The organism is Secundilactobacillus similis DSM 23365 = JCM 2765 (assembly GCF_001311075.1).
Lineage (GTDB): Bacteria > Bacillota > Bacilli > Lactobacillales > Lactobacillaceae > Secundilactobacillus > Secundilactobacillus similis.
In genome coordinates this window covers 1-55,955 of the sequence record NZ_BBAD01000010.1, presented here as the reverse complement: position 1 = coordinate 55,955, position 55,955 = coordinate 1, and the positions used below count along the sequence as shown (strand labels likewise).

The 55,955-nt window shown below is 48.4% G+C and carries 64 protein-coding genes and 6 pseudogenes (1 of these 70 running past the window's edge); 17 read left to right on the top strand and 53 right to left on the bottom strand.

The features are described from left to right. The 6 genes and pseudogenes from JCM2765_RS03795 to JCM2765_RS03770 all read right to left on the bottom strand — a co-directional run. A protein-coding gene (locus tag JCM2765_RS03795) for a GNAT family N-acetyltransferase (RefSeq protein WP_082404984.1) crosses the window boundary here: on the bottom strand, positions 1–115 show its start. The gene continues 446 nt to the left of window position 1, outside the view; the window shows 115 of its 561 coding nt (coding positions 1–115); it begins with the start codon at positions 113–115; the stop codon falls past the left edge of the window. A gap of 85 nt (positions 116–200) precedes the next feature. Then, the gene (dltD, locus tag JCM2765_RS03790; protein ID WP_054733940.1) at positions 201–1,454 is read right to left on the bottom strand and encodes a D-alanyl-lipoteichoic acid biosynthesis protein DltD; all 1,254 of its coding nucleotides are present in this window, start codon (positions 1,452–1,454) and stop codon (positions 201–203) included. Beyond that, entirely contained in the window at positions 1,454–1,684 is a 231-nt protein-coding gene (gene dltC, locus JCM2765_RS03785) for a D-alanine--poly(phosphoribitol) ligase subunit DltC (RefSeq protein ID WP_054733937.1), read from the bottom strand. Before dltC ends, dltD begins: the two co-directional genes overlap by 1 nt. Before the next feature lie 15 nt (positions 1,685–1,699). After that, entirely contained in the window at positions 1,700–2,914 is a 1,215-nt protein-coding gene (gene dltB / locus JCM2765_RS03780) for a D-alanyl-lipoteichoic acid biosynthesis protein DltB (RefSeq protein ID WP_054733935.1), read from the bottom strand. After that, positions 2,907–4,402: pseudogene (dltA, locus tag JCM2765_RS03775) on the bottom strand (D-alanine--poly(phosphoribitol) ligase subunit DltA). The gene dltB and the pseudogene dltA overlap by 8 nt, the downstream one beginning before the upstream one ends. A gap of 18 nt (positions 4,403–4,420) precedes the next feature. Next, positions 4,421–4,576 carry a teichoic acid D-Ala incorporation-associated protein DltX gene (locus JCM2765_RS03770; protein ID WP_225351959.1) on the bottom strand — a complete coding sequence of 52 codons (156 nt, stop codon included), beginning with the start codon at positions 4,574–4,576 and terminating at the stop codon, positions 4,421–4,423. A 253-nt stretch (positions 4,577–4,829) separates the two neighbouring features. On the opposite strand from JCM2765_RS03770, the gene JCM2765_RS03765 reads away from it, so the two are divergent. Continuing rightward, the gene (locus JCM2765_RS03765; protein ID WP_054733931.1) at positions 4,830–5,213 is read left to right on the top strand and encodes a hypothetical protein; all 384 of its coding nucleotides are present in this window, start codon (positions 4,830–4,832) and stop codon (positions 5,211–5,213) included. Here JCM2765_RS03765 and JCM2765_RS03760 read toward each other — a convergent pair. The 4 genes from JCM2765_RS03760 to JCM2765_RS03745 all read right to left on the bottom strand — a co-directional run bounded on the left by JCM2765_RS03760 (position 5,207) and on the right by JCM2765_RS03745 (position 7,418). After that, on the bottom strand, positions 5,207–5,857 hold the full coding sequence (locus tag JCM2765_RS03760) for an NAD(P)H-binding protein (protein ID WP_054733928.1): 651 nt from the start codon (positions 5,855–5,857) through the stop codon (positions 5,207–5,209). The two genes, JCM2765_RS03765 and JCM2765_RS03760, sit on opposite strands and share 7 nt — an antisense overlap. 15 nt (positions 5,858–5,872) lie before the next feature. Then, on the bottom strand, positions 5,873–6,346 hold the full coding sequence (locus tag JCM2765_RS03755; RefSeq protein WP_054733926.1) for a flavodoxin family protein: 474 nt from the start codon (positions 6,344–6,346) through the stop codon (positions 5,873–5,875). A 15-nt stretch (positions 6,347–6,361) separates the two neighbouring features. Beyond that, positions 6,362–6,709 carry a nuclear transport factor 2 family protein gene (locus JCM2765_RS03750; protein WP_054733923.1) on the bottom strand — a complete coding sequence of 116 codons (348 nt, stop codon included), beginning with the start codon at positions 6,707–6,709 and terminating at the stop codon, positions 6,362–6,364. A 157-nt stretch (positions 6,710–6,866) separates the two neighbouring features. Next, on the bottom strand, positions 6,867–7,418 hold the full coding sequence (locus JCM2765_RS03745; protein WP_054733920.1) for a GNAT family N-acetyltransferase: 552 nt from the start codon (positions 7,416–7,418) through the stop codon (positions 6,867–6,869). A gap of 293 nt (positions 7,419–7,711) precedes the next feature. On the opposite strand from JCM2765_RS03745, the gene JCM2765_RS03740 reads away from it, so the two are divergent. Then, positions 7,712–8,956: a chloride channel protein gene (locus JCM2765_RS03740; RefSeq protein ID WP_054733917.1), complete on the top strand. Its 1,245-nt coding sequence runs from the start codon at positions 7,712–7,714 to the stop codon at positions 8,954–8,956. Positions 8,957–9,019: 63 nt separating this feature from the next. Here JCM2765_RS03740 and JCM2765_RS03735 read toward each other — a convergent pair whose 3' ends face one another. The 10 genes from JCM2765_RS03735 to JCM2765_RS03695 all read right to left on the bottom strand — a co-directional run bounded on the left by JCM2765_RS03735 (position 9,020) and on the right by JCM2765_RS03695 (position 15,666). Continuing rightward, on the bottom strand, positions 9,020–9,811 hold the full coding sequence (locus tag JCM2765_RS03735; RefSeq protein ID WP_054733914.1) for a PhzF family phenazine biosynthesis protein: 792 nt from the start codon (positions 9,809–9,811) through the stop codon (positions 9,020–9,022). 238 nt (positions 9,812–10,049) lie between these two features. Beyond that, on the bottom strand, positions 10,050–10,529 hold the full coding sequence (locus JCM2765_RS03730; RefSeq protein WP_054733912.1) for a MerR family transcriptional regulator: 480 nt from the start codon (positions 10,527–10,529) through the stop codon (positions 10,050–10,052). Positions 10,530–10,545: 16 nt separating this feature from the next. Continuing rightward, a complete protein-coding gene (locus tag JCM2765_RS17865; RefSeq protein WP_225351955.1) occupies positions 10,546–10,869 on the bottom strand; it encodes a hypothetical protein in 324 nt (107 codons plus the stop codon). Continuing rightward, positions 10,851–11,681 (bottom strand): MFS transporter, encoded by an 831-nt coding sequence (locus JCM2765_RS03725; RefSeq protein WP_225351954.1) that lies wholly within the window; start codon positions 11,679–11,681, stop codon positions 10,851–10,853. The genes JCM2765_RS17865 and JCM2765_RS03725 overlap by 19 nt, the downstream gene beginning before the upstream one ends. 89 nt (positions 11,682–11,770) lie before the next feature. Then, the gene (locus JCM2765_RS03720; protein WP_156301663.1) at positions 11,771–12,304 is read right to left on the bottom strand and encodes a hypothetical protein; all 534 of its coding nucleotides are present in this window, start codon (positions 12,302–12,304) and stop codon (positions 11,771–11,773) included. Positions 12,305–12,408: 104 nt separating this feature from the next. Beyond that, positions 12,409–12,681, bottom strand: coding sequence for a hypothetical protein (locus JCM2765_RS03715; protein ID WP_054733905.1), 273 nt, complete (start codon positions 12,679–12,681; stop codon positions 12,409–12,411). Between the two features lie 21 nt (positions 12,682–12,702). Further along, positions 12,703–13,308, bottom strand: coding sequence for a CatB-related O-acetyltransferase (locus JCM2765_RS03710; RefSeq protein WP_054733903.1), 606 nt, complete (start codon positions 13,306–13,308; stop codon positions 12,703–12,705). 16 nt (positions 13,309–13,324) lie between these two features. After that, on the bottom strand, positions 13,325–13,840 hold the full coding sequence (locus JCM2765_RS03705) for a hypothetical protein (protein ID WP_054733900.1): 516 nt from the start codon (positions 13,838–13,840) through the stop codon (positions 13,325–13,327). An 84-nt stretch (positions 13,841–13,924) separates the two neighbouring features. Further along, a complete protein-coding gene (locus JCM2765_RS03700; protein WP_054733896.1) occupies positions 13,925–14,998 on the bottom strand; it encodes a HAMP domain-containing sensor histidine kinase in 1,074 nt (357 codons plus the stop codon). Then, positions 14,995–15,666: a response regulator transcription factor gene (locus tag JCM2765_RS03695; RefSeq protein ID WP_054733893.1), complete on the bottom strand. Its 672-nt coding sequence runs from the start codon at positions 15,664–15,666 to the stop codon at positions 14,995–14,997. Before JCM2765_RS03695 ends, JCM2765_RS03700 begins: the two co-directional genes overlap by 4 nt. A gap of 219 nt (positions 15,667–15,885) precedes the next feature. Between JCM2765_RS03695 and JCM2765_RS03690 the strand changes: the two are divergent. Then, a pseudogene (locus JCM2765_RS03690) lies at positions 15,886–16,430 on the top strand (sugar O-acetyltransferase). A gap of 131 nt (positions 16,431–16,561) precedes the next feature. Here the strand turns inward: JCM2765_RS03690 and JCM2765_RS03685 are convergent. From JCM2765_RS03685 to JCM2765_RS03670, 4 genes are all read right to left on the bottom strand, one after another. After that, positions 16,562–17,881, bottom strand: coding sequence for a replication-associated recombination protein A (locus JCM2765_RS03685; RefSeq protein ID WP_054733890.1), 1,320 nt, complete (start codon positions 17,879–17,881; stop codon positions 16,562–16,564). Positions 17,882–18,072: 191 nt separating this feature from the next. After that, positions 18,073–18,687 carry an ABC transporter permease gene (locus JCM2765_RS03680; RefSeq protein WP_082404982.1) on the bottom strand — a complete coding sequence of 205 codons (615 nt, stop codon included), beginning with the start codon at positions 18,685–18,687 and terminating at the stop codon, positions 18,073–18,075. Continuing rightward, complete coding sequence (locus JCM2765_RS03675) at positions 18,660–20,780, bottom strand: FtsX-like permease family protein (RefSeq protein WP_054733883.1); 2,121 nt, start codon at positions 20,778–20,780, stop codon at positions 18,660–18,662. Before JCM2765_RS03675 ends, JCM2765_RS03680 begins: the two co-directional genes overlap by 28 nt. 10 nt (positions 20,781–20,790) lie before the next feature. After that, entirely contained in the window at positions 20,791–21,495 is a 705-nt protein-coding gene (locus tag JCM2765_RS03670; RefSeq protein ID WP_054733880.1) for an ABC transporter ATP-binding protein, read from the bottom strand. 131 nt (positions 21,496–21,626) lie between these two features. Here JCM2765_RS03670 and JCM2765_RS03665 point away from each other — a divergent pair, with 131 nt between their 5' ends. Continuing rightward, a complete protein-coding gene (locus JCM2765_RS03665) occupies positions 21,627–22,238 on the top strand; it encodes a TetR/AcrR family transcriptional regulator (protein ID WP_054733876.1) in 612 nt (203 codons plus the stop codon). A 63-nt stretch (positions 22,239–22,301) separates the two neighbouring features. Here JCM2765_RS03665 and JCM2765_RS17005 read toward each other — a convergent pair whose 3' ends face one another. From JCM2765_RS17005 to JCM2765_RS03655, 3 genes are all read right to left on the bottom strand, one after another. Next, positions 22,302–22,895, bottom strand: coding sequence for an NAD(P)H-dependent flavin oxidoreductase (locus tag JCM2765_RS17005; RefSeq protein WP_156301662.1), 594 nt, complete (start codon positions 22,893–22,895; stop codon positions 22,302–22,304). 151 nt (positions 22,896–23,046) lie between these two features. Then, positions 23,047–23,250, bottom strand: a complete 204-nt coding sequence (locus JCM2765_RS18895) for a nitronate monooxygenase (RefSeq protein ID WP_304621892.1) — start codon at positions 23,248–23,250, stop codon at positions 23,047–23,049. Positions 23,251–23,314: 64 nt separating this feature from the next. After that, on the bottom strand, positions 23,315–23,635 hold the full coding sequence (locus JCM2765_RS03655; RefSeq protein ID WP_054733872.1) for an ArsR/SmtB family transcription factor: 321 nt from the start codon (positions 23,633–23,635) through the stop codon (positions 23,315–23,317). Between the two features lie 61 nt (positions 23,636–23,696). On the opposite strand from JCM2765_RS03655, the gene JCM2765_RS03650 reads away from it, so the two are divergent. Next, the gene (locus JCM2765_RS03650) at positions 23,697–24,614 is read left to right on the top strand and encodes an arginase family protein (protein WP_082404981.1); all 918 of its coding nucleotides are present in this window, start codon (positions 23,697–23,699) and stop codon (positions 24,612–24,614) included. Between the two features lies 1 nt (position 24,615). On the opposite strand, the gene JCM2765_RS03645 is transcribed toward JCM2765_RS03650, so the two are convergent. The 3 genes from JCM2765_RS03645 to JCM2765_RS03635 are packed head-to-tail and all read right to left on the bottom strand — an operon-like array spanning position 24,616 to position 26,333. Further along, positions 24,616–24,810, bottom strand: coding sequence for a hypothetical protein (locus tag JCM2765_RS03645; protein WP_054733871.1), 195 nt, complete (start codon positions 24,808–24,810; stop codon positions 24,616–24,618). 12 nt (positions 24,811–24,822) lie between these two features. Continuing rightward, complete coding sequence (locus tag JCM2765_RS03640; protein WP_082404980.1) at positions 24,823–25,797, bottom strand: CPBP family intramembrane glutamic endopeptidase; 975 nt, start codon at positions 25,795–25,797, stop codon at positions 24,823–24,825. Further along, on the bottom strand, positions 25,770–26,333 hold the full coding sequence (locus JCM2765_RS03635) for a CPBP family glutamic-type intramembrane protease (protein ID WP_054733865.1): 564 nt from the start codon (positions 26,331–26,333) through the stop codon (positions 25,770–25,772). Before JCM2765_RS03635 ends, JCM2765_RS03640 begins: the two co-directional genes overlap by 28 nt. 176 nt (positions 26,334–26,509) lie before the next feature. Between JCM2765_RS03635 and JCM2765_RS03630 the strand changes: the two genes are divergently transcribed. Beyond that, a complete protein-coding gene (locus JCM2765_RS03630) occupies positions 26,510–27,388 on the top strand; it encodes a hypothetical protein (protein WP_156301661.1) in 879 nt (292 codons plus the stop codon). A gap of 67 nt (positions 27,389–27,455) precedes the next feature. On the opposite strand, the gene JCM2765_RS03625 is transcribed toward JCM2765_RS03630, so the two are convergent. From JCM2765_RS03625 to JCM2765_RS03610, 4 genes are all read right to left on the bottom strand, one after another. Continuing rightward, positions 27,456–27,911 (bottom strand): MarR family winged helix-turn-helix transcriptional regulator, encoded by a 456-nt coding sequence (locus JCM2765_RS03625; protein ID WP_054733858.1) that lies wholly within the window; start codon positions 27,909–27,911, stop codon positions 27,456–27,458. Continuing rightward, on the bottom strand, positions 27,912–28,607 hold the full coding sequence (locus JCM2765_RS03620; RefSeq protein ID WP_054733854.1) for a B3/B4 domain-containing protein: 696 nt from the start codon (positions 28,605–28,607) through the stop codon (positions 27,912–27,914). A 94-nt stretch (positions 28,608–28,701) separates the two neighbouring features. Further along, complete coding sequence (locus JCM2765_RS03615; protein WP_054733851.1) at positions 28,702–29,247, bottom strand: substrate-binding domain-containing protein; 546 nt, start codon at positions 29,245–29,247, stop codon at positions 28,702–28,704. Beyond that, entirely contained in the window at positions 29,244–29,546 is a 303-nt protein-coding gene (locus JCM2765_RS03610; RefSeq protein ID WP_054733848.1) for a LysR family transcriptional regulator, read from the bottom strand. Before JCM2765_RS03610 ends, JCM2765_RS03615 begins: the two co-directional genes overlap by 4 nt. Positions 29,547–29,658: 112 nt before the next feature. On the opposite strand from JCM2765_RS03610, the gene JCM2765_RS03605 reads away from it, so the two are divergent. From JCM2765_RS03605 to JCM2765_RS03590, 4 genes are all read left to right on the top strand, one after another. Next, positions 29,659–30,270, top strand: a complete 612-nt coding sequence (locus tag JCM2765_RS03605) for a histidine phosphatase family protein (RefSeq protein WP_054733846.1) — start codon at positions 29,659–29,661, stop codon at positions 30,268–30,270. An 82-nt stretch (positions 30,271–30,352) separates the two neighbouring features. Then, on the top strand, positions 30,353–30,685 hold the full coding sequence (locus tag JCM2765_RS03600) for a DUF1648 domain-containing protein (protein ID WP_054733843.1): 333 nt from the start codon (positions 30,353–30,355) through the stop codon (positions 30,683–30,685). 527 nt (positions 30,686–31,212) lie between these two features. Further along, the gene (locus JCM2765_RS03595; protein WP_054733840.1) at positions 31,213–32,025 is read left to right on the top strand and encodes a Cof-type HAD-IIB family hydrolase; all 813 of its coding nucleotides are present in this window, start codon (positions 31,213–31,215) and stop codon (positions 32,023–32,025) included. Between the two features lie 18 nt (positions 32,026–32,043). Further along, on the top strand, positions 32,044–32,385 hold the full coding sequence (locus JCM2765_RS03590; protein WP_054733837.1) for an iron chaperone: 342 nt from the start codon (positions 32,044–32,046) through the stop codon (positions 32,383–32,385). Between the two features lie 61 nt (positions 32,386–32,446). Here JCM2765_RS03590 and JCM2765_RS03585 read toward each other — a convergent pair whose 3' ends face one another. The 4 genes from JCM2765_RS03585 to JCM2765_RS03570 form a co-directional block, all read right to left on the bottom strand. Beyond that, a complete protein-coding gene (locus JCM2765_RS03585; protein WP_054733834.1) occupies positions 32,447–32,761 on the bottom strand; it encodes an ArsR/SmtB family transcription factor in 315 nt (104 codons plus the stop codon). A gap of 12 nt (positions 32,762–32,773) precedes the next feature. Beyond that, a complete protein-coding gene (locus JCM2765_RS03580) occupies positions 32,774–33,457 on the bottom strand; it encodes a type 1 glutamine amidotransferase domain-containing protein (RefSeq protein WP_054733832.1) in 684 nt (227 codons plus the stop codon). A 185-nt stretch (positions 33,458–33,642) separates the two neighbouring features. Further along, positions 33,643–34,665: a DNA/RNA non-specific endonuclease gene (locus JCM2765_RS03575; RefSeq protein WP_054733829.1), complete on the bottom strand. Its 1,023-nt coding sequence runs from the start codon at positions 34,663–34,665 to the stop codon at positions 33,643–33,645. 155 nt (positions 34,666–34,820) lie between these two features. Further along, positions 34,821–35,411, bottom strand: a complete 591-nt coding sequence (locus tag JCM2765_RS03570) for an NAD(P)H-dependent oxidoreductase (protein WP_054733826.1) — start codon at positions 35,409–35,411, stop codon at positions 34,821–34,823. Between the two features lie 122 nt (positions 35,412–35,533). Here JCM2765_RS03570 and JCM2765_RS03565 point away from each other — a divergent pair, with 122 nt between their 5' ends. Next, complete coding sequence (locus JCM2765_RS03565) at positions 35,534–36,097, top strand: Crp/Fnr family transcriptional regulator (RefSeq protein WP_054733823.1); 564 nt, start codon at positions 35,534–35,536, stop codon at positions 36,095–36,097. 380 nt (positions 36,098–36,477) lie between these two features. Next, positions 36,478–37,416, top strand: a complete 939-nt coding sequence (locus tag JCM2765_RS03560; protein ID WP_054733820.1) for a GW dipeptide domain-containing protein — start codon at positions 36,478–36,480, stop codon at positions 37,414–37,416. Between the two features lie 113 nt (positions 37,417–37,529). Here JCM2765_RS03560 and JCM2765_RS03555 read toward each other — a convergent pair whose 3' ends face one another. Next, the gene (locus JCM2765_RS03555) at positions 37,530–38,135 is read right to left on the bottom strand and encodes a TetR/AcrR family transcriptional regulator (protein ID WP_054733818.1); all 606 of its coding nucleotides are present in this window, start codon (positions 38,133–38,135) and stop codon (positions 37,530–37,532) included. A gap of 126 nt (positions 38,136–38,261) precedes the next feature. On the opposite strand from JCM2765_RS03555, the gene JCM2765_RS17855 reads away from it, so the two are divergent. The 3 genes from JCM2765_RS17855 to JCM2765_RS17845 are packed head-to-tail and all read left to right on the top strand — an operon-like array spanning position 38,262 to position 40,197. Next, positions 38,262–38,705 carry an oxidoreductase gene (locus tag JCM2765_RS17855; RefSeq protein ID WP_225351953.1) on the top strand — a complete coding sequence of 148 codons (444 nt, stop codon included), beginning with the start codon at positions 38,262–38,264 and terminating at the stop codon, positions 38,703–38,705. After that, positions 38,684–39,028, top strand: coding sequence for an oxidoreductase (locus JCM2765_RS17850; RefSeq protein ID WP_369404034.1), 345 nt, complete (start codon positions 38,684–38,686; stop codon positions 39,026–39,028). The genes JCM2765_RS17855 and JCM2765_RS17850 overlap by 22 nt, the downstream gene beginning before the upstream one ends. Beyond that, positions 39,025–40,197, top strand: coding sequence for an FAD-dependent oxidoreductase (locus JCM2765_RS17845; RefSeq protein ID WP_263849314.1), 1,173 nt, complete (start codon positions 39,025–39,027; stop codon positions 40,195–40,197). Before JCM2765_RS17850 ends, JCM2765_RS17845 begins: the two co-directional genes overlap by 4 nt. Before the next feature lie 174 nt (positions 40,198–40,371). On the opposite strand, the gene JCM2765_RS03545 is transcribed toward JCM2765_RS17845, so the two are convergent. From JCM2765_RS03545 to JCM2765_RS03540, 3 genes and pseudogenes are all read right to left on the bottom strand, one after another. Continuing rightward, complete coding sequence (locus JCM2765_RS03545; protein ID WP_054733815.1) at positions 40,372–41,352, bottom strand: hypothetical protein; 981 nt, start codon at positions 41,350–41,352, stop codon at positions 40,372–40,374. A gap of 574 nt (positions 41,353–41,926) precedes the next feature. Then, positions 41,927–42,100 (bottom strand): hypothetical protein, encoded by a 174-nt coding sequence (locus JCM2765_RS17840; RefSeq protein WP_225351952.1) that lies wholly within the window; start codon positions 42,098–42,100, stop codon positions 41,927–41,929. 10 nt (positions 42,101–42,110) lie between these two features. Beyond that, a pseudogene (locus JCM2765_RS03540) lies at positions 42,111–42,799 on the bottom strand (SDR family NAD(P)-dependent oxidoreductase). Positions 42,800–42,995: 196 nt separating this feature from the next. On the opposite strand from JCM2765_RS03540, the gene JCM2765_RS03535 reads away from it, so the two are divergent. Further along, on the top strand, positions 42,996–43,580 hold the full coding sequence (locus JCM2765_RS03535; protein WP_054733812.1) for a TetR/AcrR family transcriptional regulator: 585 nt from the start codon (positions 42,996–42,998) through the stop codon (positions 43,578–43,580). Positions 43,581–43,677: 97 nt separating this feature from the next. Here JCM2765_RS03535 and JCM2765_RS03530 read toward each other — a convergent pair whose 3' ends face one another. The 11 genes and pseudogenes from JCM2765_RS03530 to croR form a co-directional block, all read right to left on the bottom strand. Then, a complete protein-coding gene (locus tag JCM2765_RS03530; RefSeq protein WP_225351951.1) occupies positions 43,678–43,905 on the bottom strand; it encodes a hypothetical protein in 228 nt (75 codons plus the stop codon). A 222-nt stretch (positions 43,906–44,127) separates the two neighbouring features. Continuing rightward, positions 44,128–44,817, bottom strand: a complete 690-nt coding sequence (locus tag JCM2765_RS03525) for a 2,3-diphosphoglycerate-dependent phosphoglycerate mutase (RefSeq protein WP_054733809.1) — start codon at positions 44,815–44,817, stop codon at positions 44,128–44,130. Between the two features lie 159 nt (positions 44,818–44,976). After that, positions 44,977–45,573: a sugar O-acetyltransferase gene (locus JCM2765_RS03520; protein WP_054733806.1), complete on the bottom strand. Its 597-nt coding sequence runs from the start codon at positions 45,571–45,573 to the stop codon at positions 44,977–44,979. Positions 45,574–45,641: 68 nt separating this feature from the next. Then, positions 45,642–46,255 (bottom strand): annotated as a pseudogene (gene lepB, locus JCM2765_RS03515) (signal peptidase I). Between the two features lie 23 nt (positions 46,256–46,278). After that, entirely contained in the window at positions 46,279–47,361 is a 1,083-nt protein-coding gene (locus tag JCM2765_RS03510; protein WP_054733803.1) for an AI-2E family transporter, read from the bottom strand. A gap of 84 nt (positions 47,362–47,445) precedes the next feature. Further along, the gene (locus JCM2765_RS03505) at positions 47,446–48,372 is read right to left on the bottom strand and encodes a hypothetical protein (protein WP_054733800.1); all 927 of its coding nucleotides are present in this window, start codon (positions 48,370–48,372) and stop codon (positions 47,446–47,448) included. 1,021 nt (positions 48,373–49,393) lie between these two features. After that, the gene (locus tag JCM2765_RS03495) at positions 49,394–49,738 is read right to left on the bottom strand and encodes an AzlD domain-containing protein (RefSeq protein ID WP_054733795.1); all 345 of its coding nucleotides are present in this window, start codon (positions 49,736–49,738) and stop codon (positions 49,394–49,396) included. Positions 49,739–49,752: 14 nt separating this feature from the next. Then, a pseudogene (locus JCM2765_RS03490) lies at positions 49,753–50,551 on the bottom strand (AzlC family ABC transporter permease). A gap of 242 nt (positions 50,552–50,793) precedes the next feature. Beyond that, entirely contained in the window at positions 50,794–52,098 is a 1,305-nt protein-coding gene (locus JCM2765_RS03485; RefSeq protein WP_054733793.1) for a D-alanyl-D-alanine carboxypeptidase family protein, read from the bottom strand. 16 nt (positions 52,099–52,114) lie between these two features. Continuing rightward, the gene (locus JCM2765_RS03480) at positions 52,115–53,272 is read right to left on the bottom strand and encodes a sensor histidine kinase (protein WP_054733790.1); all 1,158 of its coding nucleotides are present in this window, start codon (positions 53,270–53,272) and stop codon (positions 52,115–52,117) included. Between the two features lie 43 nt (positions 53,273–53,315). Next, a pseudogene (gene croR, locus JCM2765_RS03475) lies at positions 53,316–54,004 on the bottom strand (response regulator transcription factor CroR). Between the two features lie 170 nt (positions 54,005–54,174). Here croR and JCM2765_RS03470 point away from each other — a divergent pair. Continuing rightward, the gene (locus JCM2765_RS03470; RefSeq protein WP_054733787.1) at positions 54,175–55,482 is read left to right on the top strand and encodes an RNA-guided endonuclease TnpB family protein; all 1,308 of its coding nucleotides are present in this window, start codon (positions 54,175–54,177) and stop codon (positions 55,480–55,482) included. Positions 55,483–55,955: the final 473 nt, after the last annotated feature.

The following is a 55,955-nucleotide window of genomic DNA, read 5'->3' as shown; positions in this document are numbered from 1 at the left end:
GCCCGTCTAAATAGGCACCGTAAGCTCGAGTCGCCTGAGTGATTTCAGTGTTCCAAAAATACCGACTGTACATAGCCAATTCCAACCGATTACGCGTATACCGCCCTAGGTGCATCCCAGTAATTGCAAATTGCCGCTAATGCGAAATCCTGCTGGCGCAGTGGCCTGAGTTCAACGTTCATTACTATTCTCCTAGCTATCTAGTTAATAAGTTTCTGTTGCCATTTTTTCGAATAATAGTAGTTCTTAAGTCGATAATGCGGTGCCGCCTGTTGCTTCGTCAAGAACGGTTTTACGGCTTGATCAACCGCTAACCAGCCTCGCCAACCAAGATGAATCGTATCCTGCATGAAGTAGTTCACGTTCCCTTTTTCGGATAGATCCAGCACATTCGTGAATCCCTGTGCCGTTAACTGCTGCTTGATTTTATGATTCGTTGACCGCAACATCTTCAACGATAAGCCGGTGTATTTCGCCCACTTATCATTCACCGGTGGCAAGACAAACAGTACGTTGGTGTTGCTTTGCTTAAACTGGTTCAGCAACAACTCAAAGTCACCGTACTCCGGTGAGCGCCGGTAGTCGAAGTGGCGCTGTTGGTTCTTCAGCCGTTTGACCCGACCATGACTCAACTTCTGCTGATAAAGGTGATTGTCGATTTGGAACCGGTTGGACGTTGTGTGCTTGCGACCAGCGTCACCCGCCAACTGGTTTAACTTAGCAACTGAATATTGGGCCGGCAACTGCCGCTCGCTCTTTTTCAATCGTGCCCGCTTATCCTTGATACCCAGCTTGGCAAATAACCGATCCTCACTCTGAAGCAACCGTAACCGAACGTGTAAGTAACCGCGTTGAACGGCCGTCAGACGCCGACCATGCGCAATTCGCCAAACGGCTTGGTGCATCACGCTCGACTTGTGCACCGTGTGCATCTGCAGCAAGCGTTTCGCTGCGTACCGATCCGTTGCCGTATTGCGGGCCTTCAACAGCCATTGCGCCGTTGCCAATGGTGAGTAGTACATCGCAAAGGCCGCCTTAACTTGCCCCACCTTCGTAAACCACTGTGGCGACAAAATTACCACGGCTTTACGATTCTTCAGTTGTGCTGTCATATCCTGCATTGCGAAGTAGTGGGTCAGCGATTGCGTCCCCGCTCGTCCAAGCAAGAATGGCCGGTAGTCCCGGTGGTATTTAGCCGCTAAAACACTTGGGTGCATCATGTCTAGCCGGGCCAACTCTGAGGAACCGAAGAACGGGACGTAGCCATTGTTCAAAGCTTGGGTCTTCATGGCCTGACCCTTTAACACGTTGTTGGACATCGAAAGCGATGCCTTTTCTAATTCACCCTGCTTGTACGTTGGCGTACGGTGCGGCACGACCAGCAACAGCACCGTCACCACAGCCGCAATCAACACCGGGCCAATCGCGTACCAGAGTGCGTGCCGTTTTTTCATTACAACGTGCCCACCTTTGCGATAATTTTAGCCGGCGTTTCCCATTCAGTTCGGTCAAACTCTGAAATCGGAATCGACACGTGGCACTGTTCTTCTAGCTCCATTACCAATTGAACGGTTGCCATCGAGTCCAATAACCCCGCGTCAAACAGGTTGACGTTGAGTTGATCGTGTAAGTCCGTACCAGTTAAGTCCGTTAAAATGTTAAGAATCGTTTGTGATTGTTCCATGGGTAATGTCCTCCATTAGTGAAACCATAGTGTATTTAAAAATCCTGAGAAAATTAAGAAGCTAAAGCAAACTGTGTTAAATGTAATGAAAATACCGACGCCCTCAGTCACCGCGCTATGGGTGATCAGTTGCGGGTGCGCCTTTTTGTACCGCAACCAGTAGTCGTTCAGGATGATTGCCGTCGCGTGAAACAGGCCGTAAACGATGTAGTACCAGGTCACACCATGCCAAAAGCCCATGATTAAGAAGTTGGCAAGGTACGCGACTTGTGAGACCCGAATCCGGTTCTTAATGAGTCGTTTCTTCATTAAGAAGAACGTTAGTCGCATGAAGATGAAGTCCCGGAACCAGAATGACAGCGACATGTGCCACCGATTCCAGAATTCCTTGATGTTGTGGGCTGCGAATGGCGCTCGGAAGTTGTCCGGTGTCTTAATCCCCAGCAGATAACTAACCCCGATGGCAATCGCACTGTACCCCGCAAAGTCGAAGAACAGATACATACTGTAGACGTACATGTAAGCAATCAGGTGCCACGACAGCCCGGTGCCGTAAAATGCATGTCGGCTCACCAACGCCGCATGGGCGATTCGTGGCAGCCACAACGTGCCAAACAAGTAGCCCAAGATAAACTTATAAACTAACCCTTTGAACAGCAGTTGAATTCCGTGATCGACCAATGATAAATAGGTCGCCCGATCCAGCACCCGCTGTTCATCCGCTTGAAACCGCCGAAACCGGTCGATTGGCCCCGATGACACGGTTGGGAAAAACAGTAAGAAGCGTAGAAACGCCACTATCCCAACCTCAGTCAACGTACCGTCTCGCAGTTCCATCAACACCTGCACCGTCTTAAACGTCAAGTAGCTGATACCCAGAAAGCCCAGCAACGATAACCGGTGCGATGCCAGAACTGGCGCAACTTTAACTGCCACCAGCGGTAAGATGCTCAGTACCACAACGACCACAAAAACGCCGGTCCGATTGCCTTTGCGCCGATAACGCTGGTAGCCCATGATCAACAACAATTGAAAAATCACGTACCCCAACAACGCCACACCCTGGTGCCACTTAACGCCGCCAAAGGTCAGTACTAAAAACGCCACTGTCCACAGCGCTTCGTAAGTCCGAAGTCGTTTGCCAAAATACAGCCCAATCATCGCCGGTAGCAACGTCCCCAGCAACAGGATAAAATACGCCGGATCCGCGTACGGCTGCAGATTAATCATGTTGGTTAACCTCGGTGATCAACGCCTTCACGTCTACCTTGCCGTTGGCGCTTAGTGGTAAGCGTTGGTAGAACTTGAACCGTTGTGGCACCATGTAGGGCATGATCAACTTTTCCAATGCCTGTTTGAGTTTGCCGCTATCAGCTAATTGGTCATCAGTGGGTTGCTTTAATACCACGGCGCCAATCAGCTGTTGAACTTTGCCTTGCTGGTCGTATTTGGGTACCGCCACGCCCTGAGTCACAAACGAGAGCTGGTTGAGGTAGTGGTTGATTTCCTCCAGCTCAATACGGTAGCCGTTGAGTTTGATTTGAAAGTCCGTCCGGCCACTGTAAAACAGCAAGTCGTGGTCAAAGTAACCTAAATCGCCACTCCGGTAAGCCTGTGTTTCATGTTGCCTGAAGAAGGCCGCCGCGGTTTTATCAGGGTTGTTCAAATATCCCTTGGACACGTTGGCGCCACTGATGATCAACTCTCCCTGCCGTGCGTGGTTCGACTTCACCATGATCCGCGACCCCGGTTTAACATAGCCAATCGGCAACCGGGAATAGTGATCCAAAACCGACTGAGTGATTTCAACGCTGGTCACCGCCACCGTGGCTTCCGTTGGGCCATACGTGTTGAAAATTTGAGCGTTCGGGAACCGCTGTTTCAACCGTTGCGCTGTGTCGTGGGTCAGCTCCTCACCGCAGAACAGGAACCGTTCCAATTGCGAGTAGATCGCTGGTTTGAACTGTGGATCCATCAGGCAGATGTCCATGAGCGAAGGCGTAGAGATCCAGGTATTTAACCCCATCTTCGGCAACACCTTGAACATCACCATGAAGTTGGCCGTCGCCTTTTTTGGTAATACGACCAACGTCCCGCCGCTGACTAGCGTTGGGTAGATTGCCATCACGGAGAGGTCAAATGAGAATGATGGTTGTAGCAAGACCCGCTTGTTTTCGAAGTTAAATGAGTACTTCATCCAGTTGACGAAACTGAGCAGGTTGCTGTGGCTAATTTGGACGCCTTTGGTTTGCCAGTCGTGCCGGATGTAAAAATGATGTAGAAGTTGTCGGCCATCAAGGGCGTGTTCGTTGGTTGATAAGCTGGTAGTTCATGGTAACTATCACGTAACTGCGATAAAGCGAGCACTGGCACCGTTGACTCAATCGGCAACGGTTCAACACTGATGACACACCCCGGTTGCGCCGTTTCAATAATCGACCGCAACCGTTCATCAGACGAGTTCACGTCCACGGGAATGTAGGCGTGACCCGCCTTCGTGACGCCTAAGAACGCCACCAGCATGTCAAACGTCTGTCCACCGTAAACGACGATGGGTGAACTCGCCGCAAGATTCAGTCGCGAAATTGCAGTGGCTACCCGACTCGACCAAGCCGCTAATTCACCATACGTATTCGTTTCACCAAGATAGTCAAACGCCACTCGATCTGGGTGAGCCTGCGCTTCTTGGTCAATTTTCGTTAAAATATTTTCAATCATCTCGACACCTTCGTTTAATTAAAATTCGTTATAGATAAAGTGACCACCGGCCACGCCGCTGTAATCGTAGAGATAGATCAGCGCGAGAATAATGACGATGTATGCGACCGTCTTCTCAACGAATTTGACCCCCGCCGCGTGTTTGGCAAGCCAAGCATCCGTGACCCGATCCACATAACTGGTTTCTTCCTGTGGTTGTGCTTTACTTTGTGTTAGTTGCATCATAAAAGCCCTCCTTGATTACTGAGCTTAGTGTACTCAATAACCCTGGAGGGCTCTGCTTATTTAAAAAGAATTTTAAATGAAAGATTCTCAGAATATCCTAAAAACCGCTTACTAGTACAATTCCGGACGAGACTCATCACTACCATTTCCGCCTTTGAATCTGCTAAACTACCGCTACATAACTGATTAGGAGTGTTTCGATATGACCAGTGAACAAAAACCCCGTTACGTTAGTTTAGACATGCAAAAGCAGCTCGCATCACCGCAACCAAAAGTCGATCCCATCACCATCCAACGGTTTAACGCCCTCGTTCATCATGGCGAACTCACTCGCGAAGAAGCTGATATTAAAATCGCAAAAATTGAAGCGCAAGAACTAGCAAAACGAAAACGCAAGGGGACGCCTAAACGACACCGACCGAAAAAAACGGCCCAAGAACAACACGAAGCCAATCTGATGAAACAGTGGTATGCCAAAATTGGCGAAACCGATTTGGGAACGCCAAACGAATGGCGACCATTAAAAAAGCACCGTTCATCTAAACGACGCCGTTCTACAGCTCATAAACCCAAATCAACTCAATAAACCGGCCGCGTCTCTCCCTGCGTTGCGGGATCCGCCATCCCTAAACTATCATTAGCACCAAAGTCAGGATCGGCCACAATGCGCAACACCACATCCGCCACACTCTGCCGTGAACCAGATACGCCTTCGTAGGCGTCATTTCGGTGAGTAATCGAATAATTAACTTCATCACGGTCATTCAACCAAGGCAACCGCAACGTGGTATACGTCAATCCAGACACCGCCAACAACCGATCCGAGTTAATGGCCGCCGCCAAGCCAGCGCTCACCATTTGCCGGTTCCAAGCACCAAACTCACCAGGCACTTCGTTGTACAGCCCTAATATATTGGTGAAGATCACCCGGTCAACGTGATGCGCCTTCATCCCCGCAATCACGTTGTTCGTCATGGCATTATCGGCATCATGGTCGACAACCGCTACGAACACCATGTCCTGTCCGGCAATAGCGGTCGAAACTGACTGGGCATCTTCCAAATCCGTTTCGATTACCCGCACCCGGTCGTTATCCTCTAACGATGCTAAGCGTTGGCTATTGCGTAGCCCCAACGTTAATGCAACGTCTTTAAAGGTTGCTTCCTTCAAAATTCGATCAATCACGATCCGTGCGATTTGACCGTTAGCTGCTAAAATTAATAAGTTCATTTTCAGTTCTCCAATCTAATTCAATTGTTGTAACCAGTTTTGAATCTCGGCATCCGCACCAGCACCCGTGCCGGCGATGCTTAATCCGGGTAATACGGTGAGTGAACCAGCCGCTTGTTTAAACGTCGCCTCATACTCACCCGCAACGCCCGCATGCGTATAAAATGGTGCCAACCGTGGCTGACTTTCCGAATCATTTACCTGTTGTAAGAACGCCAATACCGGTGTCGACGGCGCACCCGACCAAACCGGACCACCAACTAAAATCTCATCGTACTGCGTGAAATCGGGCAGCGTCTCAGTTAATGCTGGTAGGTGTCCCGCCTTAAGCTGTTCCTTCGCAATATCTGAAGTGGCGTACATATCCGTTGAAAACGTACCGTCCGGAACCGTGATTTCAACTACATCCGCCTGCGTGAGTTGTTGCAGGTGTTTGGCCAACGCTGTGGTATTTCCCGACCAAGAATAATAGGCAATTAATTGTTTCACTAGTAATCATCCTTTCTAATAGGTGCCGGCTTTGATGTGTTCGATCAGCCACCCCTGCTTCGTTTCTACAAAATACGCGTGTAGTTGTAGCCGCCACGTGCCGCGACTGCCCCAAATCGTGGCATCGACTTGGTCTTGACCAAGTACTTCATGTTCATTCAATTGTTTGACGTGGTGTTCTTGTGCTTGGTGATAGTGCATGTCGCCATTATCAATTGCTGCTAACCACTCTGCTTTAGATTGCCGCATTCCCGTCATGTGGATGAGGTAGAAATCCGGTACGAGTAGTTTGCCCAAGGCGGCAGTGTCGCCTGCGACCATCAACGTGACATGTTGCCGATACAAGTCAATTAAGTTATTCATTCTCATTCGCCCGCCTTCGTTTCAGTTAATAAGGTTACTTTAGACCCTTGAAGTAACTTCAAGGCAAGCGTTATTTCGAAAAAAAATGAGTTTAAGTGTAAAAAGAACCGAATTGAACGCCACTTACAGCTGTTCAATCCGGTTCTCTTTGTTTCGTTTAATCTAATTTCAATTCCAAATGCCGGTACCGGTGACCCAAAATCACCATTTCACCAGCCGCTTGATACCCTTGACGGCGATACAATTTCTCGGACCGCGGATTCGTTAAATCAACGTTCAACGCCAAAGTTTCAGCGTCCCGTTCTTTCGCCAGCTTCTTAGTCGCTGCTAATAACTTGGCGCCAACGCCTTGACCACGGGTTGCTTCTGCGGTCGCGAGGAGTTCCAGATACCATTCACCTGGTAGCGTCTCGCTTCCCGGATGAAGTCGTAACGACACATCCGTAAACGCTTCATCCCAGTGCGCTCCAACGGCAGTTTCTTGGTCAGCGTGGTAACTAAACGCCACGCCAACCACAATGCCGTTAGTCTCCGCCACCAACGTTTCGGCAATTTCGCCAAGAAACGCTGGCGCGGTAAAGGACTGGGCGACCCGGTGTTCAAGGTCAGCTGGCGGTAGTTCCGTAATTCCCATCTGGTCAAAAATCACCATCAAAATTTTAGCAATCTGTTTTGCATCGGCCGGCTTGGCTGGTCGAATTGTGAGCATGGTTATCGTTCCTTTCGAGAGCGTGTTAAAGCGTTCATCTGGGTTTCAGGAATACTTTCAAGCTGTTATCATTCCCAACCCCATCCGTTTCACTCATTGTACCGAAACTCAACTTCTTTGACCAGCAGCGTCCTCAAACAACAACCTTAACTTAACCACTTCTTAGGCTTGTTTTCTGAAAAACATTAAGTTGACACCCACCCGTCTGTCAGTTAAAATGGAACTCGTTTTGAAATTTATAAAATTGGAATAAAATATCATTTAAAAATGCAATAATCAAACAAGGAGGACCCATGCAACCCATCATCAAACACAGCGTCATCACCACGTACGGCGTGCTCTGCAGCCTCATTGTTGGCTTTTTGCTGGGCCGTTTCTACCTATTACAAGGCCAGCTCATCGAATGGATCGGCATCGGCACCGCATTTCGCCCGGTGTTCAACGCCGTTTGGCTGTTGGCAGTGGGCACGCTGATTTACCTCGTTCACCACACGACTGGACAATTACCCAAACCCCTGCCGAAGATCAAAGCTGAATTTAAACAAACTGGCACGGCCAGTTACCGCTACGTGCTCCTACAGATGGTTATCCCCGCCATCATCCTCACCAGCGGTACGAGTCTCGGCCCAGAAGCAACTCTCGTCAGCTCCACGGCCCTGTATGGTATCTGGTTGATGGAAAAATGCCGCTACCTCAATGCCAACTGGTCGCAACTTTGGCACCGTGGCGGCTGGACAGTGCTCGGCGCTTTCTTATTGCCGCACCGATACCGCCAAACCGCAACGCCACATACTAAGGAACGCATCTGGACACCGCAAACCATTGGCTTCTTCGTGGTTGGTGTCATCAGCTTCTACCTCACCTGCAAACTGGGCGGCGAACCTTCCGTCATCGTCTACCTCGGGCAATTCAACTGGCACCCCATGGAGCTGGCGTGGCTGTTACCACTGATGTTGCTGGGCTACCTGATCGGTCAACTCGAACTGCGCTTGACCCAAGGCCTGACAGCCCTCATCAACAAATGGTTCACGCACAAAGTCGCCTGCCTCGCCCTCGGCGGTATCGCCATCTACCTCGCCTCACTCTGGCTCCCCGCCATCAACTTCTCCGGCATGGCCAACTTCCACTTACTGGCAACCAGCTGGCAGCAACAGTCCATCGGCTTCCTAGTCGGCAGTGCGCTATTAAAACTGATACTCCTAGTAATTTGCTTAAATACCGGCTGGATTGGCGGCGACATCTTCCCGGTGCTCTTCTGTGCTACTGCGCAAGGCATCGCCATTAGTCAACTGCTACCACACCTGAATATGGTGTTTGTAGTCGGCGTGATCGCCATCAGCATGGGTGGCACGATTCTCGAATCACCACTCGTTGCGGGTGGCGTCATGGGGATTATGTTTTTACCGCCGAATATGCTGATCGTTAGTACGTTAGTCACCGCAATTTTGGTGGTTGCTGAACGAGTGGCATTTCCACGAATGGCCTTGTTGGGCGATCAATTACGGCAGCAGTTGTTGCCATCGAATTATGAAAATTAACGACACACAAAAAGCCCTACCTGTTACTCATCCATGAGTTCCAGATAGGGTTCTTTCGTTACCTTAAAACGCCAGCTTTACATCCGCCTCCGAATACAAAACCGCTTCACCACTCAACTGCGTCTGCGCCCCGGCATAGTGACAGTACAAAACCCCAGTCCGTGCCGAAGCCTGCAACGCCACAAGGTCGTCTTGCTTCAAACGCTTCGCCCAGTAAGGCACGATGTGACAGTGGCCGCTCCCACAAACCGGATCTTCCGGTACCGCTAACTTGGGACCAAACGACCGTGACACACAGTCAAACGGACTCGCCGCATCACCGGGTGCTGTCACGTGTTGTAATAGCCCATCCAACTGCGCCAGCTTATCCATATCCGGCGTTAAGCTGGTCACCGTTTCAGCGTCCGGCAACACGCACAACAAGTCGCGCCCCATATAAGCCGCTAGCGGTTCAACGCCAAATGCCGCGGTCATTTCGGCCGTTACGGGAACCGGCTTTAGTTCATAACTTGGGAACGTTAACTGATAGCGGTCGCCCTGTTTAGTCACCGTCAAGTCACCGCTTTGGGTATCAAACGTTACGGTGTCGCTCTCTGGTTGCCGGAACCGGAATACCAAGTACCCGGTTGCCAACGTAGCATGGCCGCAAAGGTCAATTTCGCCACCCGGAGTAAACCACCGCAAATCATACCGATCAACACCCGTTTGAACTGCGAAGGCCGTTTCCGATAACCGATTTTCTAACGCAATCTGTTGCATGAGCTGGTCTTCTGGAAACTGCTCTAAAAACATCACCGCCGCCGGATTTCCCTTAAACAACTGATCCGTGAACGCATCAACCACGTAGCTTTTCACTATGAAGCCCTCTTCCGTATTTGAATTAAGTTTAGGATAACTTAATTTAGGTGGGATAAACAGCCTTAATTCGGGATTAGCGGGCTCATTTTCCAAAAATCAACTCGCAAAGCTATGGTACACTCTAGCCAACGTCATCATTGACCGAATCGTAGTTTAATTGCTAAACAATAAAAGACACATCCGATTCTGGAACAACCAGATTCAGATGCGTCTTTTGCTAGTTTGGCAACGTTACTTATTCATCCTCAACAAAATCCCGAAACGCCCCCGCATCCGGATGACCAGCCAGATATTCCCGCTTCGTCGCCGGATCAAAGTCCCGCGTCCCCGGCAAAAAGTGAATGTCTTCAGTCCCCGCTGCAATCGCCGTCCGGTAGTACCACTGCTTGAATTTCAAAAAAGCCATCTGCTTATTGAGTTCGGCAATTTTCGCTGCCAACATCTGCTCCGTATCCTTTAAATAATCGTAGCGGGCTTCAAGCGTCGTATCACCCGTCATACATAGCGCAATGAACTCGGCAATCGTATCCACCGGCACGCCACTCTTCTTCAAAACGGTGATCACGTCGAGGTAGTTCATATCATTTTCCGTAAAACGCCGGTTACCGTTCTCATCGCGTTCCACGAACGGTAACAACCCATGCTTATCATAAAACCGAATCGTCGAGGCCGGCACCCCCAACCGCTTCGCAACTTGACCAATCGTGTATGACACGTTGAAGCCCCCTTAATTAGTGCAAATACCGAATGACAACCAGCAATGCTAACCCGGCCGCCACCGCTGTGACCCATGGCAGTAGTATCGCACCACCAGCCTGAACAAGCAAGCCGCCCAGTGCCCCAGCCAACGCAATCGACACGTTCCACACGGTGGCATTTAGTGACATCACGATATCGAGCGCGTCGTTAGTGACCCGTTGTCCCAAAGCCGTTTGGAGTAAGGTTGCCGCGCCACCGAATGAGAGGCCCCAAAGTGCGATCCAAACTAATGGTAATCCAACCGTGCCAAGCAAAACCGTACTGATCACAAATAAAATCAGACTACCGATCGCCAATTGCGCAAATGCCGATCGATCCAAATCCCGGTCAATACGATACTAATCAACGCCGCAATCCCGAAAACTAACAGCGCCACGTCAACGTGAGCCACGTGTTTGGCCGCTAAAAACGGCGCAATATAAGTATAGAAAGTGTTGTGCGCTCCCAGCCAAAGCAAGGTCACTAATAACAGTGGTCGAACACCAGCGGTATGCCACACAGCGCGGTACGTCACCTGTTCTCGGCCAGTCGTTCCCGGGAAGTCAGGTAAAGTCCGCCAAACTAATACCAGCAACAACGCCGCAAAAACCGACATGATGCCAAAAACTAACCGCCAGCCAACTTGATTGCCTAACCAAGTGCCCGCTGGTACGCCGAAAGACAAGGCCACCGGCGTGCCAACTAATGCAATTGCCATCGCCCGACCAGCTAAGTTTGCTGGCACCATCCGCCGAGCGTACCCGGCCAACATTCCCCAGACGACGCCAGCCGCAACCCCGACCGCAAACCGAGCCAGTAACGCTAACCAGTAACTGCCAGCAAGTGCGGTGAGTGAGTTAAACAGTAGGAACCCACCAATCGCCGTCATAAATAAGTGTTTACGCGTCCACGACTGCGTCAGGGCAATCACCGGAATGGCGGCGAGAATCGAGCCCATCGCATACAGGGTAACGAGTTGCCCCGCCGAACCAGTGGTGATGTGAAGGCCGGCCGCAATCTGGGGTAATAGTCCCGCTGGTAAGGTTTCGGTCATAATGCGAGAAAGCCGGATAACGCCAGTGCGATAAGGCCAGCTAGTGGTAATTTTGATTTGAGATTGTGTTTGCATGTTAACGCTCCTTTAAGTTGATGGTTATCAGCTTAAAGGTTAAACACGGGTTTAAGGCAAGCGTTAATCTTCAAAATTTTTTTAATTGGTTACCGTTGCCTCATCAGCATCCCGCCAACCACCATCAACACAACCCCAACGCCCATCCCAAACAACCCGGTCGAACTTGTCGCGGCAGCCGAACGTTGCATCTCTAACAGCGCATACTGGGTCAACACAATGGCGACCGACCCATTCGCCACGTTGAAGGCTTTTAATAGTCTGACCCACGCGTTATCCAAGTGACGTGCTCGAATGAGACCAACCACTGCACTAATAAACTTAACAAACCCAATCGTGGCAATCACCAGCGTCACATTTTTACTGTAATGAACGTCAACACCACTCCGATAGAGCCAGCCACAGATACCGGTAAATACCGCACCAAGTAACACATAACTCCCGCCACCAATGCGCTGTCCTAGCAATAAATGCCGCTGGAGCTGAATCGCTGAGATTCGTTCTAGCCGCTCCCAACTATACCGTTGCAGCAAAAATGCCTTGGCCAACACCAGCACTAGGTAGTAACCACCGAACAACAGTAACCAAGCGGAACCTAGCGCAATGCCCAACACCAGTTTCACCAAAGCCACCAATAAACCGAATGGCAAACTAACTGCACTCAGCAGCGCCATTCGGTCGATAGAATTTTCATAATGTCGTGTTAGTCGCGTTTCTCGAAGCCACTTCATAGCTTGAGCCAACTTTTACCAGCAGCCAAAACGACCAGCGTCAAAACGATGCCGCCAACCGCGGCGGGCACCACACTACAACCTAGAAACTGAGGCCCATAGGTCACAAACTGGGTTGCTGAAATTGCGCCTAATACACCCATCGCCAAACTCAGTAGTTCGGTGATCCACCGCCGGGTCGGCGTTGCCGGCCGCTTAATGGCATTGGCTAACCAACCTGTTACTAGCCCCACTGCTAAACCAATTATCACGTCAATGTAAATAACCATCCGTTACCGCTCCTCTTTCCTCTAACCCGCAAGTTGATGTTCGCGCGCAAATCGCCGCAGTCCCGCCAGCGCCTGCGCCTGATCCACGTCACTGATATATGGGATCACCAGTGGCAATAACTCATCTGATAACTGCCACCACTGGAATCGTTCCAAAAACGCCACCGTGGTGGCATCAAACCGAGTTCGAATCACGTGCGCCGGGTTACCGCCAACAATGGTATACGGCGCCACATCCTTCGTGACGAGACTGTATGCGCCAATCACCGCACCGTCACCCACGTGAACGCCGGGCATCATAACGGCACCACGGCCGATCCACACATCATTACCGATCACCGTATCCCCTTTTACTGGCATATCAGCCTTAGTCATCCCTAAGCGCTGCCCCCAGTCCGGATTCACAACGCCAAATGCATAGGTGGAAAAACTGTTCAACGAATGGTTCGCCGCGCCCATCATAAACTGAACGTCTGCGGCAATGCTGCAGAAACTGCCGATTCTTAAATTCCCGTGTCCGGGAATGTTATACCGCACACAGTCGGCCTCAAAATCAGTCCCATCGTAAAACGTATACCGGCCAACAAACAGGTTGTCAGCTTTAAATGTTTGAGTTAAAACGGTCATTCAATCAGCTCCTTAATTAGTGACTAAGTGTAAACGCACTCTGGCAAGTTGCAGCAGTTTGGTCCAACCGTTGCTCAATGCTAGCCCGCATTTTAGCCGCGATTCGACGTTGGTACCAGCGATAAACGAAGTAACTGGCGCCCCACAACAGAAACCCTGGAACGGCAACGACGATCGATAGCACCAAGAACGCTGCGAGGTAGGCAAAAACCGAAACGCCCATAAAGACCGTTCCCAGTAACCCCACCGTAATCGCGATGATGGTGGGAATAGCGGCCTGTTGACGATTAAGCTGCACCACGCCGGCCATCTGTTCGTCAAACTGACGCTGTAGCCGGTTCAACTCAACTTTGTTGTCGATTCGCCGATCACGTTTGAATTGTAAGTGGACTGACTTCTGATTTAATGCCACGTTACGCTTTTCAAGTTGCCAACCGAAGTTCTCGTAACCATCCGTAAAGGCCGCTTCAAAGGCTACCGGTACCGTTTGTTGTAAATATTCGTATGCGATAAAATCTTGATTGTTTGTCATATTAATAAGCTCCCTGTATTCATTTGATGTGTTTAGAATACAGGGAGCTTATTAATTAAATGTTGGCGAAATGTTGCTGAAATGTTAAGTCGTTATTTTTTTAGATGCTAACGGCAACGTCACGGTAAAAGTGCTCCCCTGACCAAGTTCGCTAGTAACCTGGATCTCACCATTGACTAGCCGAAGAATCTGCGCCACCATGGCCATCCCCAGTCCGTTACCCTCCGAAGCATGGGAACTATCGCCCTGATAGAATTTATCAAACAGGTGGCGTTGCGTCTCGGCGGACATACCTTCACCGGTATCTTGAAGACTGACCGTAATGGCTGTGTCAGTCTGCGTTGCCGATAAGCTGATTTGCCCGTTAGCGGGCGTGAATTTAATCGCGTTCCGCAACAGGTTTTGCCAAACTACTCGTAGTAGTGCGGCATCCGAAGTTAGTTCGAGCTTTTCCGGTAGATCGATTGCCATCTCTAAGGACTTGGCTTCCAGCATTGCGTCATGATCTAGAACCACCCGGGTTAACTGATCATTCAGGTCAAGCGTCTCCAGTTGCGGTTTAATCGTCTGGTTTTGGAGTTTGTTGAGTCGCAACACGTTCGTGACCAAGCCCGATAACTGTTGCGTTGATTGAATGATCGTTGCGGTATACTGCAACCGATCCGCTTCACTTAAATTCGGTAACTGTAACGCCTGCGCATACCCTTCAATGTTGGCCAACGGGCGTTTAAATTCGTGGGACACGTTAGCAATGAAGTCATCACTTAAGGTTTCAATCGAACCCAGTTCCGCCACCATCGTGTTAAAGTTGGCGAACATCGCATCTAAGTAATCATAGTTTGCCGGACTGTGTAGCGGTTGTAAGTAAACCGAAAAATCACCGCTTGCCACCCGCTCAGCAGCGTCACTGAGTTCCCGTAACGGCCGGTCCATACTCCGATACCGTTGCCAAGCTGTAAAGCCGACAAACACTAGCGCGATGATCACCCAGTACAGCGCGTACCAGAGCGAATAAACACTGAACACCACGCGCCAGTTATGCTGTCCGTACAGTAATCCCGGCACCGCCGCCACTAAACTCATAATTAAAAAACTCAAGAACACTTCCAACCAGGAAAAGTGACTCACGTGCACCGTTAGCCGTTTTTTCGCCTTCATTTCAGCACCGCCTTATAGCCCAAGCCATGAACAGTTTTCAGTTCAAACCCGTCAGCCGCCGCAAACTTATCCCGTAGTTTGGACAAATACACGTCAACTGCTCGCAGATTCGTATCCCCATCTAGGTCCCAGAACTCGTTGATCAGCTCCGCTCGCGAAAACGCGTGGTTGGGGTACGATAATAGTTTATACAAGATATTAAACTCCCGCACCGTCACGCTCACTTCATCGCCGGCAACCACCGCACTCACCGCTTCCGCATCTAACGTCAGGTTGCCAATCGTTAACACGTTATCCTTGTTGATCTGTGACCGCCGGAGCAGTGCATTTACGCGTAGAATCAGTTCTTCAAAGTTAATGGGCTTAACCATGTAGTCATCGATGCCGGAATTGAAACCCTTCTCCTTTGAGGCAATATCATCACGCGCCGTAATGAATAGAATCGGAATCGCCGGGTCAGTTTGGCGAATCGTTTGTGCGAATTCGTAACCATCAATGTTTGGCATCATGATGTCAGATAGGACGAGGTCAAACCGGTGATCGTACATCGAATCATACGCCTCGTTTGGTTCCATCGCCGTTGCGACTTCGTGTCCGTGTTGTTTTAAGATAACTTGCAGAATCTGGTTGAACTGAACGTCATCTTCAACCACTAAAATTTTAGCCATTGTGTCCGCCCCTCTTCAATTAACTTGCTTAATTATGGTTATTATGACGCAATTAGGTTTGAAATGATATGGTGAGTTGACCGGCTGATTGCAAATTTTTTCGCCTAACTCTCGTTGATGCACCTCAATTCGGGCTTACAACGAGTACGCAGTTTAGCGTATGATGTCATTATTAGACTTTTTTTCTCAGGAGGCCCCACTTTGACAGCATACGACGACATGATGAACGAACAACTCTACGACGTGAACGACGCGACCCTCGTGGCCGAGCGCGAACACGCCCGTGACTTATACGATGAACTGAACCAAACCTCGTTTCACGACAAAGCCAAGCTCAAGCAACTGATCACCGAACTTTTCGGCAGCGTTGGCGATAATGCCGAGGTTCGCCCCCGGTTTATCTGCGATTATGGCTATAACATTCACGTTGGCGATAACTTTTTCGCCAACTTCGACTGCATCCTGTTAGATACTTGCCCAATCACGATCGGTGATAACTGCTTACTGGCACCACGGTTCAACTTTACACGGCAGCTCATCCGCTAGACGTCACCGACCGCACCAGTTGGTTAGGCGTCGGCAAAGCCATCACGATTGGTGACAACTGCTGGATTGGTGGTAATTCAACGATCCTCCCCGGCGTGACGCTGGGCGATAACGTGGTTGTGGGTGGCGGTTCGGTGGTCACCAAGTCGTTTGGCAGTAACGTGGCGATTGCGGGGAATCCGGCGCGGGTGATTAAGACGTTGGTACCCAAGGAATAGTTTAGGGGTTACAAAGAGGCTCATGCACTTCAGCGCATGAGCCTCTTTTAAATGCCATCATACTCAGATTGTACCCAACACTGGCTTTTACCACACCATCAACGCAATCGCGTTCATGCTATATCGAAAAACTAGTCATTGCGCTGATGCCAAGCCTTAATTTGCGCCAACCGCTCTTTGAACCGCGTTTCATGACCTTCACTAGTTGGCACGTAATACTCATGCCCTTCAAGCGAAGGCGGCATGGTTTTCATGGAGGTGAGTTTATCCTTCGCGTTGTGGGCTAACTCGTATCCTTGACCATAGCCTAAATCTTTCATCAGCTTAGTGGGCGCATTTCTAATCTGCATTGGTACCGGCTCATTTGCGGTTTGTTTCACATCCTTAGCTGCCGCAAGTCGAGCTTGATAAATGGCGTTTGACTTTGGCGCCATCGATAAATAAGTGACGGCTTCAACCAAATGAACATCACATTCAGGCATACCCAGAAACTGACAGGCTTGAAAGACGTTGATGGTCAAGTTGAGCGCGTTGGTGTCCGCCAACCCAATGTCTTCACTCGCAAATCGAACCAATCGGCGGGCGATGTAGAGCGGATCTTCGCCCCCTTCAAGCATGCGTGACAGCCAGTAAATGGCGGCATCCACATCGCTATTGCGCATGGATTTATGAAGCGCCGAAATGATGTTGTAGTGTTCTTCGCCATTTTTGTCGTAAAAGACGGATTTTCTGGTAATCAGTTGAGACAGATCGTCCATGTTGACAATGGTTTGGTCACCCTGTTTGTCGCCGTTGAGGATGGCCATTTCTAGCGTATTGAGCGCCTTTCGAGCGTCACCGTCAGCGAATTTGGCGATTGCCGTGATTTCGTCTTGGCCGATGGTGATGGCTTGTTTGCCAAAGCCTTCGGGATTCGTTAATGCATTTTGAAGCAGCGTCCGAATGTCATCTGGCGTCAATGCCTGCAAAACGAAGACCTTGCAACGTGATAATAACGCTGAATTCACTTCAAACGAGGGATTCTCAGTTGTTGCGCCGATTAAAATGATGCTGCCATTTTCAACGTACGGCAAGAAGGCATCCTGTTGGGCTTTGTTGAACCGGTGAATTTCATCGACAAAGACCATGGTAGTTTGACCAATCTCTCGTTCGAGGGCCGCGTCTTTCATGATTTTCTTGATTTTGCTGATACTGCTATCCACCGCACTAAAGCTCAGAAAATTGGAATGGGTTGTTTTGGCGATGATTTTAGCCAGCGTCGTTTTGCCAACGCCAGGTGGTCCCCAAAAAATCATTGAGGAAATTTGGTCGTTTTCAATCAGTTCTCGTAGAATTTTGCCGGGACCTAATAAGTGTTGTTGGCCAACAAATTGATCCAAAGTTTGTGGTCGAACCCGGTTGGCTAACGGCATGTTGTTCGCCGAGCCGGAGAAGAGTGATTCTTGTTTCAATCTGATTGCCCTCTTTCGTGACTGGTCTGCATGAGACGTTAACCTCATTATAAACGATAACGATGGGCGAAGTTAGTGAATGACCTCCCTTCAGATAAGGACAACATTTTGAAACTAATCGTTAAAAAGGGCCAAAATCATGTGACTGATTTTGGTCCTTTTCGTTTATTTATAACTAATGATGATTTACCCTAATCCACCGACTTCAACGCCTCCAACATATCCACACTCTGAATCTTATGGTTCATCATCACCATAATGATCAGCGAGAAGACAATGGTCAGCACAACTGAAATGCCAACGTTCAGCCACGTCAATCCTGGTGCAACCATGGCATTGGCAGGTGGTAAGAGTGCCATGATGTACGCATGAAAAGCATAACCGACACCAACCCCGGTCAAAATACCGACACCGGTCAAAATGTTGGTCTCCCGGTAGATGTACATCAAGACTTCGTTCGGATAGAACCCTAATACCTTCAAGGTTGAGAGTTCGCGAACCCGTTCCGACACGTTGATGTTCGTCAGGGTGTAAAGCACCACTAGCGACAACAATGAGGCACTCAGAACTAGTACCAAGATCAAGTTATTTAAGTTGCTCAAAATGTTGGTGATGGTTTGCTTAGTTTCTTGAGATTGAACAGTCTGAACGGCAGCCTCATGGTGATTGAAGCGGGCCGAGAACGCGTTAACTCGCTTGGATGCGGCGTGTTTTAACGTCACTAGGTATGCATTCATCGTCGCTGACTTACCGTAAACCTTTTGGTAGTAGGTCCGGTTCATATAAACGCCATGGCCCGCATACATTGTCGCGATACCGGCGACTTTAATCCGGCGCGCGTGCCATCCGCATCCTTCAATTTAAACGTATCTCCCACACTAACACCCTGCAACTTGGCTAGTCTCTGTGACACAATGGCACCATTATCGGATAACTTGCTCCGCTTACCGGTTCGATAATCTCGCAACTTAACGTACTTGTCCAGTTGCTTGGCCGATTGCGGCACCATCAGCGAAACCGTTTCGCGTGAATCGGAATCACTAGTGGTGGCGTACTCGTTTTCGAAGTAAGCGCTGGTATACCGCTTAACCTGACTCGAATTTGTAACGCTTTGTTGCGCCTTCTTCGCCGCAGTCGACGTTGCATTCGGATTGTACACCGTCACCACATCGTACTGGCTGATTTGGCTGAATTGCCGATCCACAATCGTATTTAACGAATCCCGAATCCCAAAACCGGTGATCATTAAAGCCGTTGCGCCGGCTACCCCGATGATGGTCATCAGCATCCGGCCCTTGTACCGGAACAGGTTTCTGGCCGTCACCTTGTGAGAAAAACTCAGCTTGCGCCAAAGCGGTGTGATGCGTTCTAGTAAGATGCGTGAGCCGCTAACCGGGGCTTTCGGTAACATCAATTCAGCTGGTACCAATTTTAGTGACGCCCGGGCTGCTAACCATGAGGCCAATACCGTCGACAACAGTGCGAGTGCGAAACTGATTGCAATGTAGGTTGGGTGCAACGCTAACTGTAAGTGATCAAAGTTGAAGTTTGCCGTGTACGCCCGGAAAATGATTTTCGGGAGGACGACCAATCCTAAGATACTTCCTAAAACGGTCCCCATCAACGCCGTGCTAACACTATAAACCAGGAACTCGCGCATGACTTCGTGCTTGCTATACCCCAGCGCTCGTAACGTCCCCATTTCGATCCGCTTTTCTTCAACCATCCGCCGCATCGTGGTAAAACAAACCAGCACTGCGATCAGGAAGAAGAAGGCCGGGAAAGATTTCCCTAACGCATTGATTCTGGCCGCATCTTCGCCGTAGTTGTTGTAGCCATCGTTGTAGTTGTTGCGGCTTTGAATGGTCAGCGTGACATCGTCTAACTCGGACTTAGTGGCTTGGGCATCCGCCAGCTTATCCTTGGCCGACTGCAACGTTGCTTGTTTAGCCTTCAACGTTGTTCGCTGTTGCTTCAGTTGTTGCTGTGCTGTTTTGACTTGGGCCGTCGCGGCGGTCCCGCTAGCAGCTTTCGCCTGTTGATCCAGTTGTTGCTGCGCAGTAGCCAATTTCGTTGTCGCTGTTTTCAGCGTTGCCTCATTTCGGCTGATTTGCGTTTTGGCCGTCGCAATGTCATCCGTTAACGTTGTCCGCAACGTTTGAACGCGGGCGTGGTTGCGACGATTCAACGTTTTTTGAAGCCGGTTGGTCAACGTCGTGGCGTGGTGTTCATACGCTGTTCTGTACGCTGCGCCCTTGGTAGCGGTAAAGGCTAACCGGGCCACGTTGGGCTTCGAACTCGTGAAGGCCGACTTGGTCACGTACGCAAAGCCAGTCAACGTCCCGTTACCTAAGCTGGTACTGCCTAACTTATCCTTCTTAAGGTACTCGGTGGAGGTCGCAAACCCAACCACGGTGTACGTCTTTCGCGTCAAACCCGTGGTGGCGTCCGTCTTACCGGCCGCCAACTTCACTGTGTCACCTAGCTGATAACGCCCCCGTAACTGATTACTCAGTACGATTTGAGATGCCGTTTTCGCCCGGTGGCCTCTGGTTAATGTCAGTTTCGATAAACTTTGCGGGTTACTTTGAACCCGAATAGCGTCCTGGGTATTTTTAATGACCACATCCGTCGTGTGACCAAATTCAACCGTTTTGATTCCTGATAAATGCCGAATCGTCGACCGGTCCTTAGCATCCAACGCTACCGTTGACGTGACTTTAGCGTCTGCCAAATGCTCTGCCGTATAAGACTGTTGTGCCGTTTTGCGCATATTCGGTCCGGTTACGTTGAGGCCAATCAAGACGAAGACCCCCAGCATCAGTAACGCCGAGACCGAAATGAACCGCGCCAATGAGAGCTTGAACTCGCGCAACATATTTTTAGTTAACTTTTTCATTTAATATCGCCTACCATTCAAGTTCAGCCACCGGCGTTGGGTGGTCGTTATAGGTGTCCGCTTTAACCTGACCGTCCGCGATTTCAATCACGTGATCCGCCATTGGTCGAATCATCGAGTTATGGGTCACGATGATGACGTTCTTCCCGGAGTTCCGGGTAAAATCCTGAAATAACTGCAAAATTTTCTTCCCGGTCTTGTAATCCAACGCACCAGTCGGTTCATCCGCCAACAGTAAATCCGGGTTCTTCGCAATTGCCCGCGCAATCGCTACCCGTTGTTGTTCACCACCGGAAAGTTGGGCTGGGAAATTCTGGATTCGGTCAGCTAACCCAACCGCCGTTAGCGCTTCAACACCGTCCATCGCATCATCGGCAATTTCAGACGCTAACTCAACGTTTTCCACCGTCGTTAAATTTTGAACCAGGTTGTAAAACTGAAAGACAAACCCAACCTGTTTGCGGCGGTAAGTGGTGAGCCCTTTCGTATCTAACGCCCCTAACTCGACGCCGTTGACGTTCACCGAACCGCTAGTGAGGTGATCCATGCCACCTAAAACGTTGAGTAAGGTTGATTTACCCGCACCAGAAGCCCCTAAAATAATGGTGAGCTCACCGGGTGCAATCTCAAAACTGATGTCCTTATTAGCCGTGACCGCATTGGCACCAGTGCCGTAGGTCTTGGTCTCATTTTGAACTGAAATAAAACTTGTCATTGCATTTCCCCTCCAAGTCGTTAATAATGAACAACGTGTTAATTAAATTACTAAAATGATTAAACCACACCGAACGCCAGATTCTATGCACACTTCTCAAAAAAGTGTTCAGTGATCAATAGGAGGAACCTATGGCAACACAACAAGAACGGGTCGCCCAAACGGATGCCGCCATCATTAACGCGTTAGTGACCGTTGGTAAAACCAAACCGCTGACTCAAATTACGATCAGTGATCTCACTCGAGCCAGCGGGATTAGTCGCGGGACTTTCTATTTACACTACTTGGATAAAGATGACCTCTTACGTCACTTAAAGGACTACTTTGCAACGCAACTTCAAACTTTATTGGATACTGAAATGAACGGCACCATGACCTACCGGGACCTCGCTAAGGGCCAGCCGTACCCGGTCATCGTTGATATCATCAAACTGGTCGCCGCTAACAAGCCGTTACTTGAGTTTCTATTTGGCGCAAACGGCGATCCAGCCTTTTATCGCTTAGTCACCACCATGCTCCAAACGGCCATTCTTACTGAACTGAACCGCGTGAAGGGTAGCGCTACTTTTCGAAAGGACCTACCACAAAACTACGCGTTGAGTTTGGTGACCAACGCCATCATGGCGATCGTCACGACTTGGCTATCGGAGGAAAACGGCTTATCACAGGAGGCCGTTGCGAAGTTGATTATGCAGGCGCTGTATTTGTCACCCTATGAAATGTTGGGGGTTCAAAAGCGCTAATTAATATTAATAACGCCCCGACAATTCTAGGTTTCAGAATTGCCGGGGCGTTATTTAGCTAACCTATTCAAAAAAACTTTCAATAACCTCGTGAACCGACTGAATCTGTTTGATCGTTCCGATGCCATTGTTCACCGTGATGATCCCGTGATCTAAGTGCCCTAGTAACATCGATTCTCGAAGTCCACCATCCCGACCAATTTGCCGATTACTAGCGCTCGTGTCATGCGTTTCAGCATAAGTTTCCGCGTACACCTGCGCTTGTGGCGTTGCGATGGCCCGTTGATTTCCCGACACCATGACTGTAGCTTGTGATGGCGTGTCGACAATCAACTGCTTCACGTTATCGGCAACCGGTGCTTCCTCGGTCGCTAAGAACCGGGTCCCAACGTAAACGCCAACTGCACCTAATGCCTGAACTGCCTTTACCGCCCGGTGATCATTGATACCGCCTGCCGCAAATACGGGAACCGAAACTGCATCAACAAACTCCGGTACCACTGTGAAGGTACCCGCTTCCCGATTCGGCAAAACGCCGCCTTCATCATGCCCAGTCGCAACAATGATATCCGCACCAAGCTGCTCTGCTAATTGCGCCTCTTGAACACTAGGCGTCAACGGTCGAAAAATCACCATTCCGTGATGCTGTTTGATCAATCAAACGTCTCTTGATGAGCTTGACCAACTACCACAAAATGCCGAAGTCCTTCAGCAAACGCCGCTTTCAGCATGGCTATCGTATAAGGTGAAGTCGCTAACGCCCGACCATCACCGGGCGTTAAAATGTTGATTCCAAATGGCCTTGACGTCAGCGCTTGGTTTTCTGGATCTCAGCGGTCATTCTAGCTTCAACCTGTTTCGGGTTCGGTGTGACTTCCCGTTGGCCAGCGTTGGTACCGAGTACCCCTAACCCACCAGCGTTACTTACCGCTGCCACTAATTTAGCGTCCGTCACCCAGTTCATCGGGGCTTGAATAATGGGATATTGCGTTCCTAATCCTAAGTCGTTCATGTTCGTCCTCCATCCTACATATCGAAAAATATAGATATGGCTTTTCAAAAAAATAAAAAGCGCTCTACAACGCTTCTCCAATTTGACTGCTTAACTGTTGAATCCCCTGTTCGTTTCGACGGTAGTAAGTCCACTTACCATGCCGTTCTGAAATCAGCAACCCACACTGTTCCATCATCGCTAGGTAACTCGAAACGGTCGACTGCGCTAGTCCAGCTTTCTTGACTAAATCTTGAACACAAATGCCTCCCTTTTCAGTCATCATATAGCGCACCGTCTCACAGGAAACCGATGTGATCTCCTCTTCGGGATTCTTCAGCCACTTTAAAATATCCAGACGCGTTTGGTTGGAAAGTGCTTTAAACACATTGACATTGATCATCATGCATTTTATTATATCGTTATATACCGATATGTCAACATGTTAAATCTGAGGAGGTTTTACTTTGACAACTTCAACCCTCGAACTCGTCCTGCCTCAATGGCAAGGCGGCAATAATCCCGACTATCAACTCGGTAGTGAGCTCTTAGCCACCATCGTGCCTCAGACTCACACCATCGACCGCGTTAAGGTCCCGGTCAGTACCGATCCACTACCGGCACAAACGACTGGCATCGACGGTGAAGCGACGTTGCTCAACCAGTTCCAAACAACCACTAATATCCTCAGCCTTAAACACCCCGAACGCGTGATTACACTGGGTGGTGATTGTTCCATTTCCGAAGCACCTTTCGACTATCTGAACGGTCGTTACGATGATTTCGGCATTATTTGGCTGGACGTCCATCCCGATGTGGCCAACGATCACAACTCTCACCACGTGCATGAAATGGTCTTGGCAAATCTCTTGAACGCTGGTGCGCCAACGTTTAATAATCAAGTCACGCACCACATTGCGCCTGATCACGTGCTGCTGGCGGGGCTCAAATACGACGAGTTACGCGACATGGATCAAACCGTTAACCAGTTAAACCTCGCTTATGCAACGCCAGCTGATCTCCGCCACGATAACCACGCCGTTATCGATTGGCTCCGAGATCACCACATCCGGCACGTTGCCGTTCACTGGGATTTGGACGTCTTAGATCCAAACGACTTTCGCTCAATCTATCCCGCGGAACCCCACACTGATGTCAGCCAATTTCCAGCCGCAGTTGGTGAATTGACCTGCCAACAGGTTTTCTCGTTGTTGACCGAGATTGGGCAAACCAGTGACTTAGTTGGTCTGAGTATTGCCGAACACCTACCGTGGGATGCGATTAATCTGCGACGTGGGTTGCTGACTTGCCGATTTTCAATTAACCAAAAAACGTGCTCGTATTTTCCTAAAATAAATCGGAAAATGCGAGCACGTTTCTTTTAAGTCACGACCGAAACCACTGCACCGCCATATACAGTACAACGATTCCCAGTAGTCCCAGCAAGAACCACCAAACGATACTAAACGAAATCACCAAGTAGAACACCGCTAATTCAACCAATAACAGTATCGTCGACGACACTGGATGTTCCCGAGAATCAATCAAAAACTGACGAATTCGGGTTAACTTTTCTTTCATGAGCGCGCCTCATTAACGTTGCAACAACGCAAATACCAACAAGAATATCCCCGACAAAAACTGCAACGAGTTAAACAACAAGTGAGTCATAATGTTCTGCCAAATATTGCGACTAAAGGCATAGATCAGCGCAAAGAACGCCCCGATGAACATGTACGGCACCATCTGCATGACTTGCCCATTAAAGTTATTCCAGTGGATCAGCCCAAAGGCCACCGATGAGAACACAAACATCAGCACCATCACCGCTTTATTGTTACGCCACTGGTAGAACAGGACGTGCCGGAAGACCACTTCTTCGGTAAACGGCGCCATCATGACGACCAGACTGGATAGAAACGCCAGACTAGCACTGGCCACCGTTTGAAAACTCAGCCAATCGGTAACACCCATGGCAGTCGTTGACGCGCCCGGTAACTGCTTCATCCCGAATCGCACAATGGCTAACAGCACGTAAACGCCGATCATCAAACCAAAGTCGATGGCGAAGTTGCGCCAAAAATGCTGCCGGTACTGGCGCCACTGCGCGCCTAACACATCACGGTAAAGTGACACGACCCACACGCAGACGCCTAAACCGATCAATACCACAAAGATGGTCCGCGATGTCTTGCTCATGCTGAGTTTGGCTGATAAATCACCAAGAATCAGTTCCACCACGATGGCCGCCACCGCCAGAATTGATTTCGTGGCGCTAATGTTAGCCGGTAACGTGGCCGGCGCAGTGTGTTGCTTGCGCTTAGTCGTCTTTTTAGCCGGCGTTTGCGCAAACTGAACCGTACCGCGTTGCAGCACCAGCAGCCCTAACGCTAAGAACACAACCGCGTAGACGACCGAATTAGTCAAACTCGTGCCGGCATTGTTGCTTAACGTACCAAACGCCACTTGGTCAAAGGCGTCCACCAACCCGTGGAACAGAATCGGTAGCCATAGATTATGCGTGATGAGGTATACCGCAGCTAAGAAGAAGCCGATGCCCATCGCCATGAGCACCTGGCACCGGTATTTAACCAGTTCCCAGAACTCAGGCCGTTGACCGCGTGGACGAGGCCGAAACCGACGCCACTTAGAAGGGCTACGGCGACACTGCTGAGGCGGAAGTTCTCGTAAAAGAACCCAACTAACAGGCCGCGGAAAACGTACTCTTCTAGTAGCCCGACTGACAGGCCAACTAGCAGCGCTGACCCTACGTAACTGGGCGTTAAATTATAGCTGGTCGGCAATAGCGCATCACCGCCGATGACCACTAACACCGGTAGTAATAGTAACCAACCGCGGCTACTCCCCCGGTTACGCCAACCAACGTTGATCTTCAACAGTCCTCGATTGATCAGCCACCAAATTAACAGCGCCACTAACTCGATCACAAGGTTACCCCACATACTTAACAGCTGTGGTTGACCGTGAAAAACCGCCTTTAAACTTGAACTAAAAAGCAACGTGCCGATAATCTGCGCCACGATGGTCGAGACTAGAAACAAAACTAGCCAACCGATGTAGGTGATGACGCCGTGCTTTTTCATGGTGTTGTCCCCCTTTTAACTATCTTATCTACCCATAACTATACTGGATAGTAAGCGGAAGTTCAAAGTTGATAATTTTTAAAAATTGTCAAGGATTTGGGCAAAGGTAACCCTTTCACCCAATCAAGCGTAGAATCAACTTTGAGACAACCATCACTATTTCAGGGGAGGAAATCATGATGCATCATAACCAATTTAAACGCGCGACAATGGCCGCACTAGCCGCTACGTTTGGCTTATTAGGGCTTGCCAGCGTTGCCACTACCGCTCATGCCGATTCGTTTAAGACGCTGAGTAAATACAGTTACGTCAAAACGACACGCGCCATGTATACCGGCCAACACACCTACATTAACGGAAAAAAGGGCCGTAAACTGATTACGCCGAAGGGCACGATTTTGAAAATTACCGGTACTGGTGCGTCCAGAAATTCAGACGGCACGCTAAAGTACACGATCGGTTTAAGTCGAGGTGACCTGCACTATAACGCTGAAAAAAATATTGCGGAAGCGAGTGGCCAAATCGCCTTTAAGGCCAGCGATTTTAAAGGCTACAAACTAAAAATGCCAGTTCGGACGAAACTACTTCAAAGCGGCACCGGCTACTTCGGCGATAGCGATACAGTCCACCGCTACAAGCCGCTATTTCACGTTACTTTAGACGGCTACGTTGAGTATTACAGTACCGCCCGGCTGAAACACTATGGTATTTATAACGGCATTGAAATGTCAAAACTTTATGATCTGCCAAATGGCGGGAATACCTCATATACCGGTGCTTACATTAACCGCATTAAGCCAACTGCCTCCGTTAAGCTATCAACGTTTAAAGTTAAGGGCAATACGACTTACCTGTACTATAAAACACCAATTAACGGCTTAACCGAAAAGAAGGTCTCAAGCCGTTACTACCGCTTAACCATCAAAAAAACGACCGATACCCTCACCCAATCTTGGCAATATGGTGATGAAGATTTCACTAATGCCTGGTGGGCGCGGTATAGCGTCGGCGGTCATCACTACTTCGACTTGATTGAACTTGAACGTGGCGACTAACTTAATTCACTAATAACATAAAAGCAGGTCATTTCAACGTTCAAGAAATGACCTGCTTTTAATACGCTCAATATTCCCGCTGACCGCCCTGCTTCACAAAATCCCAACTCCCATCAAGGTTCTGCTGCATCCGCGCCAGCAGTTCACTCAACTGTTGCGCCTCGGCATCGCTAAACCCAGCTAAGGCCACCTGCGTTGAAAAATCATTCTCCGCCTTGATTCGCGGATAAACCGTCTGCGCATGGTCGGTGGGCCAGATGTGCTTTAACTTGCGGTCCTGTTGATCCACTTCCCGGCGCACAAACCCGTGCTCTTCCAACCGCTGTACCGCCCGAGTAGCAGTTGCCCGATCCACCTTCAACAAATCGATCAACTCGGTTTGGGTCAACCCAGGGTGTTCACAGATACGGGTCAAATACATGTACTGCCCCCGCGTCAGCTGATACTGCTTAAACTCAATGTTAGCGATACTATCCAAAATCTTGGCGATCACACCAATCGTTCGCAACGGATCATCAGCCATCTACTTTGCCTCAAACCAGGCCACGTCACTGTCCACGCCAAACGCATCTTTGATCCGCGCCTGCAACGTTGCCACAGCTTCGGTTTGGCGTGCCTTTTGGTCTGCATTGATGGCTTCAACCACCAAAATCGCATCGGTGGTGGTTTCCGTCAACATGGTCCGCTCACCATCCCGCCAGTTAAAGCAGCGACAAACCGCCCCAACTTGGTCGTAATAGATCACTTCGCCCGGTAAAGCAGGATCGTCCTCATCTTCGCCAAGTGGTTTGAACGCCTCGCCACCCTTGGCGATTCCTAGGTGCATGGTGCCTTCAATGGTCGCAAGATTTTCGCCACCACAAGGAACCCCATACGTTAACGAAACACTGTTGTAGATATCCACCAACGGGTTAATGGGTGACAACTGTTTACCCTGATCGATTCGCTTCAACAAAGCCTCAATCGATGATCGTGCACCCTTCTTCTTTTTAAACTGACTGTAAGCCGTCCGCCATTCCGCAACCACCGGGTTCTCCCGGAACGTTTCAGCACCAAGGAACTGGTGAGCAGCCTTGCCCGCTTCAGTTAACAGGTCTTGATAGTGTTGTTCTTGATCCGCAACAATCGCGTTGTTCAAGCCGTGCACCGTCACTGCGCCGATTCGAGCTTCGGGAAAGAGTGACCAGAACGCTGAATCTACTGTTAATTCATTCGTCATTTGATAATCTCCATTCAGATTGAGTTAGTACTTGCAAATGCAACTACCGTTGAAACCAGTTTAGCGCAACTGATTCGTTTTAGCAAGCCTCATCCTAATTTGATGTCGCAAACACCGCGATCAAGCGTTGCTTCATCTTTTCGCCAAGCGCTCGCGGAACGCCAGCCGAAACATACAAATACAGTGGTCGCGCTGTCGGTTGATAATCCCGCAACGTCACCAACGCCAGCTTGCCATTATCCAGCAACGCCTGCACACTCGACCGCGCTGTGAAGTAGATTCCCTGACCATTCTCAGCTAACCGAATCGCATCCAGCGGGCTGTTGGTTTCAATGGCATCCGAAAACACCGTGGCACCAATCGTCTGCCCCAAGACAACTCGGGTTTCACTCCCAGGTTCGCGAACGATCAGCGTTTGGTTGAGCAGCGCCGCCAACGTGAGGTCTGCTGGTACTTGTTGCGGGGCGGCCACGAACACCCATTGATCCTGCGTCAACAGTAAACAGTCGAAGCCGCTAACGGCCGCTCTAAACGGCAGAATCGCAAAGTCCAGTTGTTGGGCCTTCATCAACGCCACGGTCTGCTGGGTATTTTGCGCCTGATAGCGAATCCCCGGCCCCGCAACGTCCGCCGCAATCAACCGGCTGATAGTGATTTGGGTGCCACCAATTCTGACTGGAGCGTGGCTACTTTGCAGTAGGCGTTCGATGGTGCGAGCCTGATCGAACAGTTTACCCGCTTGTTGGTATACGGCTTTGCGAGAGCGGTGAGTTTGATGCCCCGCCCGCTGCGTTCAACTAGCGTCACGCCGTAGTTCTCCTCTAACAGGTGAACCTGTTTGGTCACAGCCGGCTGCGAAATGTAGAGCTGTTTGGCCGCCGCGGTCATACTCCCCAACTGAGCCACCGTGTAGAAAATTCTAAGCTGGTGTAAATTCATACCGCGTAGCCTCCCATAACTTCAAGTTATCATTGCAATCCTACACTGTATTATACGCCGGCCGTTTTGTAACGTACACTAAGGTGCATCAACTAAAAGGAGGCACCACCTCATGACCACAACCATCTACTTCATCCGCCACGGCCAAACCATTTGGAATCAAGAACACCGGATGCAGGGCTTTCAAAATTCACCCCTAACCGAACTGGGCCAGTTTCAAGCCCGTCAACTTAGCCACCGTTTGGCAACTTTCCCCACCATCGACCGCATTGTTGCGAGTCCGAGTCCCCGGGCACAGCAAACGGCACACCTCGTCAACCTCGACTTAGGGTTACCCATCACCACTGACGCCGCTTTTCAGGAGCTCAACATGGGCAATTGGGAAGGCCGAACTTATACTGAGATTGAAGCGGCCTCACCACAGGAATGGGCTAACTTTTGGCAGGCACCTGAACAATTTCAAGCCAGTAATGGCGGCGAAACTTTCGCTGACCTTGCGACCCGCGCCTTAGCTGGGTTTAACGCGTTAGTTCAACAGTCACCCAACCAAACCATTGCCGTTGTCTCTCATCGGATCACGATCCGCGTTCTGTTATCGCAACTGCTTAACGTTGATATCAACCAAATCGATGATCCAAAACCCACGAGTTTGACGGAGCTCATCGTGATCGATAACCAGTACCACTTGAGTTTAATGAATAGCGTGACCCACTACGAAGCATAACTAATTTTCCGTCAAATTAAGCTGGTATTTACGTTAGTCTAGCCTTATACTTCAATTGAATTCTCGAAAGGAAGCGACCACGTTGAAGCAATTTCGATTAACGATTCGACTCGTTGAAGGCTTAGGGTTACTCGTCTCACTATTCTTCTTTTTCAAGGCGCCTGATCAAATCACCATGCACTTTAACGGCAACGGTACGGGTGACGCGACTGGTAGTCGTTGGCTGATTTTTCTTGAAGAGGTGCTGTTGGTCATTGTTGGCGAAGGCGGTATTTTGTATGCTACCCATTTTCGGAAACAGCGTGAGTTAACCGAGCTGCCACGAATCTTGCCTAATGAGTGGTCGCTGATTGTAGCTGTGGTTGCGGTGTTGGTTTTGTTTAGTGTGTTGATGGGGCAGCAGATTGCGATATAAACACCGAGAATCTTTATTCACTGACTAGTTGTTTTCGTAGCTCTAAAAAGGAATCAAAATCCCACCTCGTGCGATTTTGACTCCTTTTTGAAACACCTTATTTAACTGAAATTGTCTTATTTGCAGTCATACGACTAAAGTGCCCATTCGCATAATAACCAGCACTCACCTTAACCGTCTTAGCTTTTGGGGCATAGATGGTTTTACTGAAGTTACCTGCCTGACTTAATTTCGCATAACGGTAACCCTTATACGTCTTGATTCGCGCATAATTCGCCTTTTGGTGAAGTGTCGCCTTGCCGGTAATCTTAACGTATTTTTTAGTTGCCGTTTTCTTGGCGGATAACTTGTTATTGCAATTTTGGAAAATTCTTCAATTACAATTGAAGAATGTCTAAATTTCCGCTTTTCTTCAAATATAATTGAAGAATCTTGATTTGCCAGACAACTGTTCAGCACCACAACACCAACATCCACTTCCACCTATGTTACAATTAACGCTAATAATCTCACTTCAGGAGCACGCCATGACCACCCAAAAACTCATTGCTTTAGACCTCGACGGCACCACGCTCAACCGCGCTGGCGCCTTAACCCCGCAAACCATCAAGACTTTACGCGCCACCAGCCAAGCCGGCCACCTAGTTGTGTTAACAACGGGTCGCCCGGATGCGATTTCCGTGCCGTTCTACGATCAAATCGGCTTGGATGCGCCAATGATCAACTTCAATGGCGCACTAGTGCATAAACCGCACCAACACTGGCAGTACGAACATCAAGATACGATTCAAGTGCCAACCGCCCTCGCCTTGCGTGAGTTCAAACAGGATTTCGACATCAACCTGATGGTCGCAGAAGGCAAACAGTTGATGGTGGCCGACCACGGGTTCCAAAACGTGCCATTCTTCCCGGATATGCCGAATCCCACCACTTTCCTGAACGAACAGGGTCTCACCCACGCACCAATTTCGGTGACCATGTTCATTAAAGAAACGACACTGATGCCACTACAACGTGCGATTGAAGCCCGGTACCCGCAGCTAACGCCTAAAACCTGGGGCTCTTGGAGTGGCGAACACGCGGCGTTGGAAGTGACCGCTGGCGAAACCAGTAAATCACGGTCACTGGCCTACGTTGCCGAACAGTATCACATCGACCGTGACAACATCATTGCGTTTGGCGATGACCTGAACGATTTAGATATGCTTGCCTTTGCGGGAACTGGCGTGGCGATGCAAAATGCCAAACCGGAAATCTTGGCGGTGGCGGATGACGTCACCAAATTGGATAACGATCAGGATGGCGTTGCGGCTTACTTAGCGGATCATTTGGCAATGTAACCTGATGGAGGTCTCACGATGACGGTAATCGACGACTATATTCAAACTGCAGCCCCAGCTAAACAACCTCGCTTACGGCAAATTCAGGCAGCCATCAAAGCTGAACTCCCGGACGCGACGGAAAAGCTCAGCTACAACATGCCCACTTACTGGCAGGGCCATAACCTGATTCACTTTGCGGCGTTCAAACACCACATCGGAATTTATCCCACCCCGAGTGCGTTGGTGGCCTTTGCGGATGCAGTCGCTGACTTTCCTCACAGTAAGGGTGCGATGCAGATTCCGGACGACCGGGAGCTACCGCTGGACTTGATTCGACGGCTGGCGCGGTTCCGGTTGGCGGAAGAACAGGGACACTAACTCAAACAGACAATAAAACAACCGTTACAGACACCGGCTTCGGCGTTCGTAACGGCTGTTTTTAATTTTCTTTGATGCCCATATCCTTCTCCAACGAAGCCGTCAACGCCTTTAACAACGCCAACGTCTCTGCCATTTCAACACGGTAATAGCGTTCCGTACCAACCTTACTAACACTCAGCAGTCCCGCATCCCGCATCAACTTTAAGTGGTGCGACACCGCCGGCCGCGATAGCGCGAGCTGTTCCGTGATCTGATTGACCGTCATCTTATCGATCTTGCAGAGCATGACTAGAATTTGTTGCCGATTCTCGTCTTGGAGCATCGTTAGAATCGGAATCCCTGCTCTGAAAATTGCGAGTGTATCTTCTGCCAAATGAAGGCCTCCTTATACCGCTTGAAGTTCAGCGACTAACTGTTTCGCAACTGCCCGCACGGAGAACGGATTCTGCCCCGTGATCAACCGGCCATCCGTCACCGCATACTCACGATAGAACCGTTTCTTCTTAAAATGCGCCCCGTGCTTTTCCGCAACGTCTCGGTTCAAGAACGGCACCACTGACTTCTTGCCAGCAATGATTTCTTCAGCCGTGGTGAACCCAGTAATGGTCTTCCCAGCAATCAAATACTGGCCATCCGCTTCCTTCAAATTCAGTAACCCCGCAATCCCATGACAAACCGACGTCACGTAACCTTGGTTGCGATAAATCGCCATCGCAAGTTGCTGTAATTGCGGGTCATCGGGGAAGTCCCACATGACGCCGTGACCACCCGTATAGTAGATTGCGGCGTAGTCTAACGGGTTTACTTGATCTGGCCGCAACGTATTTTTAAGTGCCCGTTCCACAAAATCAGCGTTCTCATACACGCGCATAATCGATTCATCCGTATACTTCATACTCCGTGGGTCAAGCGGTACAAAGCCGCCTTTTGGACTCACGTAATCGACATCGATTCCCGCCTGCTGCATCTCATCAACGAATTCAGCGGCTTCCCCCAGCCACAGTCCGGTTGGATCCTTAGTCCCTTGATACCGGGTCACGTTTGTTTCGACGATTAACACCTTTGTCATTTTGATTCCTCCTAGGTTCGTTCGTTTAAGCTTTTAAACATTTAATCATTAATTGAATTCTTTGTCAACTATCGACATCAAAAACTGGCGGCTAAAATAAATAGCACCAAGAACGACGTAACGTCGATCTTGATGCTATTAGTTCATTTCAGTTAACCTTCAATACCAATTAAGCTATACCCAAACTACGGTTGCGCATACCCGTTCCCCCGAACCGCTTTCCGCGCACCGCTATGAATAGCGGCCGTTCTCGATTCATAGGTGTAGTTACCCGGGTTCGTGACCTTCGTGTAGTAGATCTTACTCTTAGAAACGAACACTTTGCCAGAAGCGGCAATCGTCCATTTACCAGACTTGCGCAACTTAGAGCTAGTTGTCTTGGTTGCCGTTGTCTTTTTGGTCGTTTTCTTAGCCGTGGTCTTCTTGACAGTCGTGGCAGTCTTCTTAACCGACGTCTTACCAGTTGAGTAGTTGATCTTAACGCCCTCATCCGAGTTTAAAACAACGACTTCGGTATTCAACTTGCCGTCAGAAGACTTGATGTCCACGATTGAGCCTCGCGGAATGACTTCACTACCGCGGTAAACGGGCGTCGTTTCGTATTTAACAGTCCGCTTCGTGCCTGGATGACTTGCCCAGTAGTTTTCGACCTTTTCCTCGGCGTAACGCATACCGCCATTTTGGTCGGCACCAACGTTTTGTGAACGAGTCCCCGTGGTGAAGTTGGCGTTAGACGTGTAAGACTTCTTGCCTAACAGACTGTCACCAATCGAGTGGCTCCGGTTCCATAGATAACCGTGGTAGGTCCGGTGCGTCAGTGAGTAAGTGACCGCCACGATTGGGTTACTGCTCGGCCACTTGTAGGGATCGCGTGGCGTGCCTTGACGACTGCCTTGTGAGGCTTTGTACTCTGAATAGGTTAAGACCGCCCGCGCCGTTGCTGACCGGTGGTGACTATCGGTTGCAAAATGCGTGCCGCCAGTCTTGATGCCGGCAAACGACCCGAACTGCGCCTTCCCATTGGTGTAATAGTAGTCCTTCGTTGGCCCCGCCGATTTAGCGTTGGTATAACTGGTCAACTTGCTGGCAACAACTGAGGCCGATTGTGCCTTGGCCGATGCTGTTTGCGTGTGGATCAGTTGCCCACCACCAAACAGCGCCCCCGTTAAGAGCACGAGTGAGAGTGATTTTTTCAAATACTGATTCATGATTTCCCCTTCCACTTCCCCGCAATTATCGTCAACGTATTAGTGACAAATAATGCTGATATATGATAAATAACCTTTAATCTCATTAATCATATCGCCAGTTGCGTAGGGGCGCAATCGTTTATTCACTTTTGCTTCTAAAGTAGCTCGCTCAACTACAACTTAAACGTCTGAATTAGTCGTTGCCGTTGTTCAAGTGACTTCTTTTCCACTTGCGAAAAACCATACCACTTAAAGTGAAACAGTCGCGTTTTCAGGAACGTTCCCCGGAACAACGCCTTTAATAATGGAGCACCGAAAACCCAACGATAAAGCCAAGTTGGGGTACTCATCGTGGTGATTACCTTGATCTTGGGTTGGCGAGTCAACTTGGTTTGCATCGATCCCGCCTCATACAGAGTTTCCTTCGCATAAACCTTATCAAGAAAGCCCTTCGTCATCGCTGGCATCACTTCCCACCAAATCGGGAACATGAAGATGATTTGATCTGTAGCCAGTAAGCGTTGCTGGTAATCCGCAATTTGGTCGTTGATGGGGACGCCGCGGCGCCAGTTCGCTAGATCTTGGGCGGACATCACGGGATCAAAGTGGTCCGCATGCAAGTCGATCAGGTCAACCTCGGTATTTTCAGCTTTTAATTGGGTCACGACCTGCTTGTAGATAGCGGCCAGGAAGGACCGTTGGTGAGGAACGTTTTCGCTGGCGGTACTGGTGTATGGGTGGTCAAAGATAATCACTGTTTTCATTTTTAATTGCCTCGCATCTCTGTTTTAATTGAGGCTAGTTTATCGTCAATTGCGCACAAGCACCTTAACTTATGTTAAGCTCGACTACAAAATAACAACGATTTGAAAGGCACCTGATAACCATGAACTTACCCCCATTAATCGGCAGTAAATTCCCAGAACTCGCGGCGCATTGGGACGACTGTCAACAACTCCTCACTCCGATAACAGCGCCCGCTCATACCCAATTATTAAACGAAGGCGATATCAGCACGACCATCTACATTGTCGTGAGTGGTGCGCTACGCTTATGGCAGGCTGGTGAGCGCCAAGAGATCACTTTTCAATTCTTCTTTGACAATGAAATCGTAAGTTCGTTTGAAAGTTTCTACCTAAATCAGCCAAGCGATTGTTCACTGGAGGCACTGGAAGATAGCCAATTGCTTAAATTAAGCAAAGCCGATTTTGAATTACTCTGCCAACGCTACCCGAGTTTAGAGCAATCCATGACTCGCTGGATCTGCCAGCGCTTCATCACCTATCGTGGACGGATGCTGAAACAGTTACAACAGTCACCCCTCGAACGCTATCAGGACTTGCTTGAAAACGAACCTGAACTGATTGAGCGGGTGCCGTTACACGAAATTGCATCTTACATCGGGATTACGCCGGTGTCGTTGAGTCGGATTCGGAAGCGGTTGGGTTAAATCGCGCTATTCCGCATTCTCAAACGTCACTTCTAACCCTTTGAATGATGTATAGCCATCATCCGCAAATACCGTGGTGCCGTTAATGGCGCTGGCTTCAAAATCCGGTTCATGTGCTATGAACTGAGTGTTTTGTTGTGTACTTAGTGCTAAATTAAGCCTTCAAAATTTCTCTACAAACGCTAAGTTAGGTCCGCTAACGATTTCCGTAAGATTAACGCAAAAACATTTACGCTTGCGTAAAAATGCCTTAGGCTTAGGCATGATTATAATCTCGTCACACCATTTATCTAGGGGGATTCGTTCATGAAAAAGTCATTATCACCGGTACTGCATTAGGTGTCTTTGTCTTAAGTACAGGCTTAAACTTAACGACCAACGTGCACGCCAAAACCTACGCCACTATCACCAACATTTCTCAATCCAAAAAAGTGTCCGGCGATTACGTCAACTTTACGGGCAAGAACGCTCTTTACACCAAAGCTGGGACGATGCACGGCGCAAAATTAGTGAAGTCAACCAGTCAACTCAAAAAGCTCGCTAGGTCGACACGCGGTCTTGATTCGTTCATGATTTTACGAACGGCCACCACTAACCAGCACAACGTCTACCTCAAGATTCGCTCATTAGACGGCAAAACAACCGGTTGGATCTATGATGGTAAATCAACTCAATCTAAAATGAACAACATTATCTATAAGGACAAGGCGCACAAATACCCAGCCGGTGGCGTCACCGCATTTGAAACCAGCTCGACGAGTCTACTGACTCAAACCGAAAAAACGAGCTATTATCGGTTAGCAACGCCGGGGTCGGCAACGGATGGAACTGGGGTGCTCTACAATACAACCTTAGATACCGCTTCACCCGCTTGGGGCACGCTCAAAGTCGCTCAGCCTAACCAAACAACTTCGACCCCATATGCCAGCGACGTCTTTATTGTGACGTTTGCCAAAACTCGAACCCGGCAAGGTGATTGTTGGCTCCGAGTCGTTGATCTTAATAACACTGCCGTACAAGGCTACATTAAAGCCAGCGCGATGACGAAATTACCTGCCACAACGGCTAAAATGGGCATTACGGTCAATTATGTTGATAACGCATCTAATAAAGTTGTCGGGACAACGATCGTACCAGTCAGCGACACAACTGCGATGAACCTGACCGGACTCTTCGGTTACTTTGAAGGCCTCCCATCTGGTTACACTGCCAACGCCGACCACACAAATGGCGCAACTGGCTTCACCGATAAAGCCGCTGCTCAAAACGCGGTTGCTGGCGACGTGCTGACGTATCAAGTTGGGGTTGACCGGAACTAACGCTTAGCACAAAACATGTCACCATTAAACATGATCACCTTCTAAAAGGACTAAGTTCGCATCGTACGACCTTAGTCCTTTTTCACGTCTATAAAATTTAAATCAACCCCAAACTAATCAAACGCAATCAGCTTTTGGCGTAACTCGGGCAATATACCCTGATCCAAAGTTTCATTCATTAAATTTACCAAAAAATCACTTGAAAGACTCGGATTTTCGGTATGCCACCACTTAATCGTTGTCAATAAGTTGTTCGCAATGAGCCCGGCGTATAACGAAAGTACCTTATTTTGCGTTGAATTAGAATCATCAACGTAACTACGAAAAATATCAAATAACCTTTCTTGAAGAATCATCGCCATGTCAGAGAACACCTGCGACGCAAAATGATGCTTAAGTAAGATATCTAACGTGTCCGCATGATCTGAAAAATACGTCACCAAAGCATCAAACCCATTTCGATCAGCATTAAGTTCAAATGGAAGTGTTTCGACAGCCCGTCGATAAGCATGTAGTGTATCATCCATAATCTGTTGACTTAAATCAAATTTATCCTCAAAGTTTCGATAAAACGTGGACTTATTAATTTGACACTCAGTTGTCAGGAGCTTAATGGTTATCGCTTCAAATTTATGGGTTTCCAATAATCGCAAAAACGTTTGGATAATATTTTGCCGTGTTTTGATAACTCGAAGATCCATTTTGCCACCACCAATCAAATTTAAGCAACTCTTTTCCTTTACGTGTCGCTTAAGCAACTTTCTTCGTCATTCTTGTGATTGTTTACGCAAATTGATTATAGCATACTGAAACCGCATTCATAATATCACTAAGGGGCGATAACTATGGTCAACGCATATTATCCAAATCTGTTTAAAAAAGGACATATTGGTAATGTTGAAATCAAGAACCGAATTGTCCGTAACTCAATGGGTACCTATTTAGGTAACCCTGATGGTACCGTAACCGACCGACAAATCAAAGCTTACGCAGAAGCCGCAGATGGCGGTGCTGGGCTGGTTTTCATGGATAATGCAACGCCGGTACCAATGGCATCTTGTGGTCTTAGAGCTGACCTAGATACCCACATTGCCGGACTTTCACTTCTCGCAGATGCAATCAAATCACACGGCGCAGTTCCGGGAATGCAATTAGCACACCCTGGCCGTGATGCCGGCTTCGTTGGCAGCGCAGACGTCATTGGTGCCTCTGCCATTACGTTTGAGCCTGGTACCAAGCTGGCGCCAAATTACCACGTCCGTTATCAATTGATGAAATTCACGATTTAGTTCATAAGTTTGGGGACGCCGCCTTACGTTGCAAACGCGCCGGATTCGAAGTAGTTGAGTTACACGCCGCAGCGGGCTGTATTCCGACTAACTTCTTGTCACCACACGATAACCACCGAACAGATATGTATGGCGGATCCCTAGAAAACCGAATGCGCCTGCTACTCGAAATTATTGCTGATATGAAGCAAAAATGCGGGCCAAACTTCCCAATCGGCGTAAAACTTAGTACCGAAGACTGTGAGCCAGAGGCATCCGAATCGATGAAACCGTTCAAGTTGCCAAAGCGGTTGAAAAAGCTGGTGCTTCACACATCAATTTGATTTCAGGCACTCATGCAACCGCAGCAATGGAAATTTTACAACCGGATGGTTTTAACGCCAACATGACTAAACGAATCAAAGATGCCGTCTCAATTCCTGTTTTTGCGGGCCATAATGTATTTACACCTGAATTAGCCGAAAAAATGCTTTCAGATGGTGATGGCGACTTTGTTGCGCTAGGACGGGCAAGTCTAGCCGACCCTGCTTGGGCGAAAAAGGCTCAAAACGGACTAGCCGATGATATTACACCCTGCATCAACTGCCTTATTGGCTGTACAGATCGCGGCCTACTAGCCAATAGACCAATCTCCTGCACCGTTAATCCAACGTTATACAAATATGAATGTCCGCCAATTACACCAACACAAACACCCAAAAACGTTGTTGTCATTGGCGGAGGTCCAGCTGGGTGTGAAGCTGCTTTAGCTGCTGCGCGACGTGGCAATCACGTGACGTTATACGAAAAACGCGAAATCGGTGGCGCCATGATTGAAGCCTCGGCGCCAGAAAATAAGGCCGATATTCGGCGACTAATTGCGTACTATAAACGACACCTAGATAACAATAAGAATATCGACGTCGTTCAAAAAAATGTGACGACTGAGGACATTCTCAACGAAAACTGCGATGCTGCAATTGTTGCCGTTGGCGGTCGGGAACGAACGTTGAATAATGTCAACGGCATTAACAGCGACATGGTCTTTTCAGCTATGTCTGTCCTCACCCACGATGTTAACGTTCCCGGGGAAAGCGTTGCTGTCATCGGCGGTGGCATTACCGGGTCTGAAACTGCGTTGGAATTAGTGCGGATGGGCAAGCAAGTAACCATTGTTGAAATGGCTGATCAATTTCTCAGTAATCGAAGCACCTCATCCGCCGCTCAAGCCTATGCGGTTGCAATTTCTCAATCCACGATTAAGGTTTTAACCAGTTTACGTCTGGAGAAAGTTGCCGATGGCCAGTTGACGTTAGTCGATAAATTTGGCAATGAGCAGTTATTAAAAACTGACGCTGTTGTTTTAGCGGCTGGTTTCGATGCACAACCTCAATTTGCGAATACCTTGGATGACAATGCCAATATTCCGGTTTATAACGTTGGTGACGCCAAACGGGTCCGTGACATCTATGATGCCGTACACGAAGGTTTCGTTGCCGGACGACAGATTTAATTTGTTTAACCCAATTTATCTGTTAGCTTGATGATGCCAATTAATTAACGCTAGCTAGTTTGCTTACATCATCAGACATATTATTCTGCAACCTCAAACACATATAATCGCAACACAACAAAAAGCCAGTTCACACCACGTGGGCTGACTTTTTAGTTACATCATTACCGCTAATTAGTCTGGTAAGTCGCTCGTATTCACATACCGCAGCCAACCATCTAACGCTACCAACGATAGATCATGCTTTTTCCCATAACCATCACCGTAGACCGCCTGTAAGTTTCCGCCACTGTTACTCAGCGCATTGGCCGTTTCATCAGGGAAGTTATACCGTACCGTTCGAATGCCGATTCCAGTTGTTGTACTCCCCGATGTCGCCTTCATTGGGTACGTCTCCTCCGGTTTAGCACCTAAAGCAACAAGGTCTTGCATGGCCCAAAAGTTCGTCCGGTTGCCAAAGTAACTCATCTCAGACTGCTTCGGCATTACCTGAAACATCGGGATTCGTAACACATCTGCCTTGTTGTTGGTGGGCCAAACGTTGACCAACGCGATCCGCGCATTGGCTGTTTTGCTGGAGCAAACGAAGGCTGGTAAGTCGGTATTTTTAGGATTCTTCAAATAAAAATTCAGAACCTTAATCATCTGCTTAGTTGTCGGGGGCGTTGCAAAAGCGCTCAGTGCCGTCTTATCCTTCGTTCCCGGCACATCCGCTTGTTCAATAAGTGAATCATCCGCTTTCGATTGATACCGCAAGCTTGATAATAAAATCCCCCGACTTGGATAACTATAATAGCCACCGCTCACGTAATGTCCCGCAATCAAATAACCACTCCAAACGTAGCCAGCCACCTTTTTATTGGCACTTTGAACGTAGTAGTAAGCGGCTGTGTGCTTCTTCGATTTAATGGTTACTTTTTTAGTGGCATACAACGTTGTGTGCGGATAGTTTTTCAAGTTGTGAATTGCTTTGGTGTAATGTGTATTCCACATATAAGCCGTCTTGGGATAACGCGCTAAATAAGTTGGTTTCACCTGATACGTTTTGATCGTGGTGATTTTAGCTGTGCTGGCGTGCGCCGTTGTTGGTTGACCTGCGATGGCAACAGTCGTTAGGCCGATAAATGCGCTAGCTAATAAACCTGATAGTTTCATGGTGTTCGTCCCCTTTTTGCTTAAACTGAATCGTAGGTGTTTATCTCTGCTACATATCATCGTATCGCTAATCTGACATCATGTATACCTGCCTTACACTCAAGAAATGGATAATCCTGATATGCCATATTGAGGCAATATCAGGGATTTAATAACCCAATCTGTACCCCTGATCACTTTATTACGCTCGCCGTTTGTGTAGTATGCTTGAAAACCAAAACCTCAAAATAGAAGAAGGACCAAGATCGCACAACCGCGACCTTGGCCCTTTTCATATACCCATAAATTCAGCGACGAACTAATCCATCACCACATGCTGGAAGGCAATCGAACCAGTCTCCAAATCTGCCTTGAATAGTCCCTTAACGCCTGACTTCTCATCAGTCAAGACGGCCATATATTATACGAAACATTTCTATTTAGTGCAGATTTCATACGCGTTCTTTATCCCATTAGCGTCTTTTAACTCCCGGTATCTCTCGTCATTATTTATTAAGAATTTAACAAAACAGTACATATCTCGTATTTGGACCGCCGGCATATTGTTCGCTTGCCAACCAACGCCAAACAGTGCCTACTGCATAACATAATCGTCAGCATCCGTAGAATAAGCAACGGCCTTTTGCTCAGTTAACGCCGTTAGTCGAGCCTCCAAACTTGCCTTGATTTTTTGATAAGCATCACTGCCCAACGTCAACCGCAATGGTCCCTTTCCAACATCTACACGGTTAATAATTTGATGGGCCATTTTTTCAGGATCACCGGCGATATACTTTTCGTACGTTGCTAGATCGATCCATCCCTGGAACATCACCTTTCATTAACCGAACTATTTTTTCAACTTCAGTGCCTTGATAATCAATCGGATCCTCACCAAAAACACCGTTTCCATCAACAAAGTTAGTTCTGATGCCGCCAGGCTCAACAATTGTCGTTTGGATATTAAATGGGGCAACTTCTGCAGCCAACGCTTCAAAAGCAGCTTCAACCGCCCATTTTGATGCACTATACATTCCCATTACAGGTGTCGAGTACTGTCCAGCCATGCTAGCAATCTGAATAATCTGTCCACTTCCCTGTTTTCTAAAATGGGGTAGGAACATCCGTGCCGTATTTAACGACCCAAAGACATTAACGTTAAATACGTCTGCTGTTTGCTTAGCACTGATACCCTCAACAGTCCCGTATAGCCCATAGGCTGCATTATTGAGCAACACGTCAACTGTACCAAAGGTTTGAAATGTTTGATCCACAGCATCACTAACGCTTGTGGATTCGTTAAATCCAGTGCCGTTACCCATAACTGAGTGCCATATTTCTCTTTTAAAGTTGCCAGCGCGTCTTTTTTACGCGTTGTCGCAGCGACCCGATCACCCCGCTCAAGTAATTCACTGATAATAGCGGTCGCTAAACCACCCGTAGCCCCAGTAATAAACCATGTTTTCATATTAATTTGCCTCCAGTAATTAATTATATTTTTAGCGATAGTTCTATCGATTAAATCCATTTTAATAATAGCGATAGCCCTATCGTTTGTCAAGAACCATCAACTCACTATTTAGCGTATCAGCCGCCATCCCCTTGTTAATCGGATTAATCTTCGCTATCCTAGTAATGACCATGATCATTTAAAGGAGACCATTATGAAACTCAAAAGTGAAGCGCTCCGCCAATCAATCCTCACCACCACCACTCAGTTGTTGATTTCTCAAGGCATTGAAGGCACATCAACTGTTAAAGTGGCTAAAAAACTGAACATCTCTCAATCTAACATCTACTCTTACTTTAAAAATAAACAAATGCTTCTGCTGGCCGTTTTTAAGCACCATCAGGCAAAACTCATCGCAGCACTTCAACCTTTACTCGAATTACAATTACAGCCAGTTCAGCAAATCGATGCCCTCATTAACGGCCTCATTGAATTTGGATCACAACAGCCACAATCAATTCAACTTATCCTGCTATTTCGACAACAACCACAGATTCGTCCGACACTTCCAACCATTCAAGATGACCCCTTTTTTGTCGCTCTTTTTACCAAAATCGAACACTTTCAACAACTTAACGTTATCAAAAACTATAACGCTCAGTTTTTAGCTGAAGGGGTCTTCTCAATCGTTGTTAACTATCTCCTTTTTCAGACTACCGGCGAATTAATCGATCAACCACTATCGCAACAGGATGCAGTGACACTGATCCATGGCTTTTTGTTGACCGGAAACGAGTAGTGCGTTTAATATAAATTACCCAAATACGATAAAAAGGGCCAAGATCGCACAACCGCGACCTTGGCCCTTTTCATATACCTATAAATTTAGTGACGAACTAATCCATCACCACATGCTGGAACTCAATTGAACCAGTCCCCAAATCTGCCTTGAATAGTCCCTTAACGTCTGACTTCTCATCAGTCAAAGTCACCATGTACTCGTCCTGACCGCCTTTACCATGCTCAAAACTTTCGTATTCTCCACGGAATTCGTTCTTCCGGAAAAGGCCGATGATCTTCATCATTTCGCGTTGTGAAACTTCTGGTTCTAATACGTTATCCAAGGTTGTTGTACTCCATTCGATTATAAATTTTATTTTTTGCCGTCACGAATAGCGACCCTAGCGACCAATCAGCGCCGATTGGTGACCACTAGTGCCCGCACTATCCGTAGTTATCCATCATTCGCACAGAAAAATGATCACCACCGGGCTTCATTTGCCACCCTTCAGTGATCATTTTTTGTGTTTAACTTTAAGTTGTGAGCTAAAAGTTTGAGTTGCTAATTAACCAAGCTTCGTCTTGCTTTGTACTTCAAGCTTTTCGTTGAAGTCGTAGACAACTGGTTGGCCAGTCTTCATTTCAAGGTTGATGATATCTTCATCACTGATACCTTCGATGTACTTGCTCAAGGCACGTAATGAGTTACCGTGGGCTGCGATGATGACGTTCTTGCCGTCAAGCAACTTAGGTGCGATTTCATCTTCCCAGAATGGCATAACCCGTTCAAGGGTAACCTTCAAGTTTTCGCCACCAGGAATGATGTTAGGGTCAAGGTTAGCGTAACGACGGTCGTTAGCTGCTGATCCTTCATCATCGGCACTCAAAAGTGGAGGCAAGACGTCGTATGAACGACGCCAGATGTGCACTTGGTCGTCACCGAACTTTTCAGCAGCTTCGGCCTTGTTTTGGCCTTGCAATGCGCCGTAGTGACGTTCGTTCAAGCGCCAAGTCTTGGTTTCTGGAATCCAGAGTTGGTCTGAGTATTCCAAAGCGTAGTGCAACGTCTTGATGGCACGCGTCAAAACTGAGGTGAAGGCGTAATCGAATTCGATGCCGGCTTCCTTGATCAACTTACCAGCGTTTTGGGCTTGCTTAACCCCTTCGTCGCTTAAGTTAACGTCAACCCAACCTGTAAATTGGTTAGATAAGTTCCATTCACTTTGACCGTGACGGATCAATACTAATTTAGCCATTCGTCAATAACCTCTTTCTTCTTTTAATTACTTGCCTATTTTACACCATATTCGGTTTAAATACAGTAACATTTCTCGCTTTCACAAATTGAAAACGGGTCCAATTCGCGTAGTGGTTGGACCAAAGCCGATTTTGTTAAGCTTTGTGAAATTTATGAGTTAATCGCTCATACCGGGCGTCAACGCAACCCGATCCGCTTCGGTCACTTCCCGTAATACGCGACACGGACTGCCCACCGCCACCACACCGGCCGGAATATCATGGTTGACCACGCTGCCGGCGCCAATGATACTGCCAGCACCAATCGTCACGCCACCGGTGACCACCACGTTGGCACCTAACCAAACGTTATCCGCCAACGTAATTGGAGCACTCGTCATGATGCCGTCTGCGCGCTGTTCCTCCAGCATCGCATGGCCAGAACAGGCCAACACCACGCCGGACGCAATGAATGCACCGGCACCGATGTGCACTGGTGAGGTATCCAAAATCGTCACGTTGTAGTTCAACAGCGCTAACCCGTGGAAGTGAATGTTGAAACCGTAATCGCAGTGAAAGCCGGCTTCCACGAAGGTCGTATTGGTCACGGTCCCAAATAACTGCATGAGGATCTTATGCCGCGCTTCTCCTACGTCTGGATCCATCTGATTCAGCTGCCAGCAGAGTTTTTTGGCTCGCTGTTGGCTTTTAGCTGGCATTTGACGCCCATCCACCACGTAAGGTTCAGGTGTCGTCATTCGTTCCCGATTTGTCATGTTAACGCATCCTTTCAAAAAACGGTGAGGTTAATGCGCATCCGCTCATTGTCCCCACCGTTACTGATTTAGTTCGAATAATTGTTAATAATCTTGTGCTTACTGTTCCAGAAACCAACCTTCACAACCCCGACCACGTGGCTCTTTGGTACGAACCGTAGACCCGGCCGTCTTCAGACACGCTCCGGTGGTCCCCCATCACGAAGTAACAGCCCTTTGGCACCTTGTTGATCCGGTTGTTACCGATGGCTAAGCTCCACTTGTTGCTCCAGTCGTTTTGACGAGCAGCGGTCACTAAGTTGAAGCCGTTCTTAAAGGTCGATGTGGTGCCGGCCTCTTGTTGGTATTTTGAAATAAAGTTCTGCGCTTGGTACTTACCGTTGACGTAGAGCTTACCCGTCTTGGTGTAGCGAATCGTGTCCCCTGGCAGGCCGATGACCCGCTTGACGTAGTTTTCCTTAGGGGCGGCGTTGCTATCAACGCCTTCAGCGTCAAAAACAATCACGGAGAACCGCTTGATACTTGCCGTTTTAACCGCAATGATCCGTTGCGAGTTCTTCAAGTTGGGCGCCATTGACGTCCCGTCAACGCTGACGGGCACTAGCCAAAACACCCGGATCCCGATAGCCAACAACAGGCCAATCGCGATGGGAATGAGAAACTGTAGTGTCTTTTTCAAAATCTAACCTCCTGAAAATGGGTTGCTTAGTCGTCTTGTTCATCCGTTTTGACACGGTGTCGTTTTAACTTCTTCGTTAGTTGGGCTGGTGGCACGTGCAAGCCATGTGCCTTCTTCACCCCGAGGATGTCGAGGAAGAAGGTGAACACTGGCACCCCAACGATCAAGCCCCAAGTCCCCCACAACGCTTCGCCGGCTAACAGCACAACGAAGGTGTAGAAGATTGGCAGTTCAGTCTTGCTGGACATCAGCTTCGGGTTAAGGACGTAGGCTTCTAACGCGTGAACGACCAGTAATAGGATAACGATCGTCACCACGTCGCGGAACCCACCAACGGAATACCCCAGAATCGTCAGCGGAATTGCGGAGATGATCACCCCGGCCACTGGCACCAGACTGAGGATGAAGACCATCACTGCGACAACTAGCAGTTGTGGAATATGCATAAATGCGAGGCCGATGGTCGTGATCACCGTGTTGAAAATGGCAATCAAAAACTGCGCTTCTAACACTACGCCGAAGGTATCCGCAAACTTGTGGGCGAAGTAGTAGATATCTTGGAAGAACCAGTCGTAGTCACTGCTCATAAACAGTCGTGAGAACGACCGCATTGGTTTTTCTTCAATCGTGAAGAAGAAGCTGAGGATCAGTGACAACACAAACGTGACCCCGAAGGAGCCGATGCTGGTAATGTAGTCAACGACGACCTTCAAACCACCTTTGACCTGCGGCATCAAGTTCGAGCGGTTCAGCCAATCTGAGACGAATTTGACCGTCTGGTTCGTATCGTTAGATGAACTCTGATAGAACGTGTAGATTGACTGGACGGTGGCGACCACCTGCTTGGCGATTTTGGGAATGTAGTTCGTGATGCCCAGATACAGTAACAGTAACACCAGCAGGTACACCACGACCACAATGATCTGCGACGGTATTTTGACGTGTCGTTGGATGCCCTTGATCAAGCGCAGCACCAAGAACGTGAAGATAAACGTCAGTAATATTTTATTCATTTCTGCCCGCACAAGCCAGAGAACCAGGATCAGCACACCGAGTACCACCCAGCGGCGAAGCGTGACGTTTCTGACAAAGCGTTGATATAACCCCAAATTGGTGCCCCCTTTGACCAATTAGCGTGATGCGAAAATCGTTCCTGTGATCACCCAAGTGACCCAAGAACGACTCGTTCGTGCTTATTTGTAGTTCTTTTCAGCGTAGGTCTTAAATGACGTCCCCGCCTTTTGTGCGGCAATCAAGCCATCCCGAATATCTTGGTCGGAGAAGCTACCTGGCTGGATGCCAGCAGCCTTCAACGTCTTGCGAGCAGCGGTAATTTGTGCCGCTGTGATCGTCTTGCCGTTCAATTGAGTCCGTGACTTCGGTACCGTGTACTCGTTGGAGCCCTTGTAATTCTTGGCTGCGGCACTTTCGGAATCCGTTAAGCCAGCAACGGTACTGCTAGTGCTGCTGTCACTGGTTGTGGTATCTGATGAGCTGCTGGTCGTGGTTGCGCTAGTTGATGATGAAGAATCATCAGCCGGCGTGCCATCACCGCCACCCTTGATGGCCTTGTTGTTGGCACTTCGTAGGTCCACCGCTTGGTTGTAGATGTCGGTGTAATAGCTTTGCTTAGCATCGCTATCCTTGAAGATTCGGTCCAAGGTTGCGTTGGATTGCGTGTACGATTGGCCGTTGTACTCGGTCATCGCTTGATCATAGATCTGTTGATACATGTCCTCTTTCAGCTGAATCGTCTTCAATTGCTTCAAGGCCTTGGTTGCCCGTTGCGTTAAGATGCTGTACCCATCAGCGGTTGTCTTAACCTTGGTGTAATCAGACTTCGCTGAATCAAAGTCACTATCACCCATCGCTGACTCAGCGGACGCAAAGTCCTGTGTCTGGGTCAAATACCGTTGTGCTGTGGCATCGTTTGACTTATGACGCAAGGCTTCCTGAAAGGCCGCCTCCGCTACTGAATAGTTCTTATCCTGCACGGCGTTCTTCGCGGCCGTCATCGCCGCCGTGTACGTTTGCTGGGTCATCCGGTGATTGGCATAGGCATACCCACCTGCCACCGCAATAACGACTACGGCAATGATTGTCCAAACCCACTTTTTCAATCTAATTCCCTCCACTCTCATTTGGCCGGGGACCAGACTCGGTCACCAATCGGCGTACTTTTATCAATTATAACATGCACTGATTTACCCGGGCAGTTTTGATTCGTAAAATTTGCGGAAAGTGTGCGGAGCGAGACGGGTTGAGAGCAGTGTGCAAGGCAACATCGGTGAAGGCGCCCGGGCCTGGCGGGTTTACCGATGTTGCCTTGCATGCAGCTCTCAGTCTCGCGCAGCACCATTCGGCATGGTGGCCAGAAAGCGTGTGGGTGATATTGTGGGCACAACCGGTCGGTCAGAAAATTTGGGCTGGAACGCCGTGGACACTGTTTTGAGCCGAAAGCCCGCGTCTCAAAAGCAGGTCTTTCACTAGGGCGGCAAGGAACGCCACCCAAGTGAAACGACACGGCTGAGCCCAATTTTCTGACCGACCTCTTGTTTGCGGGTTGTCGGCAGCGAGACTGCACTCCCGAAAATTTATCATGAAGGGCGAGACTGTCGCACGGTGACAATTGCGAACATCTCAGTAACTGTTGTCCGATAACGTTACTACATTGAGTCAACGGTAGTTCAAATGCGTTGCGGCAGCGTTCAGCATGGATTGACGTTTAGCCGTTACGATGGTGGAATATTACACTGGCCAGTTTGAGCGTTTGTCGAATTACCATCAGTCATTACGATTGTCGCAAACCGCTCAGTTAACCGCTTGAGATGATTTGCAACCGTGCCGAATTACACCAATGTAAGATGGAGGGATGCGGCTAGGTTCCTGCTGTGTCGCGATGATTGGTGGTTGTTGGTGTTCTTCCGACAACTACCTATCATCGGGGACGAAGTTAAGACTCGGACGGGCTTAGCGAGGCTTAACTTCGAGGTCTGAGACCGCCCTTCGGCTCAGACCGGTCCCCATAGCTGGAACCTAGCCGCATACCGGAATCGACAGGCCACACAAATCACTGCCCTTCACAAACAAAAAAGCACCCGCATCAGCATAGTGCCGATACAGGTGCGTAAGTTGCAAAGTTTAAAGTACCATCGCCAGCAAGAACACGCTGACGAGTCCGACAATGACTGAGATCGCCATTGAGCGGGTGAAGTACGCGATGAAGCCGACGATCACTGCCGCGATGATTTCGGGCAGATGGTGGATAATGTCGACTTGATAAGTCGCACTGATAAAGACGTCTTTGACGACCAACGCCGTGAACAGAGATACGGGAACGAACCGCATCCATTCGTTGAACCATTCCGGAATCTTCCGTTTTGTAAAAATCTTAATGGGCAAGTAACGTGGTGCAAACGCCACGAAGAAGCCTAAGACGACTAACCAGAAATGTTGAGTTGTGTTCCAGGTATTTACCGCATTCATAAACGTGTCCCCTACTAATTTTCACTGGATTCTTCGACGGCTGACTTCTTGCTTCCTGGGCTGTGGAGCTTGTAGAGGAAGCGGCTGTTCGGTTTACGATTCTTCAGGTAGTGCTCTAAGGCAAACCCGATGAATGACGAAATAAGCGTAGAAATCACCAACCCCAAGGTACTCTTGGTCAACACCAAGAAGATGACAGCGAACACCGCTGCAATCAAACCAACTAAAATCGTTAGTCGACTCTTCACCTGCATGATGATCATGTAGAGGAACAGGGCTGTTAACGCAAAGTGGACCACTGTCAGGTCGATCTTCAACGCACTACCGACTAAACTACCGATAATGTTGCTGACCGCCCAAAACAGTAAGGAATAGTGTTCTACCATTAAGGCTTCACTTGGAGTCCATTTTTTATCCGTCGCAAACTTTAAATAGTTCACGGCGTAGTTTTCGTCGTTCATTGAAATCGCGAAAATCAGCTTGAATTTTTCGGACGTACCCGTTAGATAGCGAGATAGACTCGACTAACAGGGCGTACCGGAGTTCCAAGAAGAACAACATCAAAACAATTGATAACAGTGGGGCGTTGATCGTTAACATGGACGCAATCATAAATTGCGCGCCACCAGAAAAGATCACAATTGACACCATCGCCGTCAACAACGTGTTGAAACCGGCAGCGTGCAATAACACGCCACATGCTAGGCCAATTGGAATATAACTCAGGTTCAACGGCATCGAGACCCGTAACGTTGACCGCCATTTAGGCTCGTCTGGGTTTGGTACTTGTTTAGTCAAGAATAATGCCTCCATCACAAAGCTTCCGACTCTTGATTAGGTAGTTCGCCAAATTGCGCCCTACCAGATAGACAATTACACAATACAAGACTAGTTTACCATGTTTCATTTAGTTTTCCTACGTTGATTTCACAAGTTAAAGCAGTTGAAAGCGCCTTACTAACCGTATTCAACCGGTTGCAATCCGCCAGTTACCGAACTTAAATATTTGTAATAAGCTAAAAGTTCGGTTTGGCATTCGAAAATACAATTTAAAACTAAATCATTGCTAATAAATGGCGCCAAGTTCGAACGATCCAATTTGCACGTTGAACTTTGGTCGTTGTTTTAATTGGTACCGTTAATGACGCCGTTTGCCCTAATTGGGGTAATGATTGGCCATTCACCGTCAACGTGGCGGTTCCAAAGACCGTCCCAGCCTTCAATGGTGCCGCCAAACCGGCCTGTTTCTTTTCAGCGTAAACCGAATTAATGGTCACGTGACCCTTGATTTGATTGGTTTGCTGCGACTTCGTTAGCCAAACGGTCGTTGGTTCAGCAACCGTTGCGTTGGTCTGCGTGGTCTTTCCCATCGGAACGTTGATGTTTTTAACCTGGTACGTCTTTGAATTAAGGGTAACTGGCCGATAAGTCGCGTAAACCCAGTTCATTAAGTGGCGCGTTTGGACAAACCGCGCTGGATCGCCAGTCGATTGATTAGACGCATGCATGACCACCGTAATGATCCGGTGCCCCTGCTTATTGACCGTCCCGACGAAGTTGCCGCCGGCCGCGTTAGACGTCCCGGTTTTTAACCCGTCAACTGGTAAGGTCGAACTGTACTGTGACAGTCCCTTTAGCATCAGGTTCCAGTTCGTCATCTTGGTTTGACTGGTCCCGCCCTTGTCAAACCACATCGTTGCCTGACTAGTGGTTTTCAAAATCTGTGGGTACATCGCCAATAGATCCTTAGCGAGCTTGGCAACATCGGCTGCGGACATCGTGTTTTCATCCGTTGAAGCCAATGAACTGTATCCCAATGAAGCCGCTTGTCCGTTTGTGATCCCCGAAGCGGTGATCAACTTGGCGCTGTTCAGATTCAGTTCTTCGGCGGTTGCCCGCATCTTCTTGATAAATTGGTGTGGGCTCCCCGATACGGCATTACCTAGCGCAGAAATCGCCGCGTTCGCTGAATAGATCAACGTGGCATCGTAGAGTTCGCGAACGGAATACGTCCGGCTTGAACTCAGGGGTACGTTGGTCAACTCGGTATTTTGACTCATTTTGGCAATTTGGGGGCTAACTTTCACCTGTTGGTTCCAGTGCATTTTACCGCTGTGGATCTGTTGGAGCACGATGTAGATCGACAGGAGCTTGGTCATGGACGCAATGGGGAGCGCCTTATTGGCATTCTTTTGGTACAGCACCTGTCCGGTTGTCGCATCAACGGCGACTGCTGATTTCACGTTTAAATTTAAGTCTGCCGCGTGGGCGGTGACGCCACCCAAGCTGAAAATCAGCATGAGGGCACACCAAAACAAGCCGATTTGTAGGCGTCGTTTTTGACTGTTATGTTGCATCATTTGTGACTGGCCTCCGTTAGTTTTTGACGTCCGGCCGTTTCAACCGGTCGCCGTTTTTAATTGGCAAATGAATCACGAACCGCGTCAGGTCGTCATCCGATGTCACGTAAATATAACCACCGTGAAGCGACACGATACTTTGGGCGATGGCGAGGCCTAAGCCGGTCCCGCCAGTCGCTTTGGAACGCGATTCCTCTACGCGATAAAAGCGCTCAAAGACCTGTCCTAACGCTGCTTCCGGAATCTTGGAGCCATCGTTTTCAACGCTAACGGCCACTTCCCGGTCACTTAGCTGTTTAGCCCGGAGGTAGATGTGTTTGCCATCACCACCATACTTCAACGCGTTGCCAATCAGGTTATTAAACACCCGACCGAGTTTCTCGGCATCCGCCTCAATGTGGATTGGCTCATCGCCAACGTCCGTAACCAACGTCATGCCCTTCTCGTTGGCTTCCAGTTCAAAACTGGCCGCCAGTTGCGCCATCATTTGGGTAAGATCCAGATGGGCAATCGTCAGTGGCGTATCCGTTTGGCGCATTTTGGTGTATTCGAAAAGATCATCCACCAGCGACTTCATTTGCTTCGCCTTATTGAAGGCTGTATTAGTGTATTTGAGTAACTCTTCTTCTGAATGGTACTGCCGGTCTTCAACGAGGCCTAAATACCCGATGATCGACGTTAGCGGGGTTCGCAAGTCATGACTGACATTCGTGATCAGTTCATCCTTGGACTTTTCGATTCGCCGTTCTTCTTCGATCGAACTAATAACCGAATCAACCAGCGAATTGACCGAGGTCACGACCCGTTGTGTATCGCCTTTTAACGTAAACGGAATCCGGTGATCAAAGTGACCGTTGGCAATATAATGCAGTTCACCAATGATGTGTCGCAACTGCATTTGGTGATACCGCCGAATCAACCGCCAGTACACCACCCCAACGTCAAACACGATCATCAGCGCAATGAAGATGTTCTCCCAACTCCACAACTGATAGTGTGCGGGGCCAATGAAGACCGAGCGTTTAATGATAAAAATACCGTCCTGCAACCCCGGATTGGTCTGAATCATCTCGTTTAAAATCACGATCACTGATAGGTTCAGCAACAGCAAGATCACAACGGTGACGATTCCTTCCATAATAAGGGCGCTTTTTTCTCGCGTGGTTAACTTCACAATTTTCCTCCAACGCTTAGTGTCTCTCTACTTACCCAGTACTTTAGTGTGTTTCAATCTTGTAACCGACACCCCAGACGGTCTGAATCACCTTTTCGCCATCGGTTGCTTCTTCGATTTTGTCCCGTAAATGAGACACGTGCACCATGACGGTCTTAGCCGACACGATTGATTCTTGCCGCCAAACCCGTTCAAAAATCTCATCCGCAGAAAAGACCCGGTTAGGATGGCTGGCTAATAGGTATAAAATACCGAATTCTAGTGCGGTCAAATTGATCAACTTGCCCGACAAGGTTTTGACTTCGTGAGAATCCTTGTTGATGGTTAAGGAACCAATATCAAGCACGTCTGGTTTTTCTTCCGTGACGTGGTCTGAAGCCCGACGCAATAGTGATTTAACCCGTGCCATGACTTCCAGTGGGTTAAAGGGTTTCGTCACATAATCGTCCCCACCACTGATCAGGCCTTGAATCTTATCCATGTCATCCGTCTTGGCAGACAGAATCAAAATAGGCAGTTCGGAATCCTTCCGCACTTCCTTGATCACTTCAATCCCGTTCATTTCGGGCATCATAATATCCAAAATCATCAAGCCAATATCTGGTGTGGTATGAAGCTTCGTCAACGCTTCCTTACCATTGTAGCTGAAACCGGTTCGTAGCCTTCGTTCTTAATGTAGATTTCCAATAATTGCGCAATTTCTTTATCGTCATCGACAACTAAAATTTTCATTAAAATATTGGGCGAGATACCTACGTTTTCAAACGTGGGAGGAAAGCCCGCCACTCCTCTTTTCTTTAAAATTGGTTTAGTATCTAAAATAGAATATACGAACAATTGTTCTCTTTGTAAAACATGATTTTTGGGTATACTTGGTCTATTCCAATTAAGGAGGTCGACCAATGGCGAAGAAAGTGAAACAATCAGTGGTAATCAAAGTAAAACTCAAACTACATCACAGCACGGATGCTGACCTATTAAATACCATGATGCAACAGTATCGCAACGCCTGTAACCTCGTTTCCCAAGCTTTCTTTGATGATCACTTTCGTTCCAATACGCAGGCATTAACTAAGCGCTTATATCACCAACTGCGGCAAGATTTCCATTTAAAATCCCAACTGGCTCAATCAGTCGTTCGCACAGTAATGGCCCGTTATAAAGCCGTTGAAACCCAATTAGGTGACCAACCTTACTGCTATCCAACTGACAAAAAGCTACCAAATGGCCGGCCAGAACTAGTTTGGGTCCATCGTGACTGTCAGTGGTTATGGCAACCCATTAATTTTTCCCAACCGCACGCTGATTTACAGCGGGGCCGTGATTGGTCGTTTTTGAGTAATGGCGACTTATCCATCAACACGTTGGAAAAGCGTATTCAGGTTACCCCAGTTTGCCACGGTTTACAGGAATATCTAGCTGGCGAACCCATTACTAGTGCTGGTCACGGTTTTGAACAGTATCTAGATGGCACTTGGAAATTTGGTGTGGCTAAAGTCTTACATATTCGCGGTAAATGGTACCTGCATATTGCCATGACCAAGGAAGCTGACGAGCTTCAATTGTCCAAGAACCCGAAAGTCGTTGGCATTGACCGTGGGCTACGTTTTTTAGTCACTACCCATGATCATCAACAACAAACGACCTTCGTTTCTGGTAAATCCGTTCAACGCAAACGGGCAAAGTTTAAGCGAACCCGTGAAGCACTTCAATGCAAAGGAACTAAATCAGCCCGGCGTCGTTTAAAGAAAATTGGAAATCGAGAGAACCGCTGGATGACAGATGTGAATCACTGTCTATCTAAGACACTCGTTGTGACATATGGTGCAGATACTCTATTCGTGTTGGAAGATTTAACTGGCGTTAGCTTCAACCGCGATGATTTACCCAAAGCGCTACGAAACGATAATAGTTCGTGGGCCTTCTACCAGCTTGAAATGATGTTAACCTATAAAGCTCACCGTCAAGGAAGTCTCATCTTAAAAGTACCCGCTAACTATACCAGCCAACGTTGCCCTAAATGTGAAGTGATCAATAAAGAAAATCGAGATCACCAACAACATCAGTATCAATGTGCTGACTGTGGCTATCGTTCCAATGATGATCGAGTTGGGGCGATGAATATCCAGACATTGGGGCAGCGCTACATTGCTGGTAATGCTAAACCGAGGTTTAAAAAGCCAAAATCAACCAAAACAACAGTTGCTTAGCAATGCTTCGCAGCTAAACGGGCGCTGTCAACCGTCCGATATGATGTAGCCACTTTGGGAAGGGAGTATCAGGAGACTGATATGTTTGACCACCGCGGGAAGTTACCGCGTGAGCTACAAGCCCCTTATTTTAATAAGGGGTGTGTTGACTTGAGTAAACTCCTTATTTTTAACATTCGGGATTCATTAATTAAGTGAAGTGAGTTAGCCGTGAGCCAATCCAAACAAGTTATCACAAAGTGTGACATAGTCGTTGCAGTTCGTCAGTTTTGCCTGACCAACTGTTACTATACCACTGTGAACCAGCGTTGCGGGGTCTAAATGATTCATGAACCGCACGCTTATGTCTATCTTAACAAAAGTTGGGGCTGGGTTCATTATTTTAAGTGGGACTTAAAGAAAAAGTAAGAGCGTTGGGAGAAGCGGTTAGCAGGTGGCGTGTAAGGTGGTTTAAGCGAGACTGCCTGGTTTTT

Excerpts from the sequence above, each read along its gene's own strand:
- dltD (WP_054733940.1), bottom strand. The coding sequence starts at position 1,454 with ATGAAAAAACGGCACGCACTCTGGTACGCGATTGGCCCGGTGTTGATT.
- dltC (WP_054733937.1), bottom strand. The coding sequence starts at position 1,684 with ATGGAACAATCACAAACGATTCTTAACATTTTAACGGACTTAACTGGT.
- dltB (WP_054733935.1), bottom strand. The coding sequence starts at position 2,914 with ATGATTAATCTGCAGCCGTACGCGGATCCGGCGTATTTTATCCTGTTG.
- JCM2765_RS03765 (WP_054733931.1), top strand. The coding sequence starts at position 4,830 with ATGACCAGTGAACAAAAACCCCGTTACGTTAGTTTAGACATGCAAAAG.
- JCM2765_RS03760 (WP_054733928.1), bottom strand. The coding sequence starts at position 5,857 with ATGAACTTATTAATTTTAGCAGCTAACGGTCAAATCGCACGGATCGTG.
- JCM2765_RS03750 (WP_054733923.1), bottom strand. The coding sequence starts at position 6,709 with ATGAATAACTTAATTGACTTGTATCGGCAACATGTCACGTTGATGGTC.
- JCM2765_RS03745 (WP_054733920.1), bottom strand. The coding sequence starts at position 7,418 with ATGCTCACAATTCGACCAGCCAAGCCGGCCGATGCAAAACAGATTGCT.
- JCM2765_RS03740 (WP_054733917.1), top strand. The coding sequence starts at position 7,712 with ATGCAACCCATCATCAAACACAGCGTCATCACCACGTACGGCGTGCTC.
- JCM2765_RS03725 (WP_225351954.1), bottom strand. The coding sequence starts at position 11,681 with ATGCAAACACAATCTCAAATCAAAATTACCACTAGCTGGCCTTATCGC.
- JCM2765_RS03715 (WP_054733905.1), bottom strand. The coding sequence starts at position 12,681 with ATGGTTATTTACATTGACGTGATAATTGGTTTAGCAGTGGGGCTAGTA.
- JCM2765_RS03710 (WP_054733903.1), bottom strand. The coding sequence starts at position 13,308 with ATGACCGTTTTAACTCAAACATTTAAAGCTGACAACCTGTTTGTTGGC.
- JCM2765_RS03705 (WP_054733900.1), bottom strand. The coding sequence starts at position 13,840 with ATGACAAACAATCAAGATTTTATCGCATACGAATATTTACAACAAACG.
- JCM2765_RS03700 (WP_054733896.1), bottom strand. The coding sequence starts at position 14,998 with ATGAAGGCGAAAAAACGGCTAACGGTGCACGTGAGTCACTTTTCCTGG.
- JCM2765_RS03695 (WP_054733893.1), bottom strand. The coding sequence starts at position 15,666 with ATGGCTAAAATTTTAGTGGTTGAAGATGACGTTCAGTTCAACCAGATT.
- JCM2765_RS03680 (WP_082404982.1), bottom strand. The coding sequence starts at position 18,687 with ATGTATGCGGGCCATGGCGTTTATATGAACCGGACCTACTACCAAAAG.
- JCM2765_RS03675 (WP_054733883.1), bottom strand. The coding sequence starts at position 20,780 with ATGAAAAAGTTAACTAAAAATATGTTGCGCGAGTTCAAGCTCTCATTG.
- JCM2765_RS03670 (WP_054733880.1), bottom strand. The coding sequence starts at position 21,495 with ATGACAAGTTTTATTTCAGTTCAAAATGAGACCAAGACCTACGGCACT.
- JCM2765_RS03665 (WP_054733876.1), top strand. The coding sequence starts at position 21,627 with ATGGCAACACAACAAGAACGGGTCGCCCAAACGGATGCCGCCATCATT.
- JCM2765_RS18895 (WP_304621892.1), bottom strand. The coding sequence starts at position 23,250 with ATGAACGACTTAGGATTAGGAACGCAATATCCCATTATTCAAGCCCCG.
- JCM2765_RS03655 (WP_054733872.1), bottom strand. The coding sequence starts at position 23,635 with ATGATGATCAATGTCAATGTGTTTAAAGCACTTTCCAACCAAACGCGT.
- JCM2765_RS03645 (WP_054733871.1), bottom strand. The coding sequence starts at position 24,810 with ATGAAAGAAAAGTTAACCCGAATTCGTCAGTTTTTGATTGATTCTCGG.
- JCM2765_RS03640 (WP_082404980.1), bottom strand. The coding sequence starts at position 25,797 with ATGGCGATGGGCATCGGCTTCTTCTTAGCTGCGGTATACCTCATCACG.
- JCM2765_RS03635 (WP_054733865.1), bottom strand. The coding sequence starts at position 26,333 with ATGAAAAAGCACGGCGTCATCACCTACATCGGTTGGCTAGTTTTGTTT.
- JCM2765_RS03630 (WP_156301661.1), top strand. The coding sequence starts at position 26,510 with ATGATGCATCATAACCAATTTAAACGCGCGACAATGGCCGCACTAGCC.
- JCM2765_RS03625 (WP_054733858.1), bottom strand. The coding sequence starts at position 27,911 with ATGGCTGATGATCCGTTGCGAACGATTGGTGTGATCGCCAAGATTTTG.
- JCM2765_RS03620 (WP_054733854.1), bottom strand. The coding sequence starts at position 28,607 with ATGACGAATGAATTAACAGTAGATTCAGCGTTCTGGTCACTCTTTCCC.
- JCM2765_RS03610 (WP_054733848.1), bottom strand. The coding sequence starts at position 29,546 with ATGAATTTACACCAGCTTAGAATTTTCTACACGGTGGCTCAGTTGGGG.
- JCM2765_RS03605 (WP_054733846.1), top strand. The coding sequence starts at position 29,659 with ATGACCACAACCATCTACTTCATCCGCCACGGCCAAACCATTTGGAAT.
- JCM2765_RS03595 (WP_054733840.1), top strand. The coding sequence starts at position 31,213 with ATGACCACCCAAAAACTCATTGCTTTAGACCTCGACGGCACCACGCTC.
- JCM2765_RS03590 (WP_054733837.1), top strand. The coding sequence starts at position 32,044 with ATGACGGTAATCGACGACTATATTCAAACTGCAGCCCCAGCTAAACAA.
- JCM2765_RS03580 (WP_054733832.1), bottom strand. The coding sequence starts at position 33,457 with ATGACAAAGGTGTTAATCGTCGAAACAAACGTGACCCGGTATCAAGGG.
- JCM2765_RS03575 (WP_054733829.1), bottom strand. The coding sequence starts at position 34,665 with ATGAATCAGTATTTGAAAAAATCACTCTCACTCGTGCTCTTAACGGGG.
- JCM2765_RS03570 (WP_054733826.1), bottom strand. The coding sequence starts at position 35,411 with ATGAAAACAGTGATTATCTTTGACCACCCATACACCAGTACCGCCAGC.
- JCM2765_RS03565 (WP_054733823.1), top strand. The coding sequence starts at position 35,534 with ATGAACTTACCCCCATTAATCGGCAGTAAATTCCCAGAACTCGCGGCG.
- JCM2765_RS17855 (WP_225351953.1), top strand. The coding sequence starts at position 38,262 with ATGGTCAACGCATATTATCCAAATCTGTTTAAAAAAGGACATATTGGT.
- JCM2765_RS03545 (WP_054733815.1), bottom strand. The coding sequence starts at position 41,352 with ATGAAACTATCAGGTTTATTAGCTAGCGCATTTATCGGCCTAACGACT.
- JCM2765_RS17840 (WP_225351952.1), bottom strand. The coding sequence starts at position 42,100 with ATGGCCCATCAAATTATTAACCGTGTAGATGTTGGAAAGGGACCATTG.
- JCM2765_RS03535 (WP_054733812.1), top strand. The coding sequence starts at position 42,996 with ATGAAACTCAAAAGTGAAGCGCTCCGCCAATCAATCCTCACCACCACC.
- JCM2765_RS03525 (WP_054733809.1), bottom strand. The coding sequence starts at position 44,817 with ATGGCTAAATTAGTATTGATCCGTCACGGTCAAAGTGAATGGAACTTA.
- JCM2765_RS03520 (WP_054733806.1), bottom strand. The coding sequence starts at position 45,573 with ATGACAAATCGGGAACGAATGACGACACCTGAACCTTACGTGGTGGAT.
- JCM2765_RS03495 (WP_054733795.1), bottom strand. The coding sequence starts at position 49,738 with ATGAATGCGGTAAATACCTGGAACACAACTCAACATTTCTGGTTAGTC.
- JCM2765_RS03485 (WP_054733793.1), bottom strand. The coding sequence starts at position 52,098 with ATGATGCAACATAACAGTCAAAAACGACGCCTACAAATCGGCTTGTTT.
- JCM2765_RS03470 (WP_054733787.1), top strand. The coding sequence starts at position 54,175 with ATGGCGAAGAAAGTGAAACAATCAGTGGTAATCAAAGTAAAACTCAAA.